Source organism: Rhodococcus sp. AZ1, assembly GCF_054979605.1.
This window is the reverse complement of the sequence record NZ_JBUEQF010000009.1, coordinates 1-57,671: the sequence shown is the minus strand read 5'-3', so window position 1 is coordinate 57,671 and position 57,671 is coordinate 1. Positions and strand designations below refer to the sequence as shown.

52 protein-coding genes and 1 pseudogene are annotated in these 57,671 nt (G+C 69.3%); 36 read left to right on the top strand and 17 right to left on the bottom strand.

The features are described 5' to 3' along the window. Positions 1-90: 90 nt before the first annotated feature. From ACY48E_RS12535 to ACY48E_RS12510, 6 genes and pseudogenes are all read right to left on the bottom strand, one after another. A pseudogene (locus ACY48E_RS12535) lies at positions 91-276 on the bottom strand (AAA family ATPase); the annotation flags it as partial. Between the two features lie 15 nt (positions 277-291). Then, a complete protein-coding gene (locus ACY48E_RS12530; protein ID WP_462872529.1) occupies positions 292-4,047 on the bottom strand; it encodes a multifunctional oxoglutarate decarboxylase/oxoglutarate dehydrogenase thiamine pyrophosphate-binding subunit/dihydrolipoyllysine-residue succinyltransferase subunit in 3,756 nt (1,251 codons plus the stop codon). 160 nt (positions 4,048-4,207) lie between these two features. Continuing rightward, positions 4,208-4,990, bottom strand: coding sequence for an ABC transporter permease (locus ACY48E_RS12525; RefSeq protein WP_462872528.1), 783 nt, complete (start codon positions 4,988-4,990; stop codon positions 4,208-4,210). Continuing rightward, a complete protein-coding gene (locus tag ACY48E_RS12520) occupies positions 4,987-5,979 on the bottom strand; it encodes an ATP-binding cassette domain-containing protein (protein ID WP_462872639.1) in 993 nt (330 codons plus the stop codon). Before ACY48E_RS12520 ends, ACY48E_RS12525 begins: the two co-directional genes overlap by 4 nt. A gap of 169 nt (positions 5,980-6,148) precedes the next feature. Further along, entirely contained in the window at positions 6,149-6,997 is an 849-nt protein-coding gene (locus ACY48E_RS12515) for an LLM class F420-dependent oxidoreductase (protein ID WP_462872527.1), read from the bottom strand. Further along, positions 6,994-7,698, bottom strand: coding sequence for a hypothetical protein (locus ACY48E_RS12510; protein ID WP_462872526.1), 705 nt, complete (start codon positions 7,696-7,698; stop codon positions 6,994-6,996). The genes ACY48E_RS12515 and ACY48E_RS12510 overlap by 4 nt, the downstream gene beginning before the upstream one ends. Positions 7,699-8,019: 321 nt before the next feature. On the opposite strand from ACY48E_RS12510, the gene infA reads away from it, so the two are divergent. The 8 genes from infA to truA all read left to right on the top strand — a co-directional run bounded on the left by infA (position 8,020) and on the right by truA (position 12,807). Further along, positions 8,020-8,241: a translation initiation factor IF-1 gene (infA, locus tag ACY48E_RS12505; protein ID WP_003418601.1), complete on the top strand. Its 222-nt coding sequence runs from the start codon at positions 8,020-8,022 to the stop codon at positions 8,239-8,241. A gap of 103 nt (positions 8,242-8,344) precedes the next feature. Then, on the top strand, positions 8,345-8,458 hold the full coding sequence (gene rpmJ / locus ACY48E_RS12500; protein WP_024332746.1) for a 50S ribosomal protein L36: 114 nt from the start codon (positions 8,345-8,347) through the stop codon (positions 8,456-8,458). 182 nt (positions 8,459-8,640) lie between these two features. After that, a complete protein-coding gene (gene rpsM, locus ACY48E_RS12495; protein ID WP_462872524.1) occupies positions 8,641-9,015 on the top strand; it encodes a 30S ribosomal protein S13 in 375 nt (124 codons plus the stop codon). Then, the gene (rpsK, locus tag ACY48E_RS12490; protein ID WP_462872523.1) at positions 9,015-9,428 is read left to right on the top strand and encodes a 30S ribosomal protein S11; all 414 of its coding nucleotides are present in this window, start codon (positions 9,015-9,017) and stop codon (positions 9,426-9,428) included. The genes rpsM and rpsK overlap by 1 nt, the downstream gene beginning before the upstream one ends. 20 nt (positions 9,429-9,448) lie before the next feature. Beyond that, positions 9,449-10,054, top strand: coding sequence for a 30S ribosomal protein S4 (gene rpsD / locus ACY48E_RS12485; protein WP_462872522.1), 606 nt, complete (start codon positions 9,449-9,451; stop codon positions 10,052-10,054). A gap of 56 nt (positions 10,055-10,110) precedes the next feature. After that, entirely contained in the window at positions 10,111-11,166 is a 1,056-nt protein-coding gene (locus ACY48E_RS12480) for a DNA-directed RNA polymerase subunit alpha (RefSeq protein ID WP_462872521.1), read from the top strand. 40 nt (positions 11,167-11,206) lie between these two features. Beyond that, a complete protein-coding gene (gene rplQ / locus ACY48E_RS12475; protein WP_462872520.1) occupies positions 11,207-11,935 on the top strand; it encodes a 50S ribosomal protein L17, sunset domain variant in 729 nt (242 codons plus the stop codon). A 5-nt stretch (positions 11,936-11,940) separates the two neighbouring features. Next, positions 11,941-12,807, top strand: a complete 867-nt coding sequence (gene truA / locus ACY48E_RS12470) for a tRNA pseudouridine(38-40) synthase TruA (RefSeq protein ID WP_462872518.1) — start codon at positions 11,941-11,943, stop codon at positions 12,805-12,807. A gap of 67 nt (positions 12,808-12,874) precedes the next feature. On the opposite strand, the gene ACY48E_RS12465 is transcribed toward truA, so the two are convergent. Next, positions 12,875-13,129 carry a hypothetical protein gene (locus tag ACY48E_RS12465; RefSeq protein WP_462872517.1) on the bottom strand — a complete coding sequence of 85 codons (255 nt, stop codon included), beginning with the start codon at positions 13,127-13,129 and terminating at the stop codon, positions 12,875-12,877. Positions 13,130-13,270: 141 nt separating this feature from the next. Between ACY48E_RS12465 and ACY48E_RS12460 the strand changes: the two genes are divergently transcribed. After that, positions 13,271-13,825, top strand: coding sequence for an NADPH-dependent FMN reductase (locus tag ACY48E_RS12460; RefSeq protein ID WP_462872516.1), 555 nt, complete (start codon positions 13,271-13,273; stop codon positions 13,823-13,825). A 26-nt stretch (positions 13,826-13,851) separates the two neighbouring features. Here the strand turns inward: ACY48E_RS12460 and ACY48E_RS12455 are convergent, their stop codons facing one another. Both ACY48E_RS12455 and eccE read right to left on the bottom strand, forming a co-directional pair. Continuing rightward, on the bottom strand, positions 13,852-15,921 hold the full coding sequence (locus ACY48E_RS12455) for an MMPL family transporter (protein WP_462872514.1): 2,070 nt from the start codon (positions 15,919-15,921) through the stop codon (positions 13,852-13,854). A 238-nt stretch (positions 15,922-16,159) separates the two neighbouring features. Beyond that, positions 16,160-17,779, bottom strand: coding sequence for a type VII secretion protein EccE (gene eccE / locus ACY48E_RS12450; RefSeq protein WP_462872513.1), 1,620 nt, complete (start codon positions 17,777-17,779; stop codon positions 16,160-16,162). 145 nt (positions 17,780-17,924) lie between these two features. Here eccE and eccB point away from each other — a divergent pair, with 145 nt between their 5' ends. After that, positions 17,925-19,340 (top strand): type VII secretion protein EccB, encoded by a 1,416-nt coding sequence (eccB, locus tag ACY48E_RS12445; protein WP_462872512.1) that lies wholly within the window; start codon positions 17,925-17,927, stop codon positions 19,338-19,340. Here eccB and mycP read toward each other — a convergent pair. Further along, positions 19,249-20,682 (bottom strand): type VII secretion-associated serine protease mycosin, encoded by a 1,434-nt coding sequence (mycP, locus tag ACY48E_RS12440; protein WP_462872638.1) that lies wholly within the window; start codon positions 20,680-20,682, stop codon positions 19,249-19,251. The two genes, eccB and mycP, sit on opposite strands and share 92 nt — an antisense overlap. Next, positions 20,682-22,007 carry a type VII secretion integral membrane protein EccD gene (gene eccD / locus ACY48E_RS12435; RefSeq protein WP_462872511.1) on the bottom strand — a complete coding sequence of 442 codons (1,326 nt, stop codon included), beginning with the start codon at positions 22,005-22,007 and terminating at the stop codon, positions 20,682-20,684. The genes mycP and eccD overlap by 1 nt, the downstream gene beginning before the upstream one ends. 300 nt (positions 22,008-22,307) lie before the next feature. Between eccD and eccCa the strand changes: the two genes are divergently transcribed. Together eccCa and ACY48E_RS12425 are read left to right on the top strand one after the other, a co-directional pair. After that, positions 22,308-26,381, top strand: coding sequence for a type VII secretion protein EccCa (gene eccCa / locus ACY48E_RS12430; RefSeq protein WP_462872510.1), 4,074 nt, complete (start codon positions 22,308-22,310; stop codon positions 26,379-26,381). After that, positions 26,378-27,799, top strand: coding sequence for a type VII secretion-associated protein (locus ACY48E_RS12425; protein ID WP_462872509.1), 1,422 nt, complete (start codon positions 26,378-26,380; stop codon positions 27,797-27,799). Before eccCa ends, ACY48E_RS12425 begins: the two co-directional genes overlap by 4 nt. A gap of 43 nt (positions 27,800-27,842) precedes the next feature. On the opposite strand, the gene ACY48E_RS12420 is transcribed toward ACY48E_RS12425, so the two are convergent. Then, positions 27,843-29,219 carry a wax ester/triacylglycerol synthase domain-containing protein gene (locus ACY48E_RS12420; RefSeq protein WP_462872508.1) on the bottom strand — a complete coding sequence of 459 codons (1,377 nt, stop codon included), beginning with the start codon at positions 29,217-29,219 and terminating at the stop codon, positions 27,843-27,845. A 218-nt stretch (positions 29,220-29,437) separates the two neighbouring features. Here ACY48E_RS12420 and ACY48E_RS12415 point away from each other — a divergent pair, with 218 nt between their 5' ends. The 5 genes from ACY48E_RS12415 (at position 29,438) to glmM (ending at position 32,843) form a co-directional block, all read left to right on the top strand. Then, positions 29,438-29,749, top strand: coding sequence for a WXG100 family type VII secretion target (locus ACY48E_RS12415; protein ID WP_462872507.1), 312 nt, complete (start codon positions 29,438-29,440; stop codon positions 29,747-29,749). Between the two features lie 12 nt (positions 29,750-29,761). After that, positions 29,762-30,040, top strand: coding sequence for a WXG100 family type VII secretion target (locus ACY48E_RS12410; RefSeq protein ID WP_462872506.1), 279 nt, complete (start codon positions 29,762-29,764; stop codon positions 30,038-30,040). 259 nt (positions 30,041-30,299) lie between these two features. Continuing rightward, positions 30,300-30,743, top strand: coding sequence for a 50S ribosomal protein L13 (gene rplM / locus ACY48E_RS12405; protein ID WP_462872505.1), 444 nt, complete (start codon positions 30,300-30,302; stop codon positions 30,741-30,743). 47 nt (positions 30,744-30,790) lie between these two features. Next, positions 30,791-31,279: a 30S ribosomal protein S9 gene (gene rpsI / locus ACY48E_RS12400; protein ID WP_462872637.1), complete on the top strand. Its 489-nt coding sequence runs from the start codon at positions 30,791-30,793 to the stop codon at positions 31,277-31,279. Between the two features lie 169 nt (positions 31,280-31,448). Beyond that, positions 31,449-32,843, top strand: coding sequence for a phosphoglucosamine mutase (gene glmM / locus ACY48E_RS12395; RefSeq protein WP_462872635.1), 1,395 nt, complete (start codon positions 31,449-31,451; stop codon positions 32,841-32,843). On the opposite strand, the gene ACY48E_RS12390 is transcribed toward glmM, so the two are convergent. Beyond that, positions 32,824-33,864 (bottom strand): LLM class F420-dependent oxidoreductase, encoded by a 1,041-nt coding sequence (locus tag ACY48E_RS12390; RefSeq protein ID WP_462872504.1) that lies wholly within the window; start codon positions 33,862-33,864, stop codon positions 32,824-32,826. The genes glmM and ACY48E_RS12390 overlap by 20 nt on opposite strands. A gap of 117 nt (positions 33,865-33,981) precedes the next feature. Between ACY48E_RS12390 and ACY48E_RS12385 the strand changes: the two genes are divergently transcribed. Further along, positions 33,982-34,248, top strand: coding sequence for a hypothetical protein (locus ACY48E_RS12385; protein ID WP_462872503.1), 267 nt, complete (start codon positions 33,982-33,984; stop codon positions 34,246-34,248). Continuing rightward, entirely contained in the window at positions 34,245-34,937 is a 693-nt protein-coding gene (locus ACY48E_RS12380; RefSeq protein ID WP_462872502.1) for a hypothetical protein, read from the top strand. The genes ACY48E_RS12385 and ACY48E_RS12380 overlap by 4 nt, the downstream gene beginning before the upstream one ends. Positions 34,938-35,073: 136 nt before the next feature. Here ACY48E_RS12380 and ACY48E_RS12375 read toward each other — a convergent pair whose 3' ends face one another. After that, positions 35,074-35,985: a dienelactone hydrolase family protein gene (locus ACY48E_RS12375; RefSeq protein WP_462872501.1), complete on the bottom strand. Its 912-nt coding sequence runs from the start codon at positions 35,983-35,985 to the stop codon at positions 35,074-35,076. Positions 35,986-36,042: 57 nt separating this feature from the next. On the opposite strand from ACY48E_RS12375, the gene glmS reads away from it, so the two are divergent. The 8 genes from glmS to tsaD are packed head-to-tail and all read left to right on the top strand — an operon-like array spanning position 36,043 to position 44,243. Next, a complete protein-coding gene (glmS, locus tag ACY48E_RS12370; protein WP_462872500.1) occupies positions 36,043-37,899 on the top strand; it encodes a glutamine--fructose-6-phosphate transaminase (isomerizing) in 1,857 nt (618 codons plus the stop codon). Positions 37,900-37,933: 34 nt separating this feature from the next. Beyond that, on the top strand, positions 37,934-39,391 hold the full coding sequence (locus tag ACY48E_RS12365) for an NAD(P)H-hydrate dehydratase (RefSeq protein ID WP_462872499.1): 1,458 nt from the start codon (positions 37,934-37,936) through the stop codon (positions 39,389-39,391). Then, complete coding sequence (alr, locus tag ACY48E_RS12360; RefSeq protein WP_462872498.1) at positions 39,370-40,521, top strand: alanine racemase; 1,152 nt, start codon at positions 39,370-39,372, stop codon at positions 40,519-40,521. The genes ACY48E_RS12365 and alr overlap by 22 nt, the downstream gene beginning before the upstream one ends. Continuing rightward, the gene (locus tag ACY48E_RS12355) at positions 40,518-41,588 is read left to right on the top strand and encodes an alpha/beta fold hydrolase (protein ID WP_462872497.1); all 1,071 of its coding nucleotides are present in this window, start codon (positions 40,518-40,520) and stop codon (positions 41,586-41,588) included. The genes alr and ACY48E_RS12355 overlap by 4 nt, the downstream gene beginning before the upstream one ends. Positions 41,589-41,607: 19 nt before the next feature. Further along, positions 41,608-42,072, top strand: coding sequence for a tRNA (adenosine(37)-N6)-threonylcarbamoyltransferase complex ATPase subunit type 1 TsaE (tsaE, locus tag ACY48E_RS12350; protein ID WP_462872496.1), 465 nt, complete (start codon positions 41,608-41,610; stop codon positions 42,070-42,072). Positions 42,073-42,091: 19 nt separating this feature from the next. Then, positions 42,092-42,742, top strand: coding sequence for a tRNA (adenosine(37)-N6)-threonylcarbamoyltransferase complex dimerization subunit type 1 TsaB (gene tsaB / locus ACY48E_RS12345; protein ID WP_462872495.1), 651 nt, complete (start codon positions 42,092-42,094; stop codon positions 42,740-42,742). 17 nt (positions 42,743-42,759) lie between these two features. Next, positions 42,760-43,212 (top strand): ribosomal protein S18-alanine N-acetyltransferase, encoded by a 453-nt coding sequence (gene rimI / locus ACY48E_RS12340; protein WP_462872634.1) that lies wholly within the window; start codon positions 42,760-42,762, stop codon positions 43,210-43,212. Then, on the top strand, positions 43,209-44,243 hold the full coding sequence (gene tsaD / locus ACY48E_RS12335; RefSeq protein ID WP_462872494.1) for a tRNA (adenosine(37)-N6)-threonylcarbamoyltransferase complex transferase subunit TsaD: 1,035 nt from the start codon (positions 43,209-43,211) through the stop codon (positions 44,241-44,243). The genes rimI and tsaD overlap by 4 nt, the downstream gene beginning before the upstream one ends. Here tsaD and ACY48E_RS12330 read toward each other — a convergent pair. Next, the gene (locus tag ACY48E_RS12330) at positions 44,224-45,780 is read right to left on the bottom strand and encodes an Hsp70 family protein (RefSeq protein ID WP_462872493.1); all 1,557 of its coding nucleotides are present in this window, start codon (positions 45,778-45,780) and stop codon (positions 44,224-44,226) included. The genes tsaD and ACY48E_RS12330 overlap by 20 nt on opposite strands. Before the next feature lie 328 nt (positions 45,781-46,108). On the opposite strand from ACY48E_RS12330, the gene groES reads away from it, so the two are divergent. Next, the gene (groES, locus tag ACY48E_RS12325) at positions 46,109-46,408 is read left to right on the top strand and encodes a co-chaperone GroES (protein ID WP_462872492.1); all 300 of its coding nucleotides are present in this window, start codon (positions 46,109-46,111) and stop codon (positions 46,406-46,408) included. Positions 46,409-46,493: 85 nt separating this feature from the next. Beyond that, the gene (groL, locus tag ACY48E_RS12320; protein ID WP_462872491.1) at positions 46,494-48,104 is read left to right on the top strand and encodes a chaperonin GroEL; all 1,611 of its coding nucleotides are present in this window, start codon (positions 46,494-46,496) and stop codon (positions 48,102-48,104) included. Positions 48,105-48,219: 115 nt separating this feature from the next. On the opposite strand, the gene ACY48E_RS12315 is transcribed toward groL, so the two are convergent. Further along, positions 48,220-48,513 carry a WhiB family transcriptional regulator gene (locus ACY48E_RS12315; protein ID WP_462872490.1) on the bottom strand — a complete coding sequence of 98 codons (294 nt, stop codon included), beginning with the start codon at positions 48,511-48,513 and terminating at the stop codon, positions 48,220-48,222. A 489-nt stretch (positions 48,514-49,002) separates the two neighbouring features. Here ACY48E_RS12315 and ACY48E_RS12310 point away from each other — a divergent pair, with 489 nt between their 5' ends. From ACY48E_RS12310 to ACY48E_RS12300, 3 genes are all read left to right on the top strand, one after another. Then, a complete protein-coding gene (locus tag ACY48E_RS12310; RefSeq protein ID WP_462872489.1) occupies positions 49,003-49,701 on the top strand; it encodes a hypothetical protein in 699 nt (232 codons plus the stop codon). Between the two features lie 155 nt (positions 49,702-49,856). Beyond that, positions 49,857-50,435 carry a sigma-70 family RNA polymerase sigma factor gene (locus ACY48E_RS12305; RefSeq protein WP_462872488.1) on the top strand — a complete coding sequence of 193 codons (579 nt, stop codon included), beginning with the start codon at positions 49,857-49,859 and terminating at the stop codon, positions 50,433-50,435. Continuing rightward, a complete protein-coding gene (locus tag ACY48E_RS12300) occupies positions 50,428-51,297 on the top strand; it encodes an anti-sigma-D factor RsdA (RefSeq protein ID WP_462872487.1) in 870 nt (289 codons plus the stop codon). Before ACY48E_RS12305 ends, ACY48E_RS12300 begins: the two co-directional genes overlap by 8 nt. 68 nt (positions 51,298-51,365) lie before the next feature. Here ACY48E_RS12300 and ACY48E_RS12295 read toward each other — a convergent pair whose 3' ends face one another. Beyond that, positions 51,366-51,770: a DUF5319 domain-containing protein gene (locus tag ACY48E_RS12295; RefSeq protein ID WP_462872486.1), complete on the bottom strand. Its 405-nt coding sequence runs from the start codon at positions 51,768-51,770 to the stop codon at positions 51,366-51,368. Positions 51,771-51,823: 53 nt separating this feature from the next. On the opposite strand from ACY48E_RS12295, the gene guaB reads away from it, so the two are divergent. The 4 genes from guaB to guaA form a co-directional block, all read left to right on the top strand. Then, positions 51,824-53,335: an IMP dehydrogenase gene (gene guaB / locus ACY48E_RS12290; RefSeq protein ID WP_462872485.1), complete on the top strand. Its 1,512-nt coding sequence runs from the start codon at positions 51,824-51,826 to the stop codon at positions 53,333-53,335. A 34-nt stretch (positions 53,336-53,369) separates the two neighbouring features. Continuing rightward, entirely contained in the window at positions 53,370-54,509 is a 1,140-nt protein-coding gene (locus ACY48E_RS12285) for a GuaB3 family IMP dehydrogenase-related protein (protein WP_462872484.1), read from the top strand. Positions 54,510-54,527: 18 nt separating this feature from the next. Further along, the gene (locus ACY48E_RS12280) at positions 54,528-56,237 is read left to right on the top strand and encodes an FAD-dependent oxidoreductase (RefSeq protein ID WP_462872483.1); all 1,710 of its coding nucleotides are present in this window, start codon (positions 54,528-54,530) and stop codon (positions 56,235-56,237) included. Positions 56,238-56,259: 22 nt separating this feature from the next. Further along, positions 56,260-57,671, top strand: a 1,412-nt coding sequence (guaA, locus tag ACY48E_RS12275; protein WP_462872482.1) for a glutamine-hydrolyzing GMP synthase, incomplete at its 3' end; no start/stop codon positions are given.

The window sequence follows — 57,671 nt, the reverse complement described above, 5'->3', positions numbered from 1 at the left end:
CCACGTGAGGTGTGAGCCCAGGTCAGCGTCGGAACGCCCGCCGGGGCCGGACCAGAGGGCATCCTGGGCGCCATGGAACGTCCGTGTCCAACACCCCGCGAGAGCCTCCATCACCGTCGACTTCCCAGTGCCGTTCTCACCTACCAGAACGGTGACCGGGGTGTCGAAATCGAGTCCGTACCTGATGATTTCGTCGACGACAGGTAGCTCCAGGTACCACGACGCCCGGTCGAATCCACCCCGGGGGGTGAACTCGACCCGGCGCAGCGGCAGCATGGGTGGGCTCGGGTGTCAGTCGCCGAACGCCTCGTCGATGATCTCCTGCTGCTCGACGGCGTGCACCTTCGACGACCCCGACGACGGCGCCGACATGGGCCGCCTGGAGACCCGCCGGATGCCGGACAGCTTGTCGGGCAGCAGTTCCGGGAACGCAAGGCCGAAGGTCGGCCAGGCACCCTGGTTCGCCGGCTCCTCCTGTACCCACCGGAAATCGGTGGCGTTGGGGAAGTTGCCGAGCGTCTCGGCGATTCGACGGGTCGGGATCGGGTACAGCTGCTCGATCCGCACGATCGCCACGTCGGTGCGGTTGTCGCGCTGCTTGCGGGCGAGCAGTTCGTAGTACAGCTTGCCGCTGACCATGAGCACGCGGGTGACCGCGCCCCGGTCGCCGGTGCCCGACTCGTAGGTGGGCTCGTCGAACACCGAGTGGAACTTGCCCTCGGTGAAGTCCTCGATGTTGCTCACCGCGGCCTTGTTGCGCAGCATCGACTTCGGGGTGAACACGATCAGCGGGCGCCGAATGCCGTCCCGTGCGTGGCGGCGCAGGAGGTGGAAGTAGTTGGCGGGGGTCGACGGAACCGCCACCGTCATCGAACTTTCCGCGCACAGCTGCAGGAAGCGCTCGATTCGCCCCGAGGTGTGGTCCGGGCCCTGCCCCTCGTGACCGTGCGGCAGCAGCAGCACCACGTCGGAGAGCTGGCCCCACTTGGCCTCGCCGGAGGAGATGAACTCGTCGATGATCGACTGCGCGCCGTTGACGAAGTCGCCGAACTGCGCCTCCCACAGCACCAGCGCATCCGGGTTGCCCACGGAGTAGCCGTACTCGAAGCCCACCGCGGCGTACTCGCTCAGGGCGGAGTCGTAGATCAGGAACTTGCCGTCGGGGGAACCGCCCAGGTTGGCCAGCGGGGTGTACTCCTCGCCGGTCTTGCGGTCGATGATCGTCGCGTGGCGCTGGGTGAAGGTGCCGCGTCTCGAGTCCTGACCGGCGAAGCGCACCAGATGACCCTCGTCGACAAGGGAGCCCAGGGCCAGAAGCTCGCCGAAGGCCCAGTCGATCTTCCCGTCCTGCGACATCTCGCGACGCTTGTCGAGAACGGGCTTGACCCTGGGGTGCACCGTGAAGCCGTCGGGAACGTCGACGAAGGCCTCGCCGATCCGGTGCAGCACACTCTTGTCGACGGCCGTGGTGAGCTTGACCGGGATCTTCTGGTCGAGCTCCACCGATTCGCTGGGCTCGGGTTGATACTTCTCGAGCTCGCGGACCTCGTTGAAGACTCGTTCGAGCTGACCCTGGTAGTCGCGCAGGGCGTCCTCTGCCTCCTTGAGGGAGATGTCGCCGCGACCGATGAGCGACTCGGTGTAGCTCTTGCGAACACTGCGCTTGGTGTCGATCACGTCGTACATCGCCGGCTGCGTCATCGAGGGGTCGTCGCCCTCGTTGTGTCCGCGTCGGCGGTAGCAGATCATGTCGATGATGACGTCCTTGCCGAACTTCTGGCGGTAGTCCACCGCGAGCTGGGCCACCCACACGCACGCCTCGGGGTCGTCGCCGTTGACGTGGAAGATCGGCGCCGAGATCATCTTCGCCACGTCGGTGCAGTACTCGGAGGTGCGCGAGCTCTTCGGCGAGGTGGTGAAGCCCACCTGGTTGTTGACCACGATGTGCACGGTGCCGCCGGTGCGGAATCCCTTGAGCCCGGACAGGTTCAGGGTCTCGGCCACCACACCCTGCCCGGCGAACGCGGCGTCGCCGTGCAGCATCAGTGCCAGAACCGAGTACCCGCCGGGGCCCTGGCCCTTGTTCAGCAAGTCCTGCTTGGCTCGGACGATGCCCTCGAGCACCGGGTCGACCGCCTCGAGGTGCGACGGGTTCGCGGTGAGCGAGACCTTGATGTCGTTGTCACCGAACATCTGGATGTAGGTGCCCTCGGCGCCGAGGTGGTACTTGACGTCGCCGGAGCCGTGGGCTGCAGCGGGATTCATGTTGCCCTCGAACTCGGTGAAGATCTTCGAGTAGGGCTTGCCCACGATGTTGGCGAGCACGTTCAGGCGGCCGCGGTGCGGCATACCGATGACCACCTCGTCGAGTTGGTACTCCGCGCACTGGTCGATCACGGCGTCCATCATGGGGATCACCGCCTCGGCGCCCTCGAGCGAGAACCGCTTCTGGCCGACGTACTTGGTGCCCAGGAAGGTCTCGAAGGCTTCCGCCGCGTTCAGCCGCGAGAGGATGTACTTCTGCTGCGCCACAGTGGGTTTGACGTGCTTGGCTTCGACCCGCTCCTGCAGCCAGGCAACCTGCTCGGTCTCGAGGATGTGGGTGTACTCCACGCCGACGTGGCGGCAGTAGGAGTCACGCAGCACGCTCAGCACGTCCCGCAGCTTCATGCGGTCGTGCCCGTGGAACCCGCCCACCTTGAACTCGCGGTCGAGATCCCACAGCGTGAGATCGTGGCTGATCACGTCCAGGTCGGGGTGCATCCGGAACTTGTCGCGCTCGAGCTGCAGCGGGTCCGTGTCGGCCATCAGGTGGCCGCGGTTGCGGTACGCCGCAATGAGTTCGAGGACCCGGGTGTTCTTGTCGATCGTTCCCTCGGGCAGATCCTGGCGCCAACGGATCGGCTCGTAGGGAATGGAGAGCCCGTGGAAGATCTCGTCGTAGAACTCGTCACTGATCAGCAGGTTGTGAATGGTCCGCAGGAAGTCGCCCGACTCGGCGCCCTGAATGATGCGGTGGTCGTAGGTGGAGGTCAGCGTCATCAGCTTGCCCACGCCCATCTCGGCGAGGCGCTCGTCGCTCGCTCCCTGGAACTCGGCCGGGTACTCCATGGCGCCCGCGCCGATGATCGCGCCCTGACCCTGCATCAGGCGCGGCACCGAGTGCACGGTGCCGATGGTGCCGGGGTTGGTGAGCGAGATGGTGACGCCGGCGAAATCGGCGGCGGTGAGCTTGCCGTCGCGGGCTCGCCGGACGATGTCCTCGTACGCGGCATGGAACTGCGTGAAGGACATCGCTTCGCAGCCCTTGATGGCGGCGACGACCAGCGAGCGGCTGCCGTCCTTACCGGGCAGGTCGATGGCGAGCCCGAGGTTGGTCGATGCCGGGGTCACCGCGGTGGGCTTGCCGTCCACCTCGGTGAAGTGCCGATTCATGTTGGGGAACGCCTTGACCGCCTGGACGATGGCGTATCCGAGCAGATGTGTGAAGGAGATCTTCCCGCCCCGAGTGCGGGCGAGGTGATTGTTGATCACCAGGCGGTTGTCGATCATCAGCTTCGCGGGGATCGCCCGAACCGACGTGGCGGTGGGTATCTGGAGCGAGGCGGACATGTTGCGCGCCACAGCCGCTGCGGCGCCGCGCAGGACGGTCGACGAACTGCCCTCTGCCTCCGGTGCGGCCGACGCAGGCTTGGGTGTCGGTGCTGCGGTGGGCGCTGGTGCAGCGGTCGCAGCCGGCGCAGTGGCTGTCTTGGCAGCGGCCGGGGCGGCTGGTGCTGCGGGGGTAGGGGCAGCGGGGGCCGGGGCTGCGGGGGTAGGGGCAGGAGGGGCCGGGGGGATCGGCGGGGCGGCCACCGACTGCGCGGCGCTGCCGTTGGTGGACCCGGCGTGGCCGTTACCGGACAGGCCGGCGGTCTCCGGCGCATACTCGGTGAGGAACTCGTGCCAGCTCGAGTCCACCGAGTTGGGGTCCTTGAGGTAGCGCTGGTACATTTCGTCGACCAGCCACTGGTTCTGTCCGAACTGGGATGTAGAACTGCTGCTCACGGCAGAAATTCGCCTCGTTTCCGTCTCGTTCTGTGCATCTACCCGCGCTCCCTGCCAGGCTAGACCTACGGCCCGGTGTCCGGCACTCGGGCCGCGCCCTGTGAGTGGTGTCACCGCTCCACCGGTGATCCGACAAACCTCGGATGATGTCTGCGAACCCTCAGATGATGTCTCTCGACGCTGTTCGGTACCACCCGGCCCCGGCGATCAGAACCGCCCATGTCGTGATGGCGATCAGGCCGGAACCGAAGGGCAGCAGCACGTCCGACGAGGTCTGCTGGCCGACGGCGAGCACCGAGACACTCGCGGCAGTCGGGAGAGGCAGCGCCAGGAACTGCGCGTCCGCCTGATTGATCAGCAGTCGCGCGAGACCCTCACCGAAGGGCACCCACAGGATCAGGACCAGCGACGCCATCACCGGTGAGCCGAAGAGCATCCCCAGCCCACCGCCGATCACCGCCCAGATCGGCGCCAGAACCAGCCCGATCAGGAAAATCGAGACGATCTCGGTGGTGAGCTGGAAGTTGCCGATGTTGAACGCCAGCATGATCGCGATGCTCACCGTTTGGGTCGCCAACGCGTACCCCAGCCCGACCAGGGCGGTGACCAGGAACTTCGCAGCGATGACGGCGTTGCGATTGCCGCTGATGAGGAACGTGGTGGCCAGGGTGCGATGGCGCGTCTCGCCCGCGGCGTTGATCGCGCCGAAGACGCTCACGAACAGCAAGGTCGCGGCGATGGCGAAATACAGTCCGGCCGCCAGTAGGGCCACGGTGTCGCGCCGGAGGCCGCTGTCCCCGATGTCGCTGACGATGGCGCCGAACACCAGGCTCGCGGTCCCACCGATCACCACGGGGGCGATCAGCAGCAGCCACCAGAACTTCAGGCTCGTGACCTTGCGGAGTTCGGAGGTCAGCAGGGCGGAGAACGAGATGGTGGTCATCGCGCCGGTCCCCCCCACTGCTGACCCTGTCCGGCCCACAGCTGACCCTGGCCGGTGCCGGGTGGCCCCCAGTGCGGCGGCGGTGGTGGCACCGGTGGGGTGGGCGCCGCGCCGTGACCGACGTACTGCGGCGTCGTCAGCGACAGGAACACCTGCTCGAGGTCGATGGCCTCCTCCTGCACTCCGAACACCGTGATCGAGGCGCCGTCGGCCACCGCTCTGACGGCCGCTTCGGAGCTGCCGACCACCACCAGGCGCCCGTCCTCGGCGATGTGGGCGTCGGTGATCGCGTTGGCGGCCAGTGCCAGGGCGAGCGCCGAGGGGTCGGCCGCCGCCACGAGAGTTCGACTGGTGCGGTTGCCGCGGAGTTGTTCGACGCTGCCCGAGAACACCAGTGCACCGGCGCTGATGATGACCAGATGGTCGACGAGCTGCTCGATCTCGCGGATCAGGTGACTCGAGACCAGCACCGTGCGACCGGTGCGCGCAAAGGTGCGCAGGAACTCGCGCAGCCAGGCGATGCCCTGGGGATCGAGACCGTTGGACGGCTCGTCGAGAACCAGGATCTCGGGATCACCGAGCAGGGCCGTCGCCAGCGCCAACCGCTGCTTCATACCGAGTGAGAACGCCCCCGCTTCGCGATCGGCCACCGGCGTCAGGCCCACGATGTCGAGCACCTGATCCGCGCGCGAGTCCGGCAGGCCCAGCAGCGGCGTGTACAGACGCAGGTGCTGGCGTGCGGTGCGCTTGGGGTGGATGCTCTGCGCGTCGAGAATGGATCCGACCACGCGGGCCGGGTTGGCCAGCGAGGTGTAGGAGGTCCCGTTGACGAGGGCGAGGCCGGCGTCGGGGCGAACGAGCCCCACCAGCATTCGCAGCGTGGTCGACTTGCCCGACCCGTTGGGCCCGAGGAACCCGGTGATGGTTCCCCGGGTGACCGCGAAGGTCAGGTCGGTGACGGCGGGCACGCCACCGAACGCCTTGGTCAGCCCACGAACGTCGAGGGCAGGGGTCCACCCGGAGGGAGCGACCGGCGGCTGGGTGGCTCCGTGGCCGGGGGCGGGTGATCCCGGTGGGACCGTGGGGCCCTGGCCGACCGGGTAGCCGTATGTCACATGAACTCCCTGATGGGGGGTGGCTGGCGAGTGTCGGTTCAGGTTACCTGCGGGCCAACACCTCGGAGACGGCTCGAAGCGAGGGCAGCGGGTCCTCGGTGTCGGGAAGCACGTGCAGGCACACGTGGTCGGCGCCGTTGCTCAGGTGCCGGTCGACCTTGTCGAGTACATCCTCGGCCGATCCGTGTGCCACGAGCGCGTCGATCAGCCGATCGCTGCCACCGCCGCCGATCTCCTCCGGCGTGTAGCCCAGACGCTCGAGGTTGCTGGTGTAGTTGCGTAGCTGCAGGTAGGGCATGTTCACCGGTGGCCGCCCGATTGCGCGGGCCCGTTCGGGATCGGTTTCGAGAACCACTTTGTGTTCGCAGGCCAGCGCCTTGCCTGGTCCGAGGATCTCGCGGGCACCCGCGGTGTGCTCGGGGGTGGTCAGGTACGGGTGGGCGCCCGCGGAGCGCTCGGCCGCGAGCCCGAGAACCTTGGGCCCGAGTGCGGCCAGCACGCGGCGCCCTGCCGGTACGCCCTCGTGGTCGAGCACGTCGAGGTAGTTCACCAGCGCCGCGTAGGGCTTGACGTACTCGGTGGTCGCCTCGGGGTGACCGACGCCGATGCCGAGCAGGAATCGTCCGGGGTGCTCGCGCTCGAGCCGGTGGTAGGACGCCGCCACCTCGGACGCGTCGGCGGTCCAGATGTTGACTATGCCCGTGGCGATGGTGAGGGTGTCGGTCGCGGCCAGCGCCTTCCCGACGGTGGCCAGGTCGGCCGGCTCGGAGCCGCCGATCCACAGGGCGCCGTATCCGAGGGACTCCGTTTCCCGCGCGATGTCGGCGACGGGCCCGAACCGGGTCACCCAGACGCCGTGCGTACCCAGAGGGGGTGTGGTGCTCTCGCTCATCGGATCTTCTCCTGTGGTTGATCGTCGATCACTCCCGGGGCGGTGGCCCAGGACAGCGGTGGCGGTCCGAATGTCTCGCGGGCGTTGGCCACCACGCCCCCGCCCAGCGCACGGTTGCCGACGCCACCGACAACAGCGCCGATTCCGGCCGGCAACAGCGTCCCCAGGGACAGTGCGCCGCGACGGGCTGCGTACTTGGCGACGAACTTCTTCAGCAGCGTTCGGTTCAGGCCCTTCATGTCGATCCCGGCCGCACGCCCGGCGATCAGTGCTCCCACCCGGGCGCCGTCCGGCCCGACCGTTCGGCGCACGATCTGCCGCCCCGACTCGCCCAGGGCGACCGCCAGAACCAGGGCCTTGCGCTGTTCGAGGTCACTGACCGGGATGCCGTGCACCGACGCCACGCCCAGTGTGAACAGTGCCGACGCCTCCAGGAACAGAGCCGTCTCGGCCCCGATGGCCCCGATCGCGGCCACCGTGCCGATCCCTGGAACCGCCGCCGCCGCTCCGGCGGCGCCGCCCGCGCCGGTCACCGAGAGGATGAAGAGCCGCTCCATCCGGTCGATGATCTGCTGTGGGCTCTCGGTCGGGTTCGCCCGACGCAGCCGCCACACGTACTTGTCCACGGCGGGGCCCTGGAGCTTGGTGCCGCCCTCGAGCATCGCGGTCAGTGCCTTCTCGATGCGTCCCGTCTCGGCCATGCCGCCATCGTATTGGTCGTGCGGGTCGGGCCGCCGTGTCGTAGGGTTTGCGATCCAGGGTCCGCGGGTCGAGGATTCGCGGCGGTGCTGCGCCTGTCCCGGCGTCGGCGTGTACGAGCCTGCGCCGGTTATTTGGCCGTGGGCTCGTATGCCGGTAACATGGCGAGGCGGTGCGTTTGACGTGCCGGTTGTTCGCGCGTCCTCAGGCAGGTTCCGGTGGGTCTCCCACCGCTCTCGTCCGGTTCTCCCGTACATCCGGCTGTGCACCGCAGCGGGACAGATACGAGTCGACAGGTGTGACAAGCCGGGATCGCGGAGGACATGGCAAAGAAGGACGGCGCAATCGAGGTCGAGGGTCGAGTTGTCGAACCCCTGCCCAATGCGATGTTTCGCATCGAGCTGGAGAACGGACACAAGGTTCTCGCCCACATCAGCGGCAAGATGCGGCAGCACTACATCCGCATCCTTCCCGAGGATCGTGTCGTGGTCGAGCTCTCTCCGTACGACCTCTCGCGCGGTCGAATCGTCTACCGCTACAAGTAGGACCAGCTCCACCCCGAAGACGTCCCCGGCCCGCACGGCCGGGGATCAACCATGTCCGCGAGCATCTCGGTGCTCGCGGACACGACCAGGAGATCGAACAGACGTGAAGGTCAATCCCAGCGTCAAGCCGATCTGCGAGAAGTGCAAGGTGATCCGCCGCAACGGACGGGTCATGGTGATCTGCGAGAACCTGCGTCACAAGCAGCGTCAGGGCTGATCACCCGCAACTCGAGGAACGGTTTCGACCAGCACCACCAGAAGACCTCTCAGCACCAGCTGCTCATACGCGAGCAGTACACCCTCGGCCGCGGAGGCCGAGGCCCCGACTCGGGAGCACTCCCGAGGTCGCGCGGGGACGGACTGGGAGCAGACCTCCGCACACGATTAAGGAACCGCCACATGGCACGTCTAGCCGGTGTGGATCTCCCGCGCGAGAAGCGTATGGAGATCGCACTCACCTACATCTACGGCATCGGCCGTACCCGCTCGCACGAGATCCTCGCCGCCACCGGTGTCGATCCCGACCTGCGCAGCAAGGACCTCACCGACGAGGACCTCACCAAGCTCCGCGAGTACATCGAGGAGTCCCTCAAGGTCGAGGGCGACCTGCGCCGCGAGGTGCAGGCCGACATTCGGCGCAAGATCGAGATCGGCTGCTACCAGGGCCTTCGCCACCGTCGTGGTCTGCCCGTTCGTGGACAGCGCACCAAGACCAATGCGCGCACCCGTAAGGGCCCCAAGCGCACCATTGCCGGCAAGAAGAAGGCGAAGTAATGCCCCCGAAGTCACGCACCTCCGGTCCGAAGAAGACCCAGAAGGCACGCCGCAGGGACAAGAAGAACGTCCCGCTGGGCGCCGCTCACATCAAGAGCACCTTCAACAACACCATCGTCTCGATCACCGATCCGTCGGGCAACGTCATCTCGTGGGCCTCGTCGGGCCACGTCGGGTTCAAGGGTTCGCGCAAGTCGACCCCGTTCGCCGCCCAGCTCGCTGCCGAGAACGCTGCCCGCAAGGCGCAGGAGCACGGTGTCAAGAAGGTCGACGTCTTCGTCAAGGGACCGGGCTCCGGTCGCGAGACCGCAATCCGCTCGCTTCAGGCGGCAGGCCTCGAGGTCGGCACCATCTCCGATGTCACCCCCCAGCCGCACAACGGCTGCCGTCCGCCCAAGCGCCGTCGCGTCTAGCGGGAAGGAACCAACAGATCATGGCTCGCTATACCGGACCCATCACCCGCAAGTCGCGTCGACTGCGCGTCGACCTCGTCGGAGGCGATCAGGCCTTCGAGCGTCGCCCCTACCCGCCCGGCCAGCACGGTCGCGCGCGGATCAAGGAGAGCGAATACCTGCTGCAGCTGCAGGAGAAGCAGAAGGCACGCTTCACCTACGGCGTCATGGAGAAGCAGTTCTCGCTCTACTACAAGGAAGCGAACCGCCTCAAGGGCAAGACGGGTGAGAACCTGCTGCGCATCCTCGAGACCCGCCTGGACAACGTCGTCTACCGCGCCGGCCTGGCCCGCACCCGCCGTCAGGCGCGTCAGCTGGTCAGCCACGGGCACTTCTTGGTCAACAACAAGAAGGTCGACATCCCCAGCTACCGCGTCTCGCAGTACGACATCATCGACGTCCGCGAGAAGTCGCTGGCCACCCTGCCCTTCCAGATCGCACGCGAGACCTACGGCGAGCGTCCGGTTCCCGGGTGGCTGCAGGTGGTCCCGAACCGCCTTCGCATCCTGGTCCACCAGGAGCCCGAGCGCGCGCAGATCGACATCCCCCTGCAGGAACAGCTGATCGTCGAGTACTACTCGAAGTAAGGCTCGCCTGCCCCACCACGAGCGTCAAATAGCGGACGCTCCACCAGGAGGAACACATGCTCATTTCACAGCGCCCCACGCTGACCGAAGAGGTCATCGCCGACAACCGTTCGAAGTTCGTCATCGAGCCGCTCGAGCCCGGTTTCGGCTACACCCTCGGTAACTCGCTGCGTCGCACGCTGCTGTCGTCGATCCCCGGCGCTGCGGTCACCAGCATTCGCATCGACGGGGTCCTGCACGAGTTCACCACCGTGCCCGGGGTCAAGGAGGACGTCACCGACATCATCCTCAACCTCAAGGGTCTGGTCGTGAGCTCGGAAGAGGACGAGCCCGTCACGATGTACGTGCGCAAGCAGGGTCCGGGCACCGTCACCGCCGGTGACATCGTGCCCCCTGCCGGTGTCACCGTGAACAACCCCGATCTGCACATCGCCACCCTGAACGACAAGGGCAAGCTCGAGATCGAGCTCGTCGTCGAGCGCGGCCGCGGCTACGTTCCCGCCGTTCAGAACAAGGCATCCGGCGCCGAGATCGGCCGCATCCCGGTCGACTCGATCTACTCGCCCGTGCTCAAGGTCACCTACAAGGTGGAGGCCACCCGCGTCGAGCAGCGCACCGACTTCGATCGGCTCGTTCTCGACGTGGAGACCAAGAACTCCATCACCGCGCGGGACGCGCTCGCTTCGGCGGGCAAGACCCTGGTTGAGCTCTTCGGTCTCGCCCGTGAGCTGAACGTCGAAGCAGAAGGCATCGAGATCGGACCCTCGCCCGCCGAGGCCGACCACATTGCATCCTTCGGACTGCCGATCGAGGATCTGGACCTGACCGTCCGCTCCTACAACTGCCTCAAGCGCGAGGGTGTTCACACCGTCGGCGAGCTGGTCGGTCGCACCGAGTCGGATCTGCTGGACATCCGGAACTTCGGACAGAAGTCCATCGACGAGGTCAAGGTCAAGCTGCACTCGCTCGGCCTCTCGCTCAAGGACAGCCCCGCCACCTTCGATCCGAGTCAAGTGGCCGGCTACGACGCCGCCACCGGTACCTGGAGCGATTCGGTGTCGGCGGATTCCGATGGCGCCGAGCAGGACTACGCCGAGACCGAACAGCTCTGAGCGCCTGCGCGCTCGGTAGCACCTACCAGGAGAATTGATCATGCCCAAGCCCACCAAGGGTCGCCGTCTCGGCGGATCGGCGTCGCACCAGAAGGCGATTCTCGCCAACCTGGCGACGGCGCTGTTCGAGCACGGCCGCATCACCACCACGGAGTCCAAGGCCAAGCGCCTTCGCCCGTACGCCGAGAAGATCATCACGCACGCCAAGGCCGGCACGCTGGCTCACCGTCGTGAGGTGATGAAGGACATTCGCAACAAGGATGTCGTGCACACCCTCTTCGCCGAGATCGGTCCGCAGTTCGCGGAGCGTCCCGGCGGCTACACGCGGATCATCAAGACCGTTCCCCGCAAGGGTGACAACGCGCCGCAGGCCATCATCGAACTCGTTCGCGAGCAGACGGTCACCAGCGAGGCAGATCGCGCACGGCGTGTGAAGGCGTCCAAGGCTGCACCGGTCGCTGCTGCGGCCGAGGCTGCCGAGGTCACCGAGACCGCGGACGTCACCGAGACGGCGGAAGTTCCGGCCACCGAGACGGCCGAGGCCCCGGCCACCGAGACCGCCGCCGGCAGTCACGACGTGCTCGAGGACGGCAGCCAGCCCGAGGGTTACCCGATCAAGGGCAACGCGTCCTCGAAGCTGTACCACGTTCCCGGAAGCCGCTTCTACGACGCGACGGTTCCCGAGATCTGGTTCGCCACCGAGGCCGACGCCGAGGCCGCGGGCTACTCGCTGCCGAAGTCGCAGCAGAAGTCCGACGACGCGTCCTGATCGACGTGCCGCAGCATCACGCTGATGAGCCCGCCACCGACACCGGTGGCGGGCTCGTTCGTTTGCGTCTCGACATCGCCTACGACGGAACCGATTTCGCCGGTTGGGCGCGTCAGCCAGGTCAGCGGACCGTGTGCGGGGTGCTCGAGGAGCGGTTGTCGGCGGTCTTCGGTGTGGACCTGGTACTCACCGTCGCCGGGCGCACCGATGCCGGGGTGCACGCGAGCGGACAGGTCGCGCATGTCGATGTTCCCGATGCTGCGATGCCGCGCATCGATCCCCGCGGCGACGACCCGTCGCCTGCTCGCCTGGTGCGGCGGCTGGCGCGGTTCCTGCCGCCGGACGTGCGCGTGCGCGCGGTGACCGCTGTGTCGCCGGACTTCGATGCGCGGTTCTCCGCGCTGGCTCGCCACTACGAGTACCGGTTGAGCACAGCGTCGTTCGGGGTCGAGCCGCTGCGCGCCCGCGAGGTTGTGCCGTGGCCGAAGCCGGTCGACCTCGAGGCGATGCGGGAGGCGTCGGGACGGCTTCTCGGGCTGCACGACTTCGCCGCGTTCTGTAAGCGTCGAGACGGTGCCACCACGATCCGTGACCTGCAGCGCTACGACTGGGAGCGCGACGGCGACCTCCTGACCGCCCATGTCAGTGCCGATGCCTTCTGCTGGTCGATGGTGCGCTCGCTGGTCGGTGCCGTCCTGGCCGTGGGGGAGGGCCGCCGGTCCCCGCAGTGGTGCGCCGATCTGCTCACGGTCGGGGCACGGTCGAGCGCGGTGACCGTGGCCCCCGCGCACGGACTGTCACTCGTCCGTGTGGACTATCCGCCCGAGCACGAGCTCGCTGCGAGGAATCTCGCCACCCGCGCCACCCGCTGACGCTCGCGCCCGAACTTCGGTGCCGTGAGCCACCGTGAGGGTGGTTCACAGCACCGAAGTTTCGCGGTCACCAGCCGGGTAGGCTGCTGGCCTTGCACTCCCTCGGCTGATCCCGGTCGTACAGGTAGCGACCCAGGCTCGGGCTGTACACCATGTGCGACCTGCAGCTTTGGTTCAGGTGGTACGCCGGGGTGTGGTACGGCCCGTCGGGCGGGCCGACCGTGGGCGGCGCGGCCGCTGCGGGGCCGGCCGAACCCAGGGCACCGGCAATGATTCCACCGGACACCGCCGCCGTTGCGGCAACTCTCTTCACCGAGATCACGTGCGATACCTTTCTGCCTGCCCCCGGATCGTCACCGGGGGTCCACGGAATGAGATGGTCGGCTGAACAGGAATGTTCCCCTCAGTCAGGTCACGAATAAGCGCGTGGCGTCGGTTCGTCGTCGGGCTCTAGGGTGGGCCCATGCGCCTCGAGGTGATGATCGGCAGCGTTCGCGTGGGGCGGCTCGGCCCGCGGGTGGCGCAGTGGTTCGTCGACCGCGCGCGCGAGCACGGCGGGTTCGAGGTGAACATTCTCGATCTGGCCGAGTGGGATCTACCCCTCGACCTGTCGTCGACGCCGACCACGGTGGCGTTCGCCGAACGCATCGCCGCCGCCGACGCCGTCGTGGTGGTGACACCGGAGTACAACCACGGTTACCCACCGGCACTGAAGCTTGCCTTCGACACCCTCAAGTACGAGTGGCGCGCCAAGCCCGTGGGCTTCGTCTCCTACGGCGGGCTGGCCGGGGGTCTGCGAGCAGTGGAGCAGTTGCGGTTGGTGGCCGCGGAGGTGCACATGGTGTCGGTGCGCGAGAGCGTCAGTTTTCACGGCGTGCGGCGCGCCTTCACACCCGAATCGCACGACGACGGGGGAGCGGCCCGCGACGCCGCCGACCGGCTGCTCGATCAACTGCACTGGTGGGCGGGAACTCTCGCGAGTTCACGCGAGAGTTACCCGGGCGGGACCACCTCTTGATCCCGCCCGGTCGCTCGCCCGAACCCTCAGTGCGAGAAGCTGATCGAGGGCAGTACCTTGCGCAGCCATGCCGGTGACCACCATGCCGCGTGACCGGTCAGGCGCAGCATCACCGGCAGCAGGATCAACCGGATGAGGACGGCGTCGAGCAACACGGCCGTGCCGAGGATGATGCCCATCTCCTTGGGTGGCAGCGGATCGGCGAGGGCGAAGGTGAAGAACACCGCGACCATCACCGCAGCCGCGGCGAGTATGACCCGTCCGGAGTGCGCGAGGCCGTCCACCTTCGCGGTCTTCGGGTCCCCGGACTTCTCGTAGTGCTCCTTCGCGGTGGCGAGGAGGAACACCGTGTAGTCCATGGCGATCGCGAAGATCATTGCGAAGAAGAACACCGGCCCCCACCCGTCGAGGAAGCCCTGCGGGGTGAAGCCGAGCAGGGAGGCTCCGTGCCCGTCCTGGAAGATCAGCTTCGCGACACCGAACGCGGCAGCGGTCGACAGCAGGCTCACCACGGTGCCGAGGACGGCGATCAGGGGGGCCTGCAGCGCCACGAGCAGGAGCACGAACCCGAGCACGAGGATGATGCCGACGATGATCGGCAGGTAGTCGTTCAGCGCCTGTTGGAGGTCGAGGTTCTCCGCCGGTGCGCCGCCCACCAGGGCCCCGGCCGGGAGGTCGGCGCGGAGGGTGTCGAGGATGGTGCCCATCGAGTCGTCCGAGGGGTCGACGTTCGGAAGTGCCTGCAGCATAACGTAGTTGCTGCCGTCGATGGCGGGCATCGGCGGCGTGACCATCGTGATCCCGGCGACGTTCGCGGCGGCCGTCGCGGTGGCGTCGGCGCCGGCGGTCGGCGCGATGATCTGGAGCATGCCCGGGGCGCCCTCACCGAACTGGGACTGGACGAGTTCGTAGCCCTGACGCACCGGCGCGTCCGCGGGGACGACGTCGATCGACGGCATGGCCACCTTCAGGCTCAGAGCGGGGACCGCGAGCGCGACGAGCAGCACCACCGATCCGATGGCGAAGGGCCACGGATGCTTGTGCAGGAGCTCACCCCACGTGGCGAACCGCGGGGACCGGTGGACCTGCTTCTTCGCGTACGGCAGGGCAGCGGCGTTGACCTTCGGTCCCAGCTTGCCGAGCACCGCCGGCAACAGCGTCATGGTGGCGAGAAGGACGAAGGTGACGGCGAGCATGATGCCCACGGCCATCGTGCGCACGGCGGGCGCGGGGACGAGCAGTACTGCGGACAGGCTCACCAGGACCGTCAACCCGGACAGCACGACGGCCTTGCCGGCGGTGTCCATCGTCTCGGCGACGGCGGCTCGCGGTGAGGAGGCGTGCCGGAGGGCGTCCCGGAACCGGGAGACGATGAACAGGGCGTAGTCGATACCGAGCGCGAGCGCGAACATCATGGCGAAGTTCATGGCCCACACCGAGATCGGGGTGACCTCGTTGAGCAGCACCAGGCCACCGGCGGACGCCACGAGCCCGGCCACGGTGAGAAGCAGCGGCAGTCCCGCCGCGACCAGTGAGCCGAACGCCAGCACCATGATCGCGAGCGTGACGGGCCACGAGAACAGCTCGGCCTGGATCATCGCGTCGTGGTTGGCCTTGTTGAAGTCCGACCACAAGGCGGACGCGCCGGTGGGGTAGACCTCGATTCCGTTGTCGGACAGGGCCGTCAGCTCGTCCTTGTGGTCGTCGACGGCCTTGACCATGTCGTCGGTGGAGGCGTTCGCACCGGCGATGAGGATGCCGGTACGTCCATCGGGGCTGATGGACATGCCCGGCTGGGGCGGCACGATCTTCCCGAACCGTGGATCGCCGGAGAACACGTCCGTGACGCGTTCGATCGTCTGCTGCATGCTGGGCGAGTCGAGGGTGCGGTCGTCGGAGTGGACGACTACCTGGACCGCGGCGGAGGAGTTGCCGCCGAAGTGTTGCTGGGCGAGTTCGCGAACCTGCACCGACTCCGAGCCGTTGGCCTGCCATCCTGCACCCGCCAGGGAACTGAAGACGGTAGGGGCGGCCGCTCCTAGCGCAATGAGCAGAATCAACCAGAGGCCGATAACCCATCGGCTCCGCTCGACCATGGTCGCACCCAGGCGACCGAGTGGCCCTCCGCGTTGCGGTGACGCTGCGGGCGGGATTGCGCCGTCGATGTAAGTCGTACTCGACATTGTGCTTCGGTCCTCCTGGACGGTTGGGGCGACGAGGAACCCACTCTCCCAGATACCCCTACGGGTATGTCAAGGTACCTAGGGGGGTATGTTTCGGGTTGTGAGAACCAGCGCTGCCTGACGCTCGGCTGCCGTACACCAGACCGAGCGGTCACCCCGGCTGAGCGACCTCCTCGCTCAGCGGGACCCGCGGGCGCCCGATGAGGGCGGTCTCGTGCGAGATGGTGATCATGGTCAGCGGGATCGCGCCCTGATCGGTGATCAGCTCGACGTACTCACCGGCACCGGTGGGCTGGGAGACGAGCAGGTTCGGATCGCCTGCCGGGAGGCGGTCGACGTGGTCGGCGACGTACAGCGTCGCCCGCACGCTGGGCGGAACCGACACGGCGCCGTCGACGACGAGCAGATCTCGGACCGGACCGGGCGCAGGGGACACCACCAGCCGCCGCTGGTCACCGATGACCTGAACCAGATGACGCCACTGATCCGGGCGATCGGAGACCACCTCCACGCCGGCACCGGTCGCCACCGCGCGCAACACCACCTGGCGGGCCAGGAACAGCTCTCCTGCCAGGTGTGTGACCGTTCGCCCCGGACCCCAGATACGAGCGGTCACCGCTGCGCCGTCGAGGTCGGCGCCGAGCAGTTGACCGCAGCCCGCCGCCGGCACGACGAGTGTGCCCGGCTGCACCGGCAGAGTCGGTGCGAGGGCGTCACCACCTGCCGTGCGACCGGGGACGGCGGTGATCATGGCGTGATGGAGGCGGCCGCTGAGCGATGCCGTGGCTGTGCGGCGCGGCGTGATCTCGGCCGTCGAGTGCAGGTCCGCCACCACCGCGGATGCGGCCGTCACCGCCGTCCCGCCGAGTGTGGTGCTGCGCAGCCGAATCGTCAGAGTCGTCTCCTCCGATGTTCCCGCCCAGGCCGCGTGCACGTCGGCGGGCGAGACCGTCCGCAGAGCGCGGGCCCGCCACAGCGCTCCACCGGTGCGCAATGCGGACCATCCCCGCGGGACCACCGACGGCGGCAGGCCCCCACTGATGACGCGGTCGAGACCGGCCAGGTCGGCCGCGTCGAGCACACGCGCGTGCAATCGGGCGCCGGCCAGCACGCGCTCGATACGCCCCACGCACACCGTCAGGGCCGCCGTCGCCCCGCCGAGCCCGGGGCCCCGACGATCACACGCCACGCCGAGCACCGCGGTGTCGACCGTGACGGTCACGTACACCGACCGGGAGGCGATCGCGGGCAGTGGACCGACCAGCCGACGATAGGCCTCGGCGACGTCGACCGGTACCTGCGTGGCACGTCGTCGTCCGTGACTGGTGATGTCGAGTTCGATCGGGGCGAGGTCGCTGCGACGCAGGCAGCGGGCAAGGGCGTCCATCGGCAGCACCGCGTCGGGGTGGGTGAGACCGGCGTCGAACACGGTGAACCCGCTGCGCAGCGGGACCACCTCGATCACAGCACTCAGACGGGTGGAGTCCTGGCGAATCCCGATGACGCGGTGATCGTCACGATGGTCGAACACCGTGCCGGCCACGAGTCCGGGCCCGGCCGATGGGCGCCCGCGCAGATGGATCCCAGCCGAGGCCACCCACCATCGCAGGCGGCGCCCGTCCACCGGGATCAGCGACGCACCGGCGATCACCACACCCACCGGGATCGCACCGATGGGCCCGACCCCCACGAGCACGAGAGCGAGCGCTGTCGACACACCGACAACCTGCGCGACGACCACGTCGGTGGCCGCGGGCCCCCACCGCAGCATCTGCATTCCTCCCCCGAGATCGAACAGGAATAGAACTGTACGGTGTTCTCTCGCGCGGCACTGCGCGGCGTGATGTCGACGGGGGTCGGCGAGGGGATCGGCGGGGGGCGCAGAAGTGGGATCGACACCGACGACGAAGTGGCAGGTGGGCGGACATCGCTTCCTCCTGCGGCGGCTCGAGCACGCCCTGGTGCGACGCGACGTGCGCATGCTCGACGACCCGATGCGCGCCCGTTCGCGCGCCCTCGTGGCCGGTGCGGCTCTGAGTGCCGTCGGGCTCGCCGGGTGCGCGGTGCTGGCCTTCCTGCGACCGGCGGGGGCGATCGGCGACGCGTCCATCGTGGTGGGCGCCGACTCGGGCGCGATGTACGTGGTCGATCAGGGAACGGTGCACCCGGTGACGGGTCTGTCGTCCGCCCGGCTGGTGCTCGGCCGCGCCGATCGGCCGGTGACGGTGTCCGAGCGTTCGCTGACCACGCGTCCGCGCGGACCCCTGGTGGGCATCACCGGCGCTCCCGACACCGTGCCCGTGGATCCGGCGCCCACGCGGAGAACGTGGTCGGTGTGCGACACGGGGTCGGGGTCGGCGTCCGGCACGACGACCGTCGTGGTCTCCGATTCGCCTGCGGCGCAGCCGTTCCTCGGCGGTGAGGCAGCGCTGTGGACGCGCGCGGGGCGTACCTACCTGGTGTACGACGGGGTTCGCGCCGCGATCGACCTCACCGACGTCGCGGTGACGCGGGCACTCGGGATCGACGGGGCGCGTCCCCGCGAGGTGGCCGCCGGGGTGGTGGATGCACTGCCCGAGGTGCCGGCCCTGACCGCCCCCGTGGTGCCGGGAGCAGGCGAGGCCACTGCCTACGATCTCTCGCCTCGCGGCGGGCGGGCCTACACCGTGGGTTCGGTGGTCGCCGTGGATGTGGGAGGTCGAATCCAGCACTACGTGGCGCTGCGGGACGGTGTTCAACCCGTCAGTGATGCCACCGCACAGTTGCTCCGGTTCGCCGACTCGCAGGGCTCGGTTGCCGCGGACGTCCTGACTCCGGACGCGTTGGCCGCTGCGCCGCGCACACCGAACCCGCTGCCGGTGAACACCTTTCCGGATTCGATCCCGGTTCTTCGCGGCGGCGACGCGGTGGTGTGCGTGTCCGTCGTGGGCGCCCCCGACACCCCGGAGGTCACCATCTCGAGCGGCCCGGCCGTGATCGGGCCGCGTGGCGTCTCGGCGGTGGTCCCGGTCGCCGCCGACGGGCCGGGCGACGGTGTCGACGCGGTGATGATGGCGCCGGGTCTCGGTGAATTCGTCACTGCGGCCGGCCCCACGGCCACCGTCGGTGCCCAGTTCTACGTGGCCGACACCGGCGTCCGCTACGGGGTACCCGACGTCGACTCCGCTCGTGCCCTCGACCTTTCCCAACCTGCCACCGCGCCGTGGTCGATCGTGCGGCTGCTACCGGCCGGTCCCGTTCTCAGTCGAGCGAGTGCGCGCGTGGCGCACGACGGGGTGAACGCCGATCGGGCGGGTGCATCGATGCCGGGCGAGTCGACGCCGGGCGGCTGATCCAGCACACCAGCGCCGCGACCAGCGCCGCTACGCCCACCCCGGCCAGCGCGATGCTGCGAGGTCGGGTGTCGACCGGCGGGGCCGAACGTTCCGCGGGGAGCGCGACCGGCGCCGCGGCGTCGATCGGTGAGTTGCTGGGCGGTCCGTCCAGCACGCTCGTCACCGCCGCGACCGGGTCGACGACACCGTGACCGACCAGCGGGTTCCACCCCTGCGCAGGTGAATGGGCCGTGGTCTCGATGCGGGAGATGACCTGCGCTGCGGTCAGATCGGGGTACCGGGCGCGCACGAGAGCGGCCGTGGCCGACACCAGGGGTACCGCGAACGACGTCCCGTCCAGTGGCACCGCCGCCCCGCCGGGGCCCTCGGTGCCCAAGATCAGGCCGGACCCGATCGGGCCGAGTGAGGTCATCGCGCGACCGGGCGCCGCCACGTCGACCCAGGGACCGCCGAGGGTGAACGGCGAGGCGGTACCGTCCGGCTCCACCGACCCGACGGTGAGGACGTAGTCGTCGAACCATGCGGGGGAGGCCACGGTGATCACGGAGTTCCACGGGTCGGCATAGGGGTGCGCCGGGTCGGGAGCGGGATTCTGCTCGCGGCACTGCGCGCCTCCGACATTGCCTGCGGCAGCAACGATCACGGCGTCCTTGACGGTGGCGGCGTACTGGACCGCCGCGCCCAGCGGGCCGTCGCCGAGCCCGGCGGCAGCGCTACCGCACGCCACCTCGGAAATGTTGATCACGCCCGCTCCCGCGTCGGCGGCGCGGCGAATTGCGCGTGCGAGGGTGAGCACGGTGCCGTATCCGGGGGAGTTGGCCGCTTCCGGCTCGGCGTCCTCTTCGCGGGTGGGTCGAGCGGAGAACGCCCCGCTCGATTGCCGAATCGAGAGGATGGCGGCGTCGGGCGCGCCACCGGAGAAGCCGCTGCCGGGGATCGCGCGCGCGGCGATCAGGCCCGCGACGGCGGTGCCGTGCGCATCGCAGTCGTCGAGTCCGGTCGAGTACGAGACGTAGTCGCCACCGCCGGTGAGCTGCGGTAACCGTGGATGCTCGGCCACTCCGGTGTCGATGACGGCCACGGTCTGGCCTCGACCGGTGGTCAGGGGCCAGACGGCGGGGAAGTTCAGCGAGGTGATCCAGTACGGCGGCTCGGGTGAATCAGGTGCCGGAACGGCAATCGAGCACTGCGTGCGCTGCTCGGTGGCATCCGGCGGTGTCGGCGAACTGGCTCGTGGCAGTAAGGCTGGGTCGATCACCGGGTCGGCTGCGGCCGGGTGCACGCACCACGCCGCGAGCAGCAGGACGGCGGCTACGAGTGCTGCTCCGCGCGTGGCGATCACAGGCCGCGGACGGTCGCGAACAGGTCGAGCGTCCACACCAGGAGCGGTACCAGCGCGGCAATGAGCACGTACTCGGCGATGTCCCCGGCGCGTCGTTGCACGGGGGTCCACCGGCGCGCCGACGATCCCAGCCCGGCCGCGAGCGCCACCAGTGCGGTGAGAGCCATGCCCGCGATCGCGACCGCCGCCCGATCCGGTGCGGCGATGCCGATGACCGTGAACACCGCCACGGCGGTTGCTGCGCCGGCACCGATCTGCACCACCGCTCGAGTTCGGTCGACGTGCGTGCGCCCACGTAGGGCCAGCACCGCGGCGATCACCAAGGCGTACGCGGTGGCAGGAATGGACACCACCCCGTGTGTGGGCGTCGCGGTCACCACCGCACCGAGTGCACTGGTCGCGGACAACCCGCTCACCCATCCGGTGAGGTACTCCTGCGCTCGCGCAGTCCGTGCGCGCACCACCGCGTAGGACCGGTCGTGATCGGGCGTGGTGAACTCGGGTCCATCGGCCTCGGGTACCGCCAGGCGAGCCTGCGCCAGAGCGATGCGCGGCGCCACGCTCAGCAGCGCGATCCCCAGGCCCGCACCCACCGCGGCGACATCGCGCGCCGATCCGGCCGCACCGTCGCCGCCGACGACCGTGCTCCACAGGGCCGCGGCCGCGACGGCCCCCGCACCGCAGGTCAGAGCAGTCAGAGTCGAGCGCCACCGCCGGGCGGGTGCGGCGCTGATCACGCCACCCGCGGCCACCAGCGCCGCCGCCAGCAGAATGTCCGGTGCTCCGCGACCGGGAACGAACTGGGTACCCGCAGCGGCCAGCAGCGGGGCGGCCGCGACGACCGGGGCGAGTGCGCGCACCCGGAGCCCGAGTGCGATCAGGGCGGCGCCGACGGCCAGCGCACCCACGCCGACGCCGACGTGGTCGGGCACTCTCCACGCGATCAGCGCCGCCGCGGCGATGCTCGCCACCACGGCGGCGACGCTGCCGAGCAGTCGAGCGGTGTCCGACGTGAACTCCGCCTCCCGCGCCGACTCGGACACCGAGAACGGGACGTCGTCGAAGAGCGGGGTGGGCAGAACCGCATCCGCGTCGTGGAGCAGCAGGAGATCGCCGTCGCGAATCCCGTTCTCGAGCAACGATCGTGCGCCGTCGAGCGGTGCCCCGGACGGTCCGGCGAGAACGGACGGACGTGTGTGCTCGACCGAGCCCGGCCGGTGGTGTTGGTCGATCACCGCCACGATGGCCGGCAGTACCGAGACCAGCGCCACGGTGGCGGGCACCGTGAGGTCCACCTCCACCGCGTCGGCGACCACCGTCACCCGAACCACATGGCCGGCAACGGGATGCGACTGGGTAATCGGTGACCGGGTGATCGGTGACTGGGTAATCGGTGACCGGGTGATGGGTGACTGGGTCATGATCGAAGGCCCCCCGAACTGCTCGTCGTGCGCACCGCCCCCCGGCGGTCGACTCGCCGAGCACTGTACGGGAGGGTCCCGACACACCGCCCGGTGTCGCGATGTCGGGGACCCGGGTTACGGTCCTGGCAGGTCCACCGGCTGCAACCGGCCTGGGCGAGGTGTGGGGTGAACGAGGGGTTCGGGGGGACCGTGACACAGGTGGAGAGCTCGACACAGGTGGAGAGCTCGGTGGCGGGTCCGGTGGAGAGCTCGCTGGGGTTCGCGCGCGCACCACGCGTGCCTGCGCCACGGGTACCGGGCGGCGATCTGGTGATCGAGGCGCCTCCGGAGGTGCCCAGGATCGTGCCGGGCAACATCGCGCTCAAGTTGCTCCCGCTGGTCATGGTGGCGTCGATGGTGGGCATGGTCGCGCTGATGTTCACCAGCGGCGCCGCGGCCAACCCGATGACGCTGATGTTCCCCGCGATGATGGTGGTCTCGATGCTGGGGATGTTCCTCGGCGGTGGGCGAGGGCAGGGCGCGCGTGGAGCCGAGATCGACGAGTCACGCAAGGACTACCTCGCCTACCTCGACCGGTTGCGATCCGAGGTGTCCGAGACCTCGGCCGCGCAGCGATCGGCGCTGCTGTTCGCCCATCCGCCTCCGGAGACCCTGTGGACGTTCGCGGGCACGGACCGGATGTGGGAGCGCAGTCCCGGCGACCCCGATTTCGCCCAGGTTCGGATCGGGGTCGGCGATCAGCGGCTGGCCACGCGCCTGGTGGCCCCCGAGACGGGCCCGCTCGAGACCCTCGAACCGGTGTCGGCGGCGTCGCTGCGGGCGTTCGTGCGCACGCGCTCGGTGGTGCCGGACCTGCCCACCGCACTGTCGTTACGCGGGTTCGCCGCGATTGCCATCGACGGGGAGCGTGGCGCGGTCCGAGCTCTCGCTCGCGCGATGATCGCGCAGCTGTGCACCTTCCACGCACCTTCCGATCTTGCCGTCGTCGTCGTCGCGGGGACCGGGGCGCAGGAACAGTGGGAGTGGATCAAGTGGCTCCCGCACGCGCGGGTCGCGGGCAGGATCGATGGGGCCGGCCACGGACGGGCCTGGTACACCACGCTCGGCGAGGCCACGGCGGACCTGGCCGAGCGCACGCGATCGCGGGGCCCCTTCGCAAAGAACCACCCAGCTGTGGTCGGCGTGCCCCATCTGGTGGTCGTCGTGGACGGCACCCCCGCCGACGCTGCCCGGTCGTCGACACCGGACGTGCGCCCGGCCTGGTTGTCCACGGGGTGCGAGTCGACCACGGTGGTCGACCTCGCGGACGTCGCGGTCGATCTCGTTGCCGCGCAGGGAATCCGATTGGTCCTCGAGGGCGATTCGCTCGGCGCCGACAGCGCCGCCGGAGTGGAGGTCTTCGGTAGCGCCGACGGCCTCGATGCCCGGCGCGCGCTGGCCTTCGCGCGGGTGATGGCGCGATACCGTTCGGTCGATCACGCCGGTTCGGTCGACGAGGTCCGTCTGGAGAACTCCGCGCCGTGGAATCGGTTGGTGGGCATCGACGATCCGGGTGCCATCGCGCCCGGTCTCGCCTGGCGTTCGCGTGGTGGCCGCGACCGGCTGCGTGTGCCCATCGGGGTCGCCGCCGACGGTACGGCCGTCGAGCTCGACCTCAAGGAGGCCGCCGAAGGTGGGATGGGGCCACACGGGTTGTGCATCGGCGCGACGGGGTCCGGCAAGTCGGAGTTCCTGCGTACCCTCGTCCTCGGTCTGATCGCCACCCACTCGCCGGACACCCTCAACCTCGTCCTCGTCGACTTCAAGGGTGGGGCAACCTTTCTCGGTCTCGACGGTGCACCGCACGTGGCGGCCATCATCACCAATCTCGCGGACGAGCGGGCAATGGTCGAGCGAATGCGTGATGCGCTCGCCGGGGAGATGAATCGGCGCCAGGAACTGCTGCGCGCCGCGGGGAACTTCGCCGGTGTCTCCGACTACGAGCGGGCTCGGGCGAGCGGGCGGCCACTGGAGCCGTTACCCGCCCTGTTCGTGGTGGTGGACGAGTTCTCCGAACTGCTCACCCAGTACCCGGACTTCGCGGAACTCTTCGTCGCGATCGGCCGGCTCGGGCGATCGCTGCACATGCACCTGCTGCTCGCCAGCCAACGCCTGGACGAGGGTCGACTGCGTGGGCTGGATTCACACCTGTCGTACCGCATCGGACTCAAGACGTTCTCGGCCGCCGAGTCACGATCGGTCCTCGGCGTCACCGACGCCTACCACCTGCCGGCACGCCCGGGAGCAGGCTTCCTACGCACCGACGCCACGGATCTCGTTCGCTTCACCGCCGCCTACGTGTCGGGTCCCTATCGGCGCGCCGCCTATGGCCGTGCCCGCATCGATGCCGCGCCGCTGGCCGCGTCGTCGGTTCGTCCGTTCACCGCCGCGCCGGTCCCTCTGCCCGTCGAGTCCGTCCCGCGCCCGGCGGTGCCCAGCGATCCCACCGAACCCGAGTCGACGATTCTCGAGGCCGTGGTCGGATGCCTGCGAGGCCACGGACGGCCGGCCCACCAGGTGTGGCTCGAGCCGCTGGGCACCGCACCCACGCTCGCCGAGCTGCCCACGGCGCAACCCCGGCGCGATCGGGTGGTGCTGTCGGTGCCCGTGGGTGTGGTCGATCGACCGTTCGATCAGCGGCGCGACCCACTGATGGTCGACGTGTCCGGATCTCACGGCAACGTCGCGGTCGTCGGGGGACCGCAGTCGGGCAAGTCGATGGCTCTGCGCACCCTCATCGTCTCCCTGGCACGCGCGAATTCCGCTGCGGCCGTGCAGTTCTACTGCCTGGACTTCGGTGGCGGCGCTCTGGCCGGGCTGGATGAACTTCCGCACGTCGGATCGGTGGCCACTCGACTGGACGCCGACCGGGTTCGGCGGACCGTCGCCGAGACCACTGCCCTGATCCGGCGGCGCGAGTCGCTGTTCCGGACTCGCGGTATCGAGTCGATGGCGCAGTACCGCGAACTGCGTGCGGTCGCGGCCGGTCCCGGCTACGAGGATCCATACGGCGACGAGGACCCACACGGCCACGTGTTCCTGGTGATCGACGGATGGAGCGTGGTTCGCTCGGACTTCGAGTCCCTCGAGCCGGTGATCTCCCGCATCGCCTCCGAGGGTTTGTCCTTCGGCGTCCACGTGGTGATCGCCGCGTCCCGATGGGCGGAGGTGCGTCCGGCGCTGCGAGACCTGCTGGCCACTCGAATCGAGTTGAGGCTGGGTGATCCCGCGGATTCCGATGCGGGACGCTCGCGCGCGGCCAGTGTGCCCGAGCGGGCGCCCGGACGGGGCATCACTCGCGATGGTCTGCACCTGCTGATGGCGCTACCGCGTGAGGACGGCGTCGGCGGAACGGAGGGCCTCACCGCGGCCCTCGCACCGACCGTGGCCCGTGCGCTCGCGATCGAGCCCGAGGTTCGCGCCCCCGCGGTTCGGCTGCTGCCCAACCTCGTTCGTGCCGCCGACCTCGCCGCGCCGGTCGATGCCGCGTCTTCGCCGAGTCCGGCGGGGCGTCGTGTTCTCATCGGCGTCGACGAGAGCGAACTCGCTCCGGTCCTGCTCGACTTCGACGAGAGCGCCCACCTGCTGGTGTTCGGCGACGGGGGATGCGGGAAGACGTCGGTGCTGCGCACCGTGTGCGACGGACTCGTCGGGTCGGGGTCACCGCGGGAGATCAAGATCGTGCTCGCCGACTACCGCCGCACGATGCTCGGTGCTGTGCCGCAGGAGTACCTCGGCGGATACGCGTCCACGTCGACGTTGCTGACCACGATGCTCACAGAACTGGCCACGGTGCTGCGCGGTCGGCTCCCCGGTCCCGAGACCACCAGCGAACAATTGCGCGCCCGGTCGTGGTGGACCGGTCCCGAGGTGTTCGTCGTGGTCGACGACTACGACCTGGTGGCCACGTCGTCGAGCAACCCGGTGACGGCGATCGTCGAGTTCCTTCCGCAGGCGCGCGATGTGGGTCTGCACCTGATCGTGGCGCGGCGCAGCGGCGGAGCGGCGCGCGCGCTCTTCGACCCGGTGCTCTCGCGGGTGAAGGATCTCGGTTCGAGCGCACTGCTGATGAGCGGAGATCGCGACGAGGGCCCGCTCGTCGGGTCGGTGCGTCCGAGCGAGCAGCCGCCCGGCCGCGGCATTCTGGTTCGCCGTGGGCGCTCGGATCTGATTCAGACGGCCTTGGTGACCGAGCCCGAACCGTCGGCGTCCGCACCCCGGGACCCGTCGTGACCGCCGTGGTGATGCACCTCGGTCCGCGCGAGATCGTCTGTGCGCGTGGACCCGAGGTCACGCGCACCGCCAACGTGATCGCTGTCGCGCAGGGTCGGGTGGAGGTGGGCGTGCGCGCCGCCGAGGCAGCGGACTCGGGCGCGCCGCACGTGGTGGACGTGCGCGAATGGATCGATGACGACACCGTGGTGCTCGGCGGTGTCGAGGTGTCGGTTCATCGGGCCATGGCCGACCTGTTCGTCCATGCCGTGCTCGTGGGCGGCCCCGGGGCATCGGTGCTGACGGTGGTTCATCCGCCGCACTGGGGTACGCCGCGTCGCAACGCCCTGCATGCGGCCGCACGGCTCGCCGCCCCGGAGGTGGTTCTGCTCGACACTGCCGCAGTGGCGTACCACGCTGTGCACCAACGGTATTCGGACAGATACGCGGGATTCCGTGGTGCGTCGACACGCCCGGTGATGGTGGCCGAGATCGGTCACCGAGATGTCGTGGTGGCGTCCGTCGACGCCACCGGCACCCTCGCGACCCGACTGCTGACCGCGTCATCGCCACCACCGGTGTGGTCGGCCGCGATCGCCGAACTCGGCGGCGGCACCGTGCTCGTCGCACACGGGCTGGTGGAGGCGGTGGAACTGCCGACCGAGATCACCGACATCGTGATCTCCGGAACCGATATCGCACAATCGGTGTCCCCGCGCCCGGTGTCGCCGCGCCCGCTGCCTCGCACATCACGCACCCCGTCGCTCCAACCCGCTCCGAGCGGTGCAACCGTCGTTCCCGCGCGTGCGGCATGGTTGAGCAACGTCGAGGTTCACCCTGAACCGTCGCGCTTCCCAGGGCGATCCCGCGCCGCGCTGTACGCCGCCGCGGTGGTTCTCGTTGCTGCGGTCGGTGCCGGGGTGTGGGTGGGGACCCGGAGCACCACGATCCCGGCGCCACCGGTGCCGACCGTCGCGGCGGCTCCACCAGCGAGCCCCGGCCCGGTGCCCCCGCCCCCACCGCCTCCGAACTATCTGACCGTGGGCCGCACGACCGTGGTCGTTCCCCCGGGATGGACGGCTCAGACCGGTGACACGCGCGTCGCCATCACTCCGGACGACGGGTCGATGATGCGGATCACCGTGGTCTCGCGGGAGTTGGCGGACGGCGTGGTCACCGCCGACGTGATCGAGTCGTTGCGGCGCCAGTTCGCCGAGGGGGAGGCCACCTTCGGCGATCTGCGCACCGATTCGCTCGTGGCGGGGCGTCCCGGGATCACCTACGTGGAGCGGCCCGGCGACGGGTCGGTGGTGCAGTGGTCGGTGATGGTTGCCTCCGGGCTGCAGGCGAGTGTGGGGTGTCAGGCCGATCCCGAGCTGGTCGAGGTTCTCGCGCCGGTGTGCGCGAACCTCGTGGACTCGGTCGACATCGAAACCTGATCCGCCGGGTGTCACCGGTGGCCTCATGCGACCTATCGATGTACTACGCGAATCGGACGGAACCGCGCCCCGATCCGCGGAGCCGGAACACCTCGTCCACTGCTTCGCGTAGGTAGTCCTGGTAGCGATCGAGGTCCACCGCGTCGGGCGACGCGAGCACGCTCAGAGTCAGCAACTCACCGGCGCCGTAGAGGCCGTGGCCGATCGCGACGCGCTCGGACAACGTGGGAAAACCGGCGATCAGGGCGAGCGGTGCGTCCCCGACGGCGAGGTTGCCGTCGCCGCAGCGCAGGCTCGTGAACGAGGTGTGCACGCCAGGGTGGCCGCCGCTGCTCGATGCCGCCGCAGCCAGGCGCAGCAGGGGCAGCGGCACCGATTCCGACACTCGGTACTGACGGACCGTGCGCACGTCGGCGAGCCGGTCGCGTTCGGCGCGCAGCGACGCCCCGATCGCCAGCGCACGTCCGGGTAGATCGTCCATCGGAGTGAGCGGGACGATCGCGGGCAGAAACGCGTTCTCCCCGCGCCAGGGGGCGTCCGCGCCCACCGCCACGGTCACGTGTGCGGTCAGAGACGTCGGGTCCTCGCCCTCGTCGCGGGCATACCGCTCCATCGCCACCGAGATGGCGGCGAGGGCGAGCTCGGTCCTGGTGAGCGAGGCGATGCTGGTCATCGATCGGGGTCCCGAACCCACGGTGGCTCCCCCGGCGGGCACCGGCAGGACGGCCAGCGCCCGCCTGGACCCGCTGGCGGTGTTGAACACGAGAGGTTCGCCCGGCTCCGGTGGGGGCGTGGTGTGGCGCCCGCGAGCCACTGCACCGATCAGGCTCGGGACCATGCGAGCCGACCGCAGCGCCGCACCGGTGAGGGCGGCGGCGAACATGCGGGCGCGCGACGTGCCGGCCGGTGCGGCGATCGAGGCGACCATCGCGTCGTGAACGTCGACGGTTCGACCGAAGAGAGCCCGCACGAGGGCTGCGCCGCCGCCGCCGTCGGTGAGGGCATGGCTGAACCTGATCAGAACGACGGTGGCGTCGGTGTCGGCGCCCGGCACGTCCGCGATCGGTGTTGCCACGTGCACCATCCACGGTGTCTGCGAGGCGTCGAGGGCGTGCGAGCACAGCTCTGCCATGCGTGCCAGACAGCTCACCCATGAGCGGTCCTCGACGTCGAGAGCGCGGCAGGTCGTTGCCGACGGAATGCTCGAGCGCACCCATGCGGGATAGTCGAGGTCGGCGGGGCAGCGGTGGAGCGTCTTGTTCAGTGCGGCGATGCCGCTCGCGCGTGCGGTGACGTCGGCGAGTACCGCTGCGAAGGGCGGCGCATCGTCGAACGCCAGAAGAAAGTACTGATCTGTCGGGAGCCCCTCTCTCGTGGACAGCGCGAAGATCGCATCCTTCGGATCTAGGGTTCCCAGCACACTGCGACCCTAAGGACACTTCACAGTCGAGACCAGTCGAATCGGGCCGATTCGTCCGTTTCCGTATGGGTATCCGCACAATCGGCGCAGTGCGTACCGATCGCAGGTTTCCGCGAACACGATCGTGGACGCGGCGACGGAACCGATCGGGCGCGAGGTGCGTCCAACTGGGTGTGGGGGTACGTCACCGCCCGCGGAGACGAAGGGGGTAATCACGGATGAGCAGAATGAAGACATCGGCCGAGACGATGGCGCTGACCGGCTCGCGCATCGACGAGCTGACGGGGGAGATTCGAGGGCTGCTGGATCGACTGCGCGGCGAGGTGGGCGCGGTCGAGGCGAGCTGGAAGGGCTCCGCATCCGGGGCGTTCAGCGATGTCATGGGTCGATGGGACGCGAGCGCCACCAAGCTGAACGCGGCTCTGGTCTCGATCGGTGAGTCCATCACCCGCAGCGGCGTCCACTACGACAACACCGACACCGACACCACCCGTGCCATCTCCGGCGCCGGTGGTGCCCTGAGCCTGTAGAGGAGTTCGCCCATGCTGTACGACTTCGCCGCGATCGAGGCGCTCCGCCTCGAGATCGCCGCCAACCAGAGTGCCCTCAACGCCCGGCTCGACGACCTGAAGTCCGTCATCACGCCGTTGGTCGCGGACTGGGAGGGTGAGGCCGCCAGTACCTACCAGGACAAGCAGCGTCAATGGGACCTCGCCGCAGTCGAGCTGAACGCCGTGCTCGATGCGATCGGTCGTGCCGTCGACGACGGCAACCGCGACATGCAGTCCCGGGAGGCCGTCAACCGAGCGATGTTCTCCTAGTCGGAGCAGTTCTCACAACCGAGCAGAACCCACAACCGAACAGCGCATCGCCCACGAGAGGAGAGCTCGTGGGCGATCCGCGTTTTGACCCGTCACCAGCGCGGACGGTACTGTTCACGGTTGGCGTTGGGCTTCGACGTCGTCCCTCGGGTCTCCACTGGCCGCCGAGGATCACGCGCCCACCGCTCGGCCAGCAGCGACCTGCGTGAACACGCCCGCCCGTGGGCTGTGCCCGCAGCGATGAGATGAAGGAAGATCTGTGCCCACGTACAGCCCGAAGGCCGGGGACGTCACCCGCGCCTGGCACGTGATCGACGCAACCGACGTCGTTCTCGGCCGCCTCGCCGTTCAAGCAGCCACGCTGCTGCGCGGCAAGCACAAGCCCACCTACGCGCCCAACGTCGACGGCGGCGACTTCGTCGTCATCATCAACGCGGACAAGGTCGCACTCAGCGGTTCCAAGCTGACCGACAAGTACTACTACCACCACTCCGGTCATCCGGGTGGCCTGCGTGCCCGTAGCTTCGGTGAGGTTCTCGCCACCGCTCCCGATCGCCTGGTCGAGCGCGCGGTCAAGGGCATGATCCCCAAGAACAAGCTGGGCAGCGCAATCGCATCGAAGCTCAAGGTCTACGCCGGCCCGGATCACCCGCATGCCGCGCAGAAGCCCGTTCCGTTCGAGATCAAGCAGGTGTCCCAGTGACGACACCGGAGGAGAATGTCGTGTCGGTCGACGAAACGTCGGACGTGATCACCGAAGAGATCGTCGAGGACGACGCCGAGTACGCCGCGGACGAGCCGGTTGCCACCGAGTCTGCCGCTGCGCCCGCAGCCCCCGTCGTCTTCCCCACCGACCGCCCGGTGCAGACCGTGGGTCGTCGTAAGGAAGCCGTGGTCCGCGTGCGTCTGAGCCCCGGTTCGGGTGGATTCACGCTGAACGGACGCACACTCGAGGACTACTTCCCGAACAAGGTGCACCAGCAGCTCATCAAGTCCCCCTTCGTGCTCGTCGATCGCAGCGAGCAGTTCGACGTCGTCGCGCTGCTGCACGGCGGCGGTCCGTCGGGACAGGCCGGCGCGCTGCGTCTGGCCATTGCGCGTGCGCTCATCGAGGTCACCGCGGATGATCGCCCGGCCCTGAAGAAGGCCGGATTCCTCACCCGTGACCCGCGCGCCGTCGAGCGCAAGAAGTACGGCCTGAAGAAGGCGCGTAAGGCTTCGCAGTACTCGAAGCGCTGATCGCGCACATTTCGATCCGGGGCGGGCGCTCCGGCAGTTCCGACGCGAACTGTCGTGGGCGCCCGCGCCGTTTTCACCGGCCACCCGCACCCGTCGTCGGAGTGCGAGCCGCCCGCAGCAGAGGGGAACTTCGTCCATCGTGACCAGTGGACCAGCGACAACCGGACAGGTGACGGCCAGACCTGCGGACTCGACGGGCACTCCCGCGTCCGCCCGCCGACTGTTCGGCACCGATGGCGTGCGTGGGCTCGCCAACAGCGATCTCACTCCCGAATTGGCTCTGGCCCTGGGCAATGCGGCGGCTCGCGTGCTCGCCCGCCCCGTGGCCGGTGCCACCACGGGCGAGGTTCGGCCCACCGCCGTCGTGGGGCGCGATCCCCGAGCGAGCGGTGAGATGCTGCAGGCCGCCGTCGTCGCCGGGATCACGGCCGCAGGTGTCGACGTGCTCGATGTGGGCGTGCTCCCGACCCCCGCGGTTGCGTACCTGACCGGCGCCTACGGCGCTGCGCTCGGCGTGATGATCTCCGCCAGCCACAACTCCATGCCCGACAACGGGATCAAGATCTTCGGTGCCGGTGGCCACAAACTCGACGACGGGTCCGAGGACGCCATCGAGAGGGCCATCGGCACGACGGGGGTGCGACCGGTGGGCAGCGGGATCGGTCGGCTCCGACCGGCCACCGACGCACTCGAGACCTACCTCGACCATCTGGGCACAGCTGTCGATACCTCACTGACATCGCTGACCGTGGTGGTGGACTGCGCGCACGGCGCGGCCTTCGAGGCTGCCCCGCGCGCCTACCGCGCCGCCGGTGCCACGGTGATCGCCATCGCCGCCGAGCCCGACGGGCTCAACATCAACGCCGAGTGCGGCTCGACCCATCTCGGCGCGCTGCAGAAGGCCGTCGTGGCCCACGGTGCAGACCTGGGGCTCGCCCACGACGGCGACGCAGACCGGTGTCTGGCCGTCGACGCTGCCGGGAACGTGGTGGACGGCGATGCCATCATGGCCGTGATCGCCCTGGCGATGGCCGAGCGGGGCGCCCTCGCCGACAACACCCTGGTGGCCACGATCATGAGCAACCTGGGTCTGCACATTGCCATGCGCGAGGCGGGAATCGTGTTGCGCACCACCGCGGTCGGCGATCGGTACGTACTCGAGGAACTGCGGCGCGGCGAGTTCGCACTCGGTGGCGAACAATCCGGACACATCGTGCTGCCCTCCCACGGCACGACGGGTGACGGCACGCTGACCGGCCTGATCCTCATGGCCCGCATGGCCGAGACCGGACGCTCGCTCGCCGACCTGGCATCGGTGATGCACGTCCTGCCGCAGGTGCTGATCAACGTCCCGGTCACCGACAAGGCCGCGGTGGCCACGGCCACCGACGTGCTCACCGCGGTCGAACTGGCGGAGAAGGAACTGGGCGACGAGGGACGGGTGCTCCTGCGTGCCTCGGGTACCGAGCAGCTGGTGCGCGTGATGGTCGAGGCGGCCGACATCGGCACCGCCGAGCGGCTCGCGGAGAACCTCGCCGCCGTCCTCAGGGCAGTAGCGCTCTGAGGGTCTCGACCACCGTCACCCGTCCGGCGGTGTCGGTGGCCAGGGGAGTGATGTTCAGCGTGGTCGCCCCGGCACCCTCGAAGGCCTTCAGGCGTTCCTTGACGTAGTCCTCGGTGCCCACCAGATTCACCGCTCGAACCAGGTCGTCGGGAACGGCAGCGGCGGCGTCCTCCTTCTTGCCGGCCAGGTAGAGGTCCTGAATCTTCTCGGCCTCCTCGGCATATCCGTAGCGCACCGCGAGGTCGTTGTAGAAGTTCTTGCCCCTGGCGCCCATGCCACCGATGTAGAGGGCCATGTGCGGCTTGATCCACGGCAGGAACTGGTCGGCGTCCGGGCCGATGGCCACGGACGGGCTGGCGTAGGTCTCGAGCGGGGGAAGGCTCGCATCGCGGGCGGCCTTTCCGCTCTCGAGCGCCTCACCCCAGACGGTGTGCGAGAGCTCGGGGTGGAAGAAGATCGGCTGCCAGCCCTCGGCGATCTCTGCGGTCAGGGCGACGTTCTTCGGGCCGATGGCCGCGATCACGATCGGGATGCGTTCGCGCACAGGGTGATTGATCAGCTTGAGCGGCTTGCCCAACCCGGTGCCCTTCTCTGCGGGAAGCGGGATCTGGTAGTACTTGCCGTCGTACTGCACCTTCTCGCGGCGCCACACCTGCCGGCAGATGTCGACGATCTCGCGGGTGCGCCCGAGCGGGGCGTCGTACTTCACGCCGTGGAAACCTTCGATCACCTGAGGACCGGACGCACCCAGCCCCAGGGTGAACCGCCCGCCGGAGACGTAGTCCAGGCCCGCCGCCGTCATCGCCATCAGCGAGGGGGTGCGGGTGTAGATCTGGAAGATTCCCGATGCGATCCCGATGGTCGAGGTCTTCGCAGCGAGGTATCCGAGCTGGCTGACCGCGTCGAACGAGTAGGCCTCCGGGATGAATGCGATGTCGAGCCCGGCTGCTTCGAGCGCACCGACCTCCGCCACCGTCTCGTCGAACCCTCCGGAATAGTTCAGCATCATTCCGATGCGCATTCGATGCTCCCTGCCTCGTGATGGGTGGCCCTGTGGTGGGTGGCCCTGTGACTGAAACTAGCAGCGCCGATCGGCCCGTCGTGGAACGCATCGCCCGCGGCGTGCGTCCAAACGGGTATGAACGGATTCGCCTGCAGCGGTGACCGCGAGGCCGCGCTGTCCGCCCTCACCGGGTGGCAGCGTGCCGCGGAGACCGTGGCACACCACCTCGACCGACTCGCCGACCCGTGCATTCCCCGTGGCGCGCGCCGACCGACCGAGCTCGCCGACGGGTGGGGGGCCATCGCCGACTTCGCGGCGAGCGTGCGGTGGTCGATCGAGCGGGACGCCGAGGTCGACGACGACCTGGCGAATCGACTGGCGCGGTTGGACTCGCTGCGGTGACCTCGCCATCGGGCACCCCGCTGGATCCGTCCGCGATCTCGGCCGACCTCGTCGAGCACGCACACGTGCTCACCCGGCGAGCCGATGAGATCGGCGCCGCCGAGGACGATCTGCGCACAGCCAGGGATGCTCTCGGGCAGGTGTGGACCGGTCCGGTGGCGGCCGCTGTGCTGGCCGCTGCGGATTCGTGGATCGCCGGCGTCCACCGGGTCGCCGAGAGCGTGTCGCTGGCGGCCGAGGACGCCGCTGCCGCGGCTGCGGCGCTCGACGCCGTCGCCGCCCGCGCCGCCGCGACTATCGACGAGGTGACGGCAGTGGACGTCGGCCGTACGCCGGAGGAGATCGCGGCCACCCTGGACGGGGCCGCACTGGCACCGGACGAGCTGCCGCTGCACACCCGTGAGGTGCTCGCGACGCTCTATCCCGACCTGATCTCGCCCACCGAGGGCGACGCGCACGCCCTGACCGACGCCTGCCGGGAGTGGGTCGACACCGTGTTGGTGCCGGCCCGGGATGCGGCCGAGCGTGCCGCGGCCGATGCCGCGGTGCTGCGCGACCACGCCATCACCGACATTCTCGAGCCTCCGGCGGTTCTCGGGCCCCCCGTGGCTCCCGAGCCTCCGGCCCCTCTCGCGGCGTCACCGCGTCCGGACACCGATCCCGTCCTCGAACGGGCGGGCGTGCTGTGACACCGGCGCAAGAGCGATACAGCTCGATCGTGGCCGAGCACGAGCGAGCTCAGGCACGTCTGTGCGAGCGCGTTCGTGCCGCAGCAGCACGCCCGGTAGCAGCACGCCCGGCGGCAGCACGTTCAGCGGAGGGGGATCAGCCGCGCAGCACTCGCGAGATCTGACGGGCCGCGCCGGCGCGGGTGGGCTCGGGAACGGGGCCGTCGGGGTCGAGGATCGTGGTGCCGGGGATCTCGACGTCGCCGGCAGAGAAGGGAGCGTACGTCGCGTCGCCGACCACACGGTGCAGCAGGAACCCCGTCACCAGTGCGCGGACTGTGCGCTGGGTCTTCTTCTCGGCTCCACCGATCCCCAGCTTCTTCAACACCGGCCTGCCCTCGAGCACGCCGTCGCGGCTCGACCGCACGATGGTGCGCAGTATCGCGTCGGGAAGCGCCCGAGTCAGTTCGAGGGGATTGGCTGCCAGCGACACCAGATCGGTCGTTCCTCCGACGACGAGGGCGGGCGCGCTGACCGCGTCCGCCACCGACTCCGCTCGCGGCGACGTCGGCGCCGGATACAGCGCGGCGAGCGCCGAGACGCTGCGCGAGCTCAGCGATCCGCATCGTGCCGCCGCCAGCACCGCGGCGCTGGCCCCCATTCCGTGTCCGACGAGGGCCCGGGTGTTCGGGTTCGCGGTGATCTCGCCGGTGCCGAGCCGCACGGTGGTGACGAGGTCGAGGGTGTCGACGAGGTCCTTCGCGAACTCCTGATGCGAGGGCACCGGCCCCGTGCGAGTCCCGGGTGCGGCGACGATGAACCCCCAGCTCGCGAGGTGACGCAGGGTGCGGTCGTACCGCTGCGGGCCGACCATCCAGCCGTGGGCGAATGCCACGGAGGGCAGCTGTGTTCCGGAGGCGGGGGTGTAGAGGACGCCGGGCACCCCGGCGAAACCGAGGTCGCCACAGAGAACTCGGTGAGGACCGGGCTTGCTCAGGGTCGAGAGCAGCTTCTTGACTGCGCCGCCGTCGGTCGCGTCGGGGCTGTCGGACTTGCGTGAGGTGGCCACCCGTGCACCGTATCGGACGTGCGGGGCTGCCCGGGGGTGCCACGTAAGCTGTCCGGCATGTGTGGAATCGTCGGGTACGTCGGCCATCGACCGGCTCTGCCCATCGTGGTGGAGGCGCTCGGGCGGATGGAGTACCGCGGCTACGACTCCGCGGGCGTGGCCGTACTCGACGGAATGGGCGGCACGGCAGTCGAGCGCAAAGCCGGCCGGCTGGCCAACCTCGAGGCGGAGTTGGACGCCGTCGGGCGTGAGCGCTTCGCCGGAACCACCGGTATGGGTCACACCCGGTGGGCCACGCACGGTCGTCCCACCGATCGCAACGCCCACCCGCACACCGACGGCCCGGTCTCGGTTGTCCACAACGGCATCATCGAGAACTTCGCCGAGCTGCGCGGCGAGCTCGAGGCCGACGGAGTCGAGTTCTCCTCCGACACCGACACCGAGGCCGCCGTGCACCTCGTTGCCCGCGCGTACGCGCAGGGGCCCACCGCGGGTGACTTCGAGGCCAGCGCGCTGTCGGTGATCGGGCGCCTCGAGGGTGCGTTCACCCTGGTCTTCACCCACGCCGACCATCCGGGCACCATCGTCGCCGCCCGGCGGTCCACCCCACTCGTGGTGGGCGTCGGCGATGGCGAGATGTTCCTCGGATCGGATGTCGCCGCGTTCATCGAGCACACTCGCGACGCCGTCGAACTCGGGCAGGACCAGGTGGTGATCATCACCGCCGACAGCTACCGCATCGTCGGGTTCGACGGTCGCGAGGCGCTCGGCACACCCTTCCGGATCGACTGGGACCTCGCGGCCGCCGAGAAGGGTGGCCACGACTACTTCATGCTCAAGGAGATTCAGGAACAGCCCGCCGCGGTCGCCGACACCCTGCTCGGGCACTTCACCAACGGGCGGATCGTGCTCGACGAGCAGCGTCTGTCCGACCAGGAACTGCGTGATGTGGACAAGGTGTTCGTGGTGGCCTGTGGCACCGCGTACCACTCCGGCCTGCTGGCCAAGTACGCCATCGAGCACTGGACGCGCCTGCCGGTGGAGGTCGAACTTGCCAGCGAGTTCCGCTACCGCGACCCCGTGCTGGACCGCTCGACCCTCGTCGTCGCCATTTCGCAGTCGGGCGAGACCGCCGACACCCTCGAAGCGGTGCGGCACGCGAAGGAGCAGAAGGCGCGGGTGTTGGCGGTGTGCAACACCAACGGCTCCCAGATCCCCCGCGAGGCCGACGCTGTGCTCTACACCCGCGCCGGACCGGAGATCGGCGTCGCGTCCACGAAGTGCTTCCTCGCTCAGGTCACGGCCAACTACCTCGTCGGTCTCGCCCTGGCGCAGGCACGCGGGACCAAGTACCCCGACGAGGTGGCGCGCGAATACCTCGACCTCGAGGCCATGCCGGCGCTGGTGGCACGCGTGCTCGACACCGTCGAGCCGGTCCGTGCGCTGGCGCGCCGACTCGCATCGTCGCCGACGGTTCTGTTCCTCGGTCGCCACGTGGGGTACCCGGTGGCCCTCGAGGGGGCTCTCAAGCTCAAGGAGCTGGCCTACATGCACGCCGAGGGGTTCGCAGCGGGCGAGCTCAAGCACGGGCCGATCGCACTCATCGAGGAGGGTCTGCCGGTCATCGTGGTGATGCCGTCGCCGAAGGGTCGCGCGGTGCTGCACTCGAAGCTGCTGAGCAACATTCGTGAGATCCAGGCCCGCGGTGCGCTCACGGTGGTCATCGCCGAGGAGGGTGACGACACCGTGCGGCCCTTCGCCGATCACCTCATCGAGATCCCGGCCGCACCGACCCTGCTGCAGCCGCTGCTCTCGACGATCCCGCTGCAGGTGTTCGCCGCCGAGGTGGCCCAGACACGCGGTTACGACGTCGACAAGCCTCGCAACCTGGCAAAGTCCGTCACCGTCGAGTAGCACCGCGGCCGCACCCGCGTGCTGCAATGGTGTGGTGCCCACGCCATTGCACACCGCCGACGAGGTGCGTAGCGCCGAGGAGCCGCTGATCGCCTCCCTGCCCGCGGGCACGCTCATGCGCCGCGCCGCGACGGGTGTGGCCGCCGTGGTCACGGCTCAGCTGCGTGAGCGCGTCGGGGCGGTGGTGGGCTCGCGCGTTCTGCTGCTCGTCGGCGCCGGGGACAACGGCGGCGACGCCCTCTGGGCGGGGGCGCTGCTCGCGCGGCGCGGGGTTGCGGTGTCGGCGATCCTGCTCGATCCGCCCCGCGCCCACCGAGCCGGGCTCGCCGCGCTGCTGCGGGCCCGCGGACGAGTGGTGGATCGGCCGGGTGATCCCGACCTGGTGATCGACGGCATCGTGGGGATCTCGGGCCGCGGCCCGCTGCGTCCCGCCGCGGCCGAGATCGTGGCCGCGCTGGCAGCAACGGCCACGCCGATCGTGTCGGTGGACCTGCCCTCGGGGGTGGACGTCGACACCGGTGCGGTGTCCGCTCCGGCGGTCCACGCACAGGTCACGGTGGCCCTCGGCGCGTTCAAGCCTGTTCATGCGCTCGCCGGGGACCGTTGTGGCACAACGGTTCTGATACCCATCGGGTTGGACCTACCACCCGCATCGATGACCGCGCTCACCGATGACGAGGTGGGTCGACTGTGGCCGGTACCGGGCGCGGACGACGACAAGTACACCCAGGGTGTGGTCGGCATCGTCGCCGGAAGCGATCGGTACCCGGGTGCGGCGGTGCTCAGCACCTCCGCCGCGGTGGCCGCCACCGCGGGCATGGTGCGCTACGTCGGGCCCTGCGCCGACGCCGTCGTCCTCGCGCATCCCGAGGTGGTGGTGGCCGATCAGCAGGCCGCGGCCGGGCGAGTGCAGGCGTGGGTGGTCGGCCCCGGCGCCGGCACCGATGCCGACGCCCACGAGCGGCTCCGGCAGGTGCTCGCGAGCACTGTGCCGGTGCTGGTGGACGCCGATGCTCTGACCCTGCTGGCAGCACACCCGCATCTGCTGGCCGGGCGCGAGGCACCGACGCTGCTGACCCCACACGATCGAGAGTTCGCCCGGCTGGCCGGGCGCCCGCCGGGCCCCGATCGCGTCGAGGCGGTGCGTGAGCTCGCAGCCCGACTGGACGCGACGGTGCTGCTCAAGGGGCGGGCCACGATCGTCGCCGAACCGGGCGGGACGGTGCTGGTCAACGACGCCGGCTCGTCATGGGCGGCCACCGCCGGGTCGGGGGACGTGCTCTCGGGTGTGGTGGGTGCGCTCCTGGCCACCGGCCTTCGCCCTGCCACCGCCGCTGCCGCCGGCGCGCGCGTGCACTCGATCGCGGCAGGTATCGCCGCCTCGGGCGCACCCACGTCCGCCTCGCACATCGCGGCGGCGCTGCCCGCGGCCGTGCGTCGCGTACGTGGACGCCGGTCGATCGAACGCCGGTGGCAGGATGGTCAACCGTGAGCCGCCCCCCGTCGACCGCATACATCGACCTGGCAGCCGTGCGCCACAACATCGGTGTGATCGCCGCTGCGGCACCGCGCAGCGAGATCATGGCCGTCGTCAAGGCCGACGGCTACAACCACGGTGCCGTCGAGGTCTCTCGCGCCGCGCTGGCAGCGGGAGCCACGGAGATCGGTGTGACCACGCTCGACGAGGCGATGGTCCTGCGTCGAGCCGGTATCGACGCGCCGATCCTCGCCTGGCTGCACAGTGTGGACACCGATTTCGATCCCGCGATCGAGCACGGCATCGAGGTCGCGGTGTCCAGCCCGGCACAGCTGCACGCCGTCGCGAAGGCTGCCGCAACTCGGGGCTCGCCCGCGACGGTTGCCCTCAAGGTCGACACCGGTCTCACCAGGAACGGGGTGTCGGCGCGCGATCTGGCTGCCACCCTCGACGCGGCGGTCGATGCCGAGCGTGATCGCACCGTCGTCGTACGCTCGATGTTCAGCCACCTCGCGTGCGCGGACGTCCCCGACCACCCGACCAACGACGTGCAGAGGGCGCGGTTCGAGGCGATCGTCGCCGATGCGCGCGCCCGCGGGCTCGACCCTGCGCGCCTGCACCTGGCGAACTCGGCGGCTGCACTGACCCGCCCCGATCTGCACTACGACATCGTCCGCCCGGGAATTGCGGTCTACGGACTGTCCCCGGCACCGCAACTCGGGACGTTCGGGCTGCGGCCGGCGATGACGGTGACCGCACGCGTGGCCTTGGTCAAGCACGTTGCCGCGGGCGACGGCGTGTCATACGGTCATCTGTGGTCCGCCCCACGCGACGGCTTCGTCGCGCTCCTGCCCGTCGGGTACGCCGACGGCATCGTGCGGGGGCTCACCGGCCGATTCGAGGTGGCCATCGGGGGCGTTCGGTATCCGGGTGTGGGACGGGTGTGCATGGATCAGGTGATGGTCGACCTGGGGTCCAACGACCACGGGGTGACCGAGGGGGACGATGCGTACTTCTTCGGTCCGGGCTCGCACGGCGAGCCACATGCCGGGGACTGGGCGGTGGCGCTGGACACCATCACCTACGAGGTGGTCGCCGGGATAGGCGGTCGAATCGGGAGAACCTACGTCGAAGGGACGCAATGAACCGCGCTTCAGTGGCCGGGATCATCGGGGGCGCCGCCAGCGTGGCGGCGATCGGCGCGGCGGCGGGACTGACCACGTTGCGGCGCACCGTCACCGCGGATGGTCCCGATCCGCTCGGCGGCGAGGATTTCACCCGCATGGACTCCGATCGGGGGTCGATCGTGACGGCGGACGACGGCGTTCCGATCGCCGTCCGTGAGGTGGGGCCCGCGTCGGCTCCGCTGACGGTGATCTTCGTGCACGGCTACTGCCTGCGCATGGAGAGTTGGCACTTCCAACGTCGTGAACTCGAACAGGAGTGGGGCGATCAGGTCCGCATGGTCTTCTACGACCAGCGCGGACACGGCCGCTCCGGTCGCGGATCGCGCAGTTCGTGCACCATCGGCAGGTTGGGAGTCGATCTCGACGCCGTCGTGCGCGCCGTGGCTCCTCGAGGTGAGGTGATCCTGGTCGGCCATTCGATGGGCGGCATGACCGTCCTCTCCGCCGCCCGGCAGTTCCCGTCGCTGTTCCACGAGCGGGTCATCGGGGTTGCGCTCCTGTCGACCACCGCCGAGGGTCTCGCGCGCGCCGGGGTGGGCCGCAACCTCGAGAACCCCGCCATCGACGCCTTCCGCCTGGCGGTGCGCACGGCGCCGGGCGCGGTGCAGTTCAGCCGCGGTCTGGTGCGCTCGTTGATCTCGCCGATCCTGCGTGCGGCGTCGTTCGGGACCGACGTCTCACCTGCCCTGGTGAAGTTCTCGGAATCGATGATCAACGGCACATCGGTGGTCACGATGGTGAACTTCCTCAAGTCCCTCGAGCTGCACGACGAGAGTGCCGCGCTGCCCGTGCTCGCCGACATACCCGCCCTCGTTCTGTGTGGCGACGACGACTGGGTGATCCCGTTCGCCAAGTCCACAGCCCTCGCCGACGGGTTGGCCATGGCGGAGATGGTCGGTGTGCGCAAGGCCGGGCACCTGGTGCAACTCGAGTTCCCGATCGAGGTCAACGAGGCCCTCGATCGGCTCGTCCGTCGCGCCCTGGGGCGCACCGACGAGTACCAGCGCCGACGGACCGTGGGCTGAGCGCAGTGAGCAGCTCACCGTGACCGTCGAGGTCGAGCTCCCCACCGCGGACGACACCGAAGCGCTGGGCGAAGCCCTGGCGGCCGAGCTCACGGCCGGGGATCTGGTGGTGCTGGACGGTCCTCTCGGCGCCGGCAAGACCGCCCTCACCCGCGGCCTCGCGCGTGGGCTCGGGGTGCAGGGGCGGGTGAGTTCGCCGACCTTCGTCATCGCCCGCACCCACCGCTCTGCAGTAGCGGACGGCCCGGGGTTGGTGCACGTGGACGCCTACCGTCTCGGACTCGGGTCGGGGGTATCGCCGCTCGACGAACTCGACGCCCTCGACCTCGACTCCGCCCTCGCTGATTCGGTCGTGGTGGTGGAATGGGGTGAGGGACTGGCCGAAGCTCTCACCGAACGCCACCTGTCGGTGCAGCTGCGTCGCCGGCCGGACTCCGACGTGCGCACCGCGCGCTGGCGCTGGGTGGGGGCCGCCGGTCACTAGCGGGGTAGATTCGACGTTCGTGCTGATCCTCGCTCTCGACACCGCGACGCCGTCGGTCACCGCCGGTGTGGTGCACCTTGATCGTGCACCGGGCGATCGACGAACGCTGGCGGTGCGCACCAGCGTCGACGCGCGCCTGCACGCCGAGGTGCTCACTCCGCACGTGCTCGAGTGTCTTGCCGAATCCGGTCATTCGCCGCAGGACCTCGACGCCGTCGTGGTCGGTACCGGTCCGGGTCCGTTCACGGGCCTTCGCGTGGGCATGGCGACGGCGGCAGCATTCGCCGATGCCCTGGGTATCGCGGTGCACGGCGTGGGTTCGCTCGACGCCATCGCTGCTGCCGCCGATCACAGCGGCGAGTTGCTCGTGGTCACCGACGCCCGCCGGCGCGAGGTCTACTGGGCTCGCTACCGGGACGGCGTGCGGATCGCCGGCCCGGATGTGGGCGCTCCCGACTCGGTGACCGCGGACGGGTGCGACGCCGTCGCCGGGTCACCGGCCCACGCGGCCCTGTTCGCTCTGCCCGTGCTGGCGGTGGCATCGCCGACGCCGCAGGCCCTCGTTGCGGTGGCCGCGCCTGCTCTGCTGGCCGGCGATGCACCCGCACCACTCGTGCCCCAGTATCTGCGCCGACCGGACGCCCGCACGCTCGCGGACCGAGCGCGGTGACCACCGTCGTCGACGCGATGGCCGTCGCTGACGCTGCTCGCTGCGCCGAACTCGAGCGGGCACTGTTCCCCGGGGACGATCCGTGGAGCGAGGACGCGTTTCGCGCCGAGCTCGCCTCCCCGCACACTCGCTATCTGGTGGCACGCGATCCGCACGGAACGGTGATCGGGTACGCCGGAATCGCGCTGCTCGGACGGCCCGGACGCTCGGGTGAGTCGGAGGTGCACACCATCGGCGTCGATCCTTCCGCCCAGCGCAGCGGCATCGGCGCCGCACTGCTGACCGCCCTGCTCGCCCTGGCCGACGAGCACGGCGACACGGTGTTCCTGGAGGTGCGGACCGACAACGATCCGGCGATCGCGCTGTACCGCCGGGAGGGCTTCGAGGTGGTCGGCATTCGGCGGCGCTACTACCAACCCAGCGGCGCCGACGCGTACACCATGGTTCGGCGTGGGAAGGGGCAGCGGTGATCGTTCTGGGTATCGAGTCCTCGTGCGACGAGACCGGTGTGGGCGTGGTCCAGTGGACCGAGAGTGGACCGGTTGCGCTCGCCGACGAGGTTGCCTCGAGCGTCGAGGAGCATGCCCGCTACGGCGGAGTGGTGCCCGAGGTGGCGTCGCGGGCGCACCTCGAGGCCATCGTCCCGACGATGCGTCGGGCTCTTCTCGCGGCGGGTATCGAGAGGCCCGACGCTGTCGCGGTGACCATCGGCCCCGGCCTGGCGGGGGCTCTGCTGGTCGGAGTGGCCGCGGCCAAGGCCTACTCCGCAGCGTGGGGTGTGCCGCTCTACGCGGTGAACCATCTCGGTGGCCACGTCGCCGTGGACACTCTCGAGCACGGACCGATGCCTGCGTGCGTGGCCCTGCTGGTCTCCGGCGGTCACACCCATCTGTTGCACGTCGAGGATCTCGCGCGACCGATCGTCGAACTCGGGAGCACCGTCGACGACGCGGCAGGGGAGGCGTTCGACAAGGTCGCCCGGCTGCTCGGTCTCGGGTACCCGGGCGGGCCGGTGCTCGATCGCCTCGCGCGCGACGGCGATCCGAACGCGATCGCGTTCCCGCGAGCGATGACCGGCCCTCGCGATGCGCGGTACGACTTCTCGTTCTCCGGACTCAAGACCGCCGTCGCGCGATACGTCGAGGCCGCGCAGCGCTCCGGGGACGCGCTGAGGATCGAGGACGTGGCGGCCTCGTTCCAGGAGGCGGTGGCCGACGTGTTGACGATGAAGGCTCTGCGCGCGGTCGAGGATCACCGAGTCGACACCCTCGTCCTGGGAGGTGGCGCCACGGCCAACTCCCGCATCCGCTCGCTGGCCGCCGAACGCTGCGCGCAGGCCGGTGTGACCCTGCGGGTCCCGGCGCCGCGGCTCTGCACCGACAACGGCATCATGATCGCGTCGTTGGGGGCCCACATTGCAGCGAGCGGCGCCGCGGCGTCGGATCTGACGGTTCCGACCGATCCCGGGCTTCCGGTGGGGGTCAGCCTGGTCCGGCGTTGAGGGACGTCGCGTCGCTGGTCACGGCGGCAGGACCGGGGGCTGTGGTGGTCGTGATGGTCACCGCCAGCGGCGCGGTGGTCGTGGTCGCCGGCTCGGTCGTGGTCGTGGTCGTCGGTGCCGTGGTGGTCGTCGTCGGTGCGGCCGTGGTGGTCGTGGTCCTGGTCGGGGCGTCCGGGCGCACCAGTGCGTTCGGCGTGCTGACCGTGGGGCTCGGCGTCTGCGGCCCCGGAGTGACGGTGGTTCTCGGCGAGGACAGCACGATGCGAGGTAGACCGGGCCCCGGGTACAGACTCGGGGTGGCCGATGCCCGTGTCGTCGTCAGCCCGTCGGTCAGGTCCGTCGACGACAGGCCGGGCACCGGACCGACGCTGTTCGTGCCGAACGGATCGACGCCGTTCTTGCCGAACGGAGCGTCGACCTCGATGTCGTCTGTGTAGGTCACCGACGGCGCCGAGGCGGGGTCGACGGCGCTCTCCGAGGAGGGCACGAGGGCGTGAACGCTGTAGACGGCGACGATCAGGACACCCACCGCCGCTCCGGTGAGGATGCCGATGGTCCGGCCTACCGATGCCGCGGACGGATGCCCGGTGCGGTTCGCGTGCACCACCGGGTCGTCGTCCGCCACCAGTTCCGCGGCGCCGCGTGCGATCACCGTGTCGGGCTCGGGCGGGACGACCGGTGTGGAGTCGGCCCCCGCACCGGCGGCGGCGACGACGGCGGGGATGTTGGCGCCGCCGCCGATCACCACGGTCGCCGCGGGCCGAACACCCGACGCCTCGACGACGGCGGCGACGGCCTCGGTGAGGGCGGTCAGCTCGCCGCCGATGGACGCGACGAAATTCTCACGGTGGACCACGATCGGCTCCGGACCGAGCCGATCGGCAACCGCTGAGGTCGATGTCGAGAGCTGCTCCTTGAGTGTGCGCACACGAGCGAGGACGAGCGAGGGATCTGCCGCGTCGAGGTCGGTGTGCGAGCGGAGAAGGTCGAGCAGTCGAGTGTCGAACACCGAGCCGGCGACGGTGTCGATGCGCTCACTCGTGTGAACGGCTCCGCCTGCGACGTCCACGACGGTGACGGTGGTGCCGGAGGCGCCGACGTCCACCAGGGCCACACTGTCGTGGCCGTCGATCAGTCCCGTTGGGCGCAGGCCCGCGAGCGCTCCCGAGATCTCGGGGACGAGCGCCACGCCCAACCGGCGGGTGGCAGCGCGGATCGAGGAGAGCTGTTCCTCGGTTCGGTAGGTGATGGCGATGCGGTCCGGGCGGATGTCGGCGATCCGGGGGGAGACGGACACCATGTCGATCGCGGACGCCACGAGGTCGCCCACGTCCGATCGTGCGTCGTCGAAGGTGATCATGCGGTGGTCGGCGATCCGGATCCCGTTATCCCCCTCGGTCACCACGACGGTGCAGACGACGTCCGACCCCGCGGAGATCCCGGTTCCGATCGCCACGGCGGGAGCGTCGCCGACTGCGGTTGCCATGTCCGACTCCACGTCGGCATCCGTGCCGGGAAGGTCACGTCCGGCGGTCATCGCTCACCTCCTCACCGTGTCGTCGCCACGTCCGTTATTGGAACGTTATCAAATTCGGACCGCGAATTCTTCCCTGTATGGAGTCGGTCGATTCGGTGTCGCCCACAACGTGATGTGACGCAGATAACATTTCGTGCCAGCACTCGGGGAACCTTGAGTGCTGGCACTCGCATGTATAGAGTGCTAGTTGTCTGCCGTACCGCTCCGGCACCCGCGACGACGGGGCGTTCACGACAGCAACCGTTCCATCAGAACAGCTACACAAACATCGATTGGTCGGCGGGGAACAGCCCCGACGACACAGCATCGCGAAAGTGGAGGGCTCAACGTGGCGAGCGTGAACATCAAGCCGCTCGAGGACAAGATCCTCGTCCAGGCCAACGAGGCCGAGACGACGACCGCCTCCGGCCTGGTCATCCCCGACACGGCCAAGGAAAAGCCCCAGGAGGGCACCGTCGTCGCCGTCGGCGAAGGACGCGTGACCGAGAAGGGCAACCGTATCCCGGTCGATGTCAAGGAAGGCGACACCGTCATCTACAGCAAGTACGGCGGCACCGAGATCAAGTACGCCGGTGCGGAGTACCTGATCCTGTCCGCACGTGACGTGCTGGCAGTGATCTCCAAGTAACTCTCTCGCCCTCCGCCCCGGTGTCCACCCTTCGGACCCGGGGCGGACGGCGTTCATGTCGCCGACGAACGGAGAACCAAACCCCATGTCCAAGCAGATCGAATTCAACGAAGACGCCCGGCGCAGTCTCGAACGCGGCGTCGACAAACTTGCCGACGCGGTCAAGGTGACCCTGGGCCCGCGCGGGCGCCACGTGGTACTGGCGAAGGCGTTCGGCGGCCCCACCGTGACCAACGACGGCGTGTCCATCGCCCGCGAGATCGACCTCGAGGATCCCTTCGAGAACCTGGGCGCACAGTTGGTCAAGAGTGTCGCCACCAAGACCAACGACGTCGCCGGCGACGGCACCACCACGGCCACCGTGCTCGCGCAGGCTCTCGTGCACGCCGGACTGAGGAACGTTGCCGCCGGTGCCAACCCGATCGCACTCGGCGTGGGTATCACCAAGGCCACCGAGCGCGTGGTGGCAGACCTGCTGGCCGCTGCGGTACCTGTCGACGGCAAGACGGCCATCGCCCAGGTCGCAACCGTGTCCTCGCGTGATCCGCAGATCGGCGAGATGGTCGGTGAGGCCCTCACCCGCGTCGGCGCGGACGGCGTGGTCACCGTGGAGGAATCGTCCTCGACCGAGTCCGAACTGGTCGTCACCGAGGGGGTGCGGTTCGACAAGGGGTATCTGTCCCCGTACTTCGTCACCGACCCCGAGACCCAGCAGGCGGTCCTCGAGGACGCGCACGTACTGCTGTATCGGGAGAAGATCGGCTCCCTGCCCGCGCTGCTGCCGCTGCTCGAGAAGATCGCCGAATCGGGCAAGCCCGTCGTGATCATCGCCGAGGACGTCGAGGGGGAGGCACTGTCGACCCTGGTGGTCAATTCCATTCGCAAGACGCTCAAGGCCGTCGCCGTCAAGGCGCCGTTCTTCGGTGACCGGCGCAAGGCGTTCCTGGAGGACCTGGCGGTGGTGACCGGCGGGACCGTCATCAACTCCGATCTCGGACTCACCCTCGAGGAGGCCGGCCTCGACCTGCTCGGTCATGCTCGCCGTGTGGTGGTCACCAAGGACGAGACCACCATCGTCGACGGAGCCGGCACCGAGGCGGCCATCGCCGACCGGGTCGCCCAGCTGCGCCGCGAGATCGAGGCGACGGACTCCGACTGGGACCGCGAGAAGCTCGAGGAGAGGCTGGCGAAGCTCGCCGGCGGCGTCGCGGTGATCCGTGTCGGCGCGGCCACCGAGACCGATCTCAAGGAACGCAAGTTCCGCGTGGAGGATGCTGTCAACGCCGCGAAGGCCGCCGTCGAGGAGGGCATCGTCGCGGGCGGCGGATCAGCCCTGGTCCAGGCCGGTCGTGGACTCGAGGACGATCTCGGGCTCACCGGTGACGAGGCCATCGGCGTCGCAGCGTTGCGGACGGCGCTGCGTGCGCCGCTGTTCTGGATCGCCACCAACGCCGGTGTCGACGGCTCGGTTGTCGTGGCCACCGTCGAATCCTCCGCGGACGGCCAGGGATTCGACGCGGCGACGCTGACCTACGGTGACCTGATCGCCGGTGGTGTCATCGACCCGGTCAAGGTGACGCGGTCCGCGGTGGTCAACGCCGCGTCCGTGGCGAAGATGATCCTGACCACCGAGAGCACCGTCGTCGATCGCCCCGAGGAGGTCGTCGCCGACAGCGGGCACGGTCACGCGCACTGATCAGCGTGCACTGACAGGTGCACTGAACACGGCCGACCGGTAGCACGACGCAGGGCCCCACCGAGGAGAACTCGGTGGGGCCCTGCGCTGTCGTAGGTAATTGTCGGGAAGGTCCTCAGGACGCCAGACGCGACCGGTTGTGGCGTGCATGGAGTTCACGCTCGGTCTCCGACATCCCACCCCAGATCCCGTACGGCTCGGCCACCTTCAGAGCATGCGCGCGGCACTGGGCCAGGACCGGGCACCGCCGGCACATCTCCTTCGCGCGCATCTCCCGCTGGGCACGTGCGCGCCCTCTCTCCCCATCGGGGTGGAAGAACATCGACGAATCGACGCCGCGGCACAGGCCGTGCATCTGCCAGTCCCAGATGTCGGCGTTCGGTCCCGGAAGGTGATTCGGCTGGGGCATGTCGGGCTCCTCGTCGCTCGGTCCACGATGTGGTCATGCGGTGTAACTGTCGGCGTGCGGTGTAACCGTCGGGTTCGGGTGCGAATACGGCTGTCGGTGCGGCCGGTGAGCGTTCGTGCATTCGCTGCTCCGGTGACGCAGCGCAAACATAAGTTGACCGATGAAATCGCGTCAACATGCCTCCCACGTGTGGTTTTGCACTCAGAGCGCGCACAGAATTTACATTCGAACTCTGTACTTGTGGCCCGTTGCGTGTTCTCGCGAGCACTTGTCAATGTCGTCCGTACAGACGACCATGTGGCGGTGACGTCGATTCTTGCTGCGCTACGCCACCACTTCCGCTCGCGCTGCGATCGAGAAGCAAATGTGTGACCATTCGGAGACGGAGGATGCCGTTGACTCCGCTGACACGTCGATGTTTCCGTGTCGTAACACTCGACCGTCGAAAAGTACTCGAGACATTCGTGTTAATTCCATGAGAACGCGTTCGTGACCGGGAGGTCCGAGGCGCTCGAGCAGTGGCACGGTGCGGTCGAGCTCGGTGCGCAGGGCCGTCACGCCGCAGCCCGTGTGATCCTGCGGAGGTTGCGCACCGCACCCGATCCGATCGTGCGATCGCTGGCCGCCAGCACCGAGGCGTCCCTGTTGCGCCAACGGGGCCTGCACTCGTCGGCCGCCCCGCACGACGGCCGCGCGTTGGTGCTCGCGCACGGTCTCGACGGTGGCGAGGAGGCCACGGCGGACGCCCTGATCGGTCTTGCGGCCGACTCGCTGGGGGCGCTGCGCGTCGACATCTCACGCGACCTGCTCGATCGATGCCGACCCGTCGGCTGGCGGACACCCGTTCGGTTGCAGTGGGTTCGAGCCGAGACGGCTCTCGCTGCCGGCCAGCCCACCATCGCCATGCAGCACGCCGAGGCCGCGGTGGCGGCGGCCCTCCGCTCGCCGTCCGAGCGTCATCGCACCAAGTCGGACCTGATTCTCGCGGCCGCGTACATGGCCACCGGCGATCATCGGCGCGCGGCGAGCACAGCGGCCGACGTGCGGCGTCGAGCGTTGGCCCATGGGTGGATTCCGCTCGCGTGGGCGGCGGACATGCTCGGAGCTGCGCTCGGAGTGGACGGGGCGGCCGAGGACGCCCGATCGCGTGCGCTCGTTCTCGCCGGTCGCGGTGGTCCGCTCGGCTGAGCAGCAAAACCCGTCTGCGCGGTCGGTGATGATCGAGGTGTCGCTATCCTTACTGTGTTCCGCGTCCGATCGCACCCACCGGGTGTGATCGGACACTGGAAGCACGGCTGTCACAGCAGTCCTGCCACGAGAAGCGCTGGGATTTCCGACCGAAGATGACTGTCACGGGTGAAGGACTCGACTCGGCCGTCGCCGCAGCAGCCAGCGGCGACCGGGTCGCTCTCTCGCAGGTGCTCGAGAGCATCCGCCCCGTCGTCGTCCGGTACTGCCGCGCACGGGTCGGGTCCGCCGAGCGCGGTGGGCTCTCCGCGGACGACGTCGCCCAGGAAGTGTGCATCGCCGTGATGACGGCACTGCCGCGCTATCAGGACCAGGGCCGCCCGTTCATGGCATTCGTCTACGGAATCGCATCGCACAAGGTCGCCGATGCACACCGTGCGGCCTCCCGTAACAGATCCGAACCGGTCTCCGATGTACCAGATGTCATGTCCACCGAGGACGGTCCCGAGCAACGGGCACTCGAGTCGGAGGGCGGACGCCGCATGAACGAACTGCTGGCCACACTGCCCGAGAAGCAGAGGGAAATCCTCGTTCTCCGTCTGGTGGTCGGATTGTCGGCCGATGAGACGGCCGCCGCAGTGGGGAGCACCCCCGGTGCCGTTCGCGTGGCGCAGCACAGAGCCATCGCGAAGTTGAAGACCGAAGTTATGGGAGCAGGTGAATACTATGGCTAGGGACACCGGGTACACCGAGTCGGACGGCTCGGAGGACCCGATCGATCTGTCCGCCGTCAGGCGCAGCGACCGGTTCGTGGAGACCCTGATCCACGGCGGATCGATCCGGCCGACCTCTGCCGACGAGGCCGCCCTGGCATCGCTGCTGACCCAGTGGCGCTCCGAGATCGTCGACGCTCCCATGCCGGCTGCCCCTGACCTCGATGCCATCGTCGCGGCGATCGCCGAAGCCGACGAGCCCGTTCACAAGCGCCGCACGCGCGCCTCCATCCTTCGGCCGGCCTTCGGAGCCGCCGCTGCCGTGGCCTTCGTGGTCGGCGGCGTGGCCGCGGTGTCCTACAACGCAGTTCCCGGCGATCCGCTCTGGCAGGTCAAAGAGGTCGTCTTCGCTCAGGAGGCGCAGTCGACCGTTGCTCGAGTCGACACCACCGATGCCCTCCAGGAGGCCGAGCAGCTCATCACCTCCGGTAGCCCGGAGCAGGCACGTGAGCGCCTCGACGATGCCGCCGCCCGGGTGAGCGCGGTCAACGATGCCGGTCAGCGGCAGGATCTGCTCGACTGGTGGAACCGTCTACAGGCAGAGCTGACCGCAGGGGTGGGTGCAACACCGAGCCCCACGGCGGCGACGACCACCACCACGACCGGGACCACCACCACGACACCGAGCGCTACCCCCACTCCGCCCGGAAGCAGTGAGACCACGGCGGTGCTGCCGTCGCTCCCGACGGACCTGCCGTCCGGTCTGCCCACGTTCACCGCGCCGGTCCCGGTCCCCACGCTGCCGTTCACGGTGCCGACGGAGGTCGGTGGCATACCGATCCCGCCGCTCTTCGGCAAGCCGAGCACCTCACCCACCAGCTGACCGCGCTCGTCGGCTGCAGATCGACAACGGCTCCGCAGCTTCGGCGAAACCTGACGCCGAGGGGGCGATCAGGATTCGTAGGTGTCGCCGTGCATGGCGTCGTTCATCGACGCGTCGGCGTAGCCACGGCAGTAGTCCCAGGTGACGTAGGAGTCGGGAACCGGGTCGTACGCGGGCTCGTGCGGTCGCACCGTCCCGTCGAAGAGCAACTGGAGAAGGTTGGCGCGCAACATGTCCCAGTCGTGGTAGTGGTCCTGATGGCAGTCCTCGCAGCACACGACGAGGCCGCGGACACCCCGGTGGGCGAGAAGGGCTTCGTAGACGGCGAGGTCCGCGAGATCCTCCTCGACGGCCAACCGCTCCGCCTGGTCCAGTGGCTGACCCGACTCGAGCGCATCGAGGGCAGCCGAGGGATCGGTGGGATCGCCGGCGAACGGGTCCGGCGGCAGACCCGGGGGCAGGTTGTCTCGCACGCCCACCACCGTACGCAGCCGGGTGTGCTGTGCGCTACCGATACGATGGGCCGATGACACAGGTTCGCACCGGCGGGGACGACCCCGACAAGGTTGCCATGCTCGGCCTCACCTTCGACGACGTCCTCCTCGTACCGGCAGCATCCGATGTCATTCCCAGCACGGTCGACACGTCCAGCCAGCTCACGCGCGAGATTCGCCTGCGCGTCCCGCTGGTCAGCTCCGCCATGGACACCGTCACCGAGGCGCGCATGGCCATCGCCATGGCGCGAGCGGGTGGGATGGGCGTACTGCATCGCAATCTCTCCGCTGCCGATCAGGCCGCCCAGGTGGAAATGGTCAAGCGCTCCGAGGCGGGCATGGTCACCGATCCGGTCACCTGCTCACCCGGGGACACCCTCGCCGAGGTGGACGCCCTGTGCGCGAAGTTCCGCATCTCCGGCCTGCCGGTGACGGACACCTCCGGTGCACTGGTGGGCATCATCACCAACCGGGACATGCGGTTCGAGGTGGATCAGTCCCGCACCGTCGCCGAGGTGATGACCAAGGCGCCCCTGGTGACCGCACGCGAGGGCGTCACGGCCGACGCGGCGCTGGGCCTGCTGCGTCGTCACAAGATCGAGAAGCTGCCCATCGTCGACGGCGACGGAAACCTGACCGGACTGATCACCGTCAAGGACTTCGTCAAGACCGAGCAGCACCCCCTCGCCACCAAGGACCGTGACGGGCGACTGCTCGTCGGAGCGGCGGTGGGCGTGGGGGAGGACTCGTGGGCGCGGGCGATGTCGCTGACCGACGCCGGTGTCGACGTGTTGGTGGTCGACACCGCACACGGACACAACACGCAGGTGCTCGAGATGGTCAGCAAACTCAAGGCCGAGGTCGGCGCACGCGTACAGGTGGTCGGCGGCAACGTTGCCACTCGGGCCGGAGCCGCAGCGCTCGTGGAGGCCGGAGCCGACGCCGTCAAGGTCGGGGTGGGGCCCGGATCGATCTGCACCACGCGTGTGGTCGCCGGTGTCGGTGCCCCGCAGATCACGGCGATCCTCGAGGCCGTCGCCGCGTGCGCGCCGGCCGGGGTTCCGGTGATCGCCGACGGTGGCCTGCAGTTCTCCGGCGACATCGCCAAGGCTCTGGCGGCCGGGGCGTCGACGGCCATGCTGGGCTCCCTGCTGGCCGGTACCGCCGAATCGCCGGGTGAGTTGATCCTGGTGGGCGGCAAGCAGTTCAAGAGCTATCGCGGCATGGGTTCGCTCGGTGCCATGCAGGGACGCGGCGGCGCGCGTTCGTTCTCCAAGGACCGGTACTTCCAGGACGACGTTCTGGCCGAGGACAAGCTGGTTCCGGAGGGTATCGAGGGCCGGGTCCCGTTCCGAGGACCGCTGACACAGGTGATCCACCAGCTCACCGGTGGTTTGCGGGCCGCGATGGGCTACACGGGCGCGGACAGCGTCGAGAAGCTCCAGAAGGCGCAGTTCGTCCAGATCACGGCGGCGGGGCTCAAGGAGTCGCACCCGCACGACGTCACCATGACCGTCGAGGCTCCCAACTACACGGCTCGCTGAGTCCCCCACAGACCCTGCAGGAGAGAGGACGCGCGTGCGCGACCTGGTGGAAATCGGTATGGGCCGTACGGCCCGACGCACCTACGAACTCGACGATGTCGACATCGTCCCCTCGCGGCGTACGCGCTCGTCGACGGAGGTGTCGACCGCCTGGCAGCTCGACGCGTACCGGTTCGACGTGCCGATCCTCGCGCACCCCACCGACGCCCTGGTCTCGCCGGAGTTCGCGATCGAGCTGGGTCGGCGGGGCGGACTGGGCGTCATCAACGGTGAAGGGCTGTGGAGTCGGCACGCGAACGTCGAGGCGAAGATCGACGAGTTGGTTGCACTCGCCGAGTCCGAGGTGGACGCGGACGCCCCGGTGGCTCTGCTGCAGAAGCTGCACGCGGCTCCCATCGTGCCGGACCTGCTGGCCGCGGCGGTCGCGCAGGTGCGCGATGCCGGGGTCACGGTGGCGGTTCGGGTCAGCCCGCAGAATGCGCGGGCCCTGACCCCCGCACTGGTGGCCGCGGGCGTCGATCTGCTGGTGGTTCAGGGAACGATCATCTCGGCCGAGCACGTCGGCCGCGGTTCGGATGAGCCGCTGAACCTCAAGACGTTCATCGCGGAGCTGGACGTGCCCGTCGTGGCGGGTGGGGTGAGCGATCATCGCACCGCACTGCACCTGATGCGCACCGGCGCGGCCGGTGTGATCGTCGGGTACGGCTCCGCCGAGGGCGCCACCACCACCAACGAGGTTCTCGGTATCGGGGTGCCCATGGCCACCGCCATCGCGGACGCCGCTGCGGCCCGCCGCGACTACCTCGACGAGACCGGTGGGCGCTACGTCCACGTGATCGCCGACGGCGACATCACCAGCTCGGGTCAGCTGGCCAAGGCCATCGCGTGCGGCGCCGACGCCGCCGTCCTCGGGCCGCCCCTGGCGATCGCGGCGCAGGCTCCCGGTCGCGGGTGGTACTGGCCGTCGGCCGCGGCGCACCCGTCGATGCCGCGGGGGGCGTTCCTGCCCGTCGCGTTCGGGGATCGGCCGTCGCTCGAGCGTGTGCTCAGTGGCCCCTCCGACGATCCGTTCGGCTCGTTGGACCTGGTCGGTGGCCTGCGACGGTCGATGGCGAAGTCGGGTTACTCCGACCTCAAGGAGTTCCAGAAGGTTGGCCTCAACGTTCGGGGCTAGCGGCTACGATCTGCTCCCATGAGCGACTACGACGTCCTGGTCATCGGGTCCGGTTTCGGTGGCTCGACCACCGCATTGCGCCTGGTGGAGAAGGGTTATCGGGTCGGTGTCCTCGAGGCGGGCCAACGCTTCGAGGACGCGGACATGGCCCCCAACTCGTGGCATCTGCGCAAGTTCCTGTGGGCGCCCAAGCTCGGCCTGTACGGCATTCAGCGCGTTCATCTGCTTCGCGACTGCCTGATCCTGGCCGGCGCGGGTGTCGGTGGGGGATCGCTGAACTACGCCAACACCCTCTACAAGCCGCCGGCGCCGTTCTTCCAGGACTCGCAGTGGGCGCACATCACCGACTGGCACGACGAGCTGTCGCCCTTCTACGACCAGGCGCGCCGCATGCTCGGCGTCACGCAGAACCCGCACATGAGCCCCGCCGACACGGTGATGAAGTCCGTCGCCGAGGACATGGGCGTCGGCGAGACGTTCGTGATGACGCCCGTCGGCGTGTTCTTCGGCGAGCCGGGCAAGACCGTGCCGGACCCCTACTTCGGTGGTGTCGGCCCCGACCGCACCGGGTGCATCGAGTGCGGGGAATGCATGACCGGGTGTCGCCACGGCGCCAAGAACACCCTGCTCAAGAACTACCTGGGGTTGGCCGAGCGGGCCGGAGCCGACATCGTGCCGATGACCACCGTCACCGATCTCAGCCAGCGCGCCGACGGGGTGTGGGAGGTGTTCACCGAGCGCACCGGTTCGTGGATTCGTAAAGGCCGCAGAACCTTCACCGCCGACCACGTGGTGCTGGCCGCCGGCACGTGGGGCACCCAGCAGCTGATGCATCACCTGCGTGATTCCGGGCGGCTGCCGGCGGTGTCCGCTCGTATCGGCGAACTCACCCGCACCAATTCCGAGTCCATCGTGGGCGCGGGCATGGTCAAGGTGGACCCCACGCTCGACCTCACGCGCGGAGTCGCCATCACCTCGTCGTTCCATCCCACCCCGGACACCCACATCGAGCCGGTTCGCTACGGCAAGGGGTCCAATGCGATGGCTCTGCTGCAGACGCTGATGGTCGACGGCGGCGGACGGGTACCTCGGTGGTTGCGTTTCCTCGGTATCGCCCTGCGCCATCCGCTGCTGCTGGTGCGGATGCTCAGTGTCAAGCAGTGGAGCGAGCGCTCCATCATCGCGCTCGTGATGCAGAACCTCGACAACTCGATCACCACGTACACCAAGCGCGGGTTCTTCGGCCGCCGCGTCACCTCCCGGCAGGGTCACGGCGAACCGAACCCCACGTGGATCCCGGTCGGCAACGAGGCCACCCGCCGTATCGCGGACAAGATCGGTGGCACTGCCGGCGGCACGTGGGGCGAGGTCTTCGACATCCCCATGACGGCACATTTCCTGGGTGGGTGCGTGATCTCCGACCACCCGTCGCGCGGAGTGGTGGACCCGTACCACCGTGTGCACGGATACCCCACGTTGAGCATCGTCGACGGCTCGGCCGTCTCGGCCAACCTCGGCGTCAATCCCTCGCTCACCATCACCGCCCAGGCCGAGCGGGCCGCGGCCCTGTGGCCGAACAAGGGCGAGGCGGACCTGCGCCCGGCGCAGGGCGAGCCGTACCGCCGACTCGATCCGGTCGCCCCGATTCGGCCGGTCGTGCCGGCCGGTGCACCCGGCGCCCTGCACTTGCCGATCGTGGAGATCCGGTCGTCGTCACCGGTCGCGTGAGGGGCTCTCTAGACTCAGCGGCGTGACCGATCCTGCCCTCGATCCCGCGCCCGTTCTCGTCGTCGACTTCGGTGCCCAGTACGCCCAGTTGATCGCTCGTCGGGTGCGTGAGGCCAGCGTGTACTCGGAGGTGGTTCCGCACACGATGTCGGTGGCCGACATCGCGGCCAAGCGCCCGGCGGCGATCGTGCTCTCCGGCGGGCCTGCCAGCGTGTACGACGCGGGTGCACCGCAGCTCGACCCGGCGCTCTTCGACCTCGATGTCCCGGTCTTCGGCATCTGCTACGGATTCCAGGCCATGGCCGGGGCACTGGGCGGCACGGTCACCGCCACCGGCACGCGGGAGTACGGCCGCACCGAACTCGAGGTCTCCGGTGGATCCCTGCACAACGGCCTGCCGCACCGCCAGCCGGTGTGGATGAGTCACGGCGACGCGGTCACCGCTGCCCCGGACGGATTCGAGGTGGTCGCCTCGAGTCCAGGCGCACCCGTCGCGGCGTTCGAGAATCGGGCGCGACGTCTGGCCGGTGTGCAGTACCACCCGGAGGTGATGCACTCGCCACACGGTCAGCAGGTGCTCACCCGGTTCCTGCGCGAGATAGCCGGGATCGACCCCACCTGGACGGCGGCCAACATCGCCGACGCCCTGATCGAGCAGGTTCGGGTGCAGGTCGGCGACGGTAAGGCCATCTGCGGGTTGTCGGGAGGTGTCGACTCCGCGGTGGCCGCGGCGCTGGTCCAGCGCGCGATCGGCGACCGGCTGACGTGTGTGTTCGTCGATCACGGGTTGCTGCGTGAGGGTGAGCGCGAGCAGGTGCAGCAGGACTTCGTGGCCGCCACCGGGGCGCGCCTGGTCACCGTCGACGCAGTCGGGACGTTCCTGCGTGAGTTGGACGGCGTGTCGGACCCCGAGACCAAGCGCAAGATCATCGGCCGCGAGTTCATCCGGTCGTTCGAAGGCGCGGTGTCGGACCTGCTGGGCGAGAACTCCGCGCACGGCGATGCCGTGGAGTTCCTGGTGCAGGGAACGCTGTATCCCGATGTGGTGGAGTCGGGCGGGGGTTCGGGTACCGCCAACATCAAGAGTCACCACAATGTGGGCGGGTTGCCCGAGGATTTGCAGTTCACTCTGGTCGAGCCGCTTCGGCTGCTGTTCAAGGACGAGGTGCGGGCCGTCGGGCGGCAGTTGGGACTGCCCGAGGAGATCGTGGCGCGACAACCCTTCCCGGGGCCGGGGCTGGCCATCCGCATCGTCGGTGCGGTGACACCGGACCGCCTGGCCACCCTGCGTCAGGCCGACGCCATCGTCCGCGAGGAACTCACCGCCGCGGGGCTCGATGGCCAGATCTGGCAGTGCCCGGTGGTGCTGCTCGCCGATGTTCGGAGCGTCGGCGTGCAGGGCGACGGCCGCACCTACGGCCATCCGATCGTGCT

Bases quoted from the DNA above. Each gene is read 5' to 3' on its own strand.
- ACY48E_RS12525 (WP_462872528.1), bottom strand. From the start codon at position 4,990: ATGACCACCATCTCGTTCTCCGCCCTGCTGACCTCCGAACTCCGCAAG.
- ACY48E_RS12515 (WP_462872527.1), bottom strand. From the start codon at position 6,997: ATGAGCGAGAGCACCACACCCCCTCTGGGTACGCACGGCGTCTGGGTG.
- ACY48E_RS12510 (WP_462872526.1), bottom strand. From the start codon at position 7,698: ATGGCCGAGACGGGACGCATCGAGAAGGCACTGACCGCGATGCTCGAG.
- infA (WP_003418601.1), top strand. From the start codon at position 8,020: ATGGCAAAGAAGGACGGCGCAATCGAGGTCGAGGGTCGAGTTGTCGAA.
- rpsM (WP_462872524.1), top strand. From the start codon at position 8,641: ATGGCACGTCTAGCCGGTGTGGATCTCCCGCGCGAGAAGCGTATGGAG.
- rpsK (WP_462872523.1), top strand. From the start codon at position 9,015: ATGCCCCCGAAGTCACGCACCTCCGGTCCGAAGAAGACCCAGAAGGCA.
- rpsD (WP_462872522.1), top strand. From the start codon at position 9,449: ATGGCTCGCTATACCGGACCCATCACCCGCAAGTCGCGTCGACTGCGC.
- ACY48E_RS12480 (WP_462872521.1), top strand. From the start codon at position 10,111: ATGCTCATTTCACAGCGCCCCACGCTGACCGAAGAGGTCATCGCCGAC.
- rplQ (WP_462872520.1), top strand. From the start codon at position 11,207: ATGCCCAAGCCCACCAAGGGTCGCCGTCTCGGCGGATCGGCGTCGCAC.
- ACY48E_RS12460 (WP_462872516.1), top strand. From the start codon at position 13,271: ATGCGCCTCGAGGTGATGATCGGCAGCGTTCGCGTGGGGCGGCTCGGC.
- ACY48E_RS12455 (WP_462872514.1), bottom strand. From the start codon at position 15,921: ATGGTCGAGCGGAGCCGATGGGTTATCGGCCTCTGGTTGATTCTGCTC.
- eccE (WP_462872513.1), bottom strand. From the start codon at position 17,779: ATGCTGCGGTGGGGGCCCGCGGCCACCGACGTGGTCGTCGCGCAGGTT.
- ACY48E_RS12415 (WP_462872507.1), top strand. From the start codon at position 29,438: ATGAGCAGAATGAAGACATCGGCCGAGACGATGGCGCTGACCGGCTCG.
- ACY48E_RS12410 (WP_462872506.1), top strand. From the start codon at position 29,762: ATGCTGTACGACTTCGCCGCGATCGAGGCGCTCCGCCTCGAGATCGCC.
- ACY48E_RS12390 (WP_462872504.1), bottom strand. From the start codon at position 33,864: ATGCGCATCGGAATGATGCTGAACTATTCCGGAGGGTTCGACGAGACG.
- ACY48E_RS12385 (WP_462872503.1), top strand. From the start codon at position 33,982: ATGAACGGATTCGCCTGCAGCGGTGACCGCGAGGCCGCGCTGTCCGCC.
- glmS (WP_462872500.1), top strand. From the start codon at position 36,043: ATGTGTGGAATCGTCGGGTACGTCGGCCATCGACCGGCTCTGCCCATC.
- ACY48E_RS12355 (WP_462872497.1), top strand. From the start codon at position 40,518: ATGAACCGCGCTTCAGTGGCCGGGATCATCGGGGGCGCCGCCAGCGTG.
- rimI (WP_462872634.1), top strand. From the start codon at position 42,760: ATGGCCGTCGCTGACGCTGCTCGCTGCGCCGAACTCGAGCGGGCACTG.
- ACY48E_RS12330 (WP_462872493.1), bottom strand. From the start codon at position 45,780: ATGACCGCCGGACGTGACCTTCCCGGCACGGATGCCGACGTGGAGTCG.
- groL (WP_462872491.1), top strand. From the start codon at position 46,494: ATGTCCAAGCAGATCGAATTCAACGAAGACGCCCGGCGCAGTCTCGAA.
- ACY48E_RS12315 (WP_462872490.1), bottom strand. From the start codon at position 48,513: ATGCCCCAGCCGAATCACCTTCCGGGACCGAACGCCGACATCTGGGAC.
- ACY48E_RS12305 (WP_462872488.1), top strand. From the start codon at position 49,857: ATGACTGTCACGGGTGAAGGACTCGACTCGGCCGTCGCCGCAGCAGCC.
- ACY48E_RS12300 (WP_462872487.1), top strand. From the start codon at position 50,428: ATGGCTAGGGACACCGGGTACACCGAGTCGGACGGCTCGGAGGACCCG.
- guaB (WP_462872485.1), top strand. From the start codon at position 51,824: ATGACACAGGTTCGCACCGGCGGGGACGACCCCGACAAGGTTGCCATG.
- ACY48E_RS12280 (WP_462872483.1), top strand. From the start codon at position 54,528: ATGAGCGACTACGACGTCCTGGTCATCGGGTCCGGTTTCGGTGGCTCG.